This is a genomic window from Bacillus sp. 22483 (assembly GCF_052044605.1).
Lineage (GTDB): Bacteria > Bacillota > Bacilli > Bacillales > Bacillaceae > Bacillus > Bacillus altitudinis.
Genome location: NZ_JBQENU010000008.1, coordinates 1 through 57,671 on the forward strand (window position 1 = coordinate 1; position 57,671 = coordinate 57,671).

Annotated in this window: 57 protein-coding genes, 7 tRNA genes and 1 pseudogene (1 of these 65 running past the window's edge); 52 read left to right on the forward strand and 13 right to left on the reverse strand. The window is 41.1% G+C overall.

Annotated features, from left to right (window positions below; genetic code table 11):
• Positions 1-2 precede the first annotated feature (2 nt).
• The 4 genes from ACTJJQ_RS12775 to ACTJJQ_RS12790 all read left to right on the forward strand — a co-directional run bounded on the left by ACTJJQ_RS12775 (position 3) and on the right by ACTJJQ_RS12790 (position 2,980).
• Positions 3-77: transfer RNA gene (locus ACTJJQ_RS12775), tRNA-Asn, on the forward strand.
• Position 78: 1 nt separating this feature from the next.
• Positions 79-151: transfer RNA gene (locus ACTJJQ_RS12780), tRNA-Thr, on the forward strand.
• 362 nt (positions 152-513) lie between these two features.
• The gene (locus ACTJJQ_RS12785; RefSeq protein ID WP_440600252.1) at positions 514-1,953 is read left to right on the forward strand and encodes a SulP family inorganic anion transporter; all 1,440 of its coding nucleotides are present in this window, start codon (positions 514-516) and stop codon (positions 1,951-1,953) included.
• 61 nt (positions 1,954-2,014) lie between these two features.
• Positions 2,015-2,980, forward strand: a complete 966-nt coding sequence (locus ACTJJQ_RS12790; RefSeq protein WP_440600253.1) for a bile acid:sodium symporter family protein — start codon at positions 2,015-2,017, stop codon at positions 2,978-2,980.
• Positions 2,981-3,018: 38 nt separating this feature from the next.
• Here the strand turns inward: ACTJJQ_RS12790 and ACTJJQ_RS12795 are convergent, their stop codons facing one another.
• The 6 genes from ACTJJQ_RS12795 to murQ are packed head-to-tail and all read right to left on the reverse strand — an operon-like array spanning position 3,019 to position 10,748.
• A complete protein-coding gene (locus tag ACTJJQ_RS12795) occupies positions 3,019-4,227 on the reverse strand; it encodes an exo-beta-N-acetylmuramidase NamZ family protein (protein ID WP_409333915.1) in 1,209 nt (402 codons plus the stop codon).
• Between the two features lie 50 nt (positions 4,228-4,277).
• On the reverse strand, positions 4,278-6,197 hold the full coding sequence (locus ACTJJQ_RS12800; RefSeq protein WP_440600254.1) for a glycoside hydrolase family 3 protein: 1,920 nt from the start codon (positions 6,195-6,197) through the stop codon (positions 4,278-4,280).
• Positions 6,198-6,210: 13 nt separating this feature from the next.
• Positions 6,211-7,566 (reverse strand): penicillin binding protein PBP4B, encoded by a 1,356-nt coding sequence (gene pbp4b, locus ACTJJQ_RS12805; RefSeq protein WP_242731427.1) that lies wholly within the window; start codon positions 7,564-7,566, stop codon positions 6,211-6,213.
• Positions 7,567-7,578: 12 nt separating this feature from the next.
• Entirely contained in the window at positions 7,579-8,958 is a 1,380-nt protein-coding gene (locus tag ACTJJQ_RS12810) for a PTS transporter subunit EIIC (protein ID WP_008344031.1), read from the reverse strand.
• Positions 8,955-9,824, reverse strand: a complete 870-nt coding sequence (locus ACTJJQ_RS12815) for a MurR/RpiR family transcriptional regulator (RefSeq protein ID WP_242731429.1) — start codon at positions 9,822-9,824, stop codon at positions 8,955-8,957. The genes ACTJJQ_RS12810 and ACTJJQ_RS12815 overlap by 4 nt, the downstream gene beginning before the upstream one ends.
• A 12-nt stretch (positions 9,825-9,836) precedes the next feature.
• Positions 9,837-10,748 carry an N-acetylmuramic acid 6-phosphate etherase gene (gene murQ / locus ACTJJQ_RS12820; RefSeq protein WP_047946090.1) on the reverse strand — a complete coding sequence of 304 codons (912 nt, stop codon included), beginning with the start codon at positions 10,746-10,748 and terminating at the stop codon, positions 9,837-9,839.
• Positions 10,749-10,968: 220 nt separating this feature from the next.
• Between murQ and ACTJJQ_RS12825 the strand changes: the two genes are divergently transcribed.
• From ACTJJQ_RS12825 to ACTJJQ_RS13015, 39 genes are all read left to right on the forward strand, one after another.
• Positions 10,969-11,043, forward strand: a tRNA-Glu gene (locus tag ACTJJQ_RS12825).
• A gap of 6 nt (positions 11,044-11,049) precedes the next feature.
• Positions 11,050-11,125: transfer RNA gene (locus tag ACTJJQ_RS12830), tRNA-Val, on the forward strand.
• 3 nt (positions 11,126-11,128) lie between these two features.
• Positions 11,129-11,201 (forward strand) — tRNA-Thr (locus ACTJJQ_RS12835).
• 28 nt (positions 11,202-11,229) lie between these two features.
• Positions 11,230-11,314: transfer RNA gene (locus ACTJJQ_RS12840), tRNA-Tyr, on the forward strand.
• Positions 11,315-11,318: 4 nt separating this feature from the next.
• Positions 11,319-11,390: transfer RNA gene (locus ACTJJQ_RS12845), tRNA-Gln, on the forward strand.
• Positions 11,391-11,526: 136 nt separating this feature from the next.
• Positions 11,527-12,438 (forward strand): arginase, encoded by a 912-nt coding sequence (gene rocF, locus ACTJJQ_RS12850; protein WP_072367588.1) that lies wholly within the window; start codon positions 11,527-11,529, stop codon positions 12,436-12,438.
• A 185-nt stretch (positions 12,439-12,623) separates the two neighbouring features.
• Positions 12,624-13,187, forward strand: coding sequence for an RNA polymerase sigma factor SigW (sigW, locus tag ACTJJQ_RS12855; protein ID WP_007498553.1), 564 nt, complete (start codon positions 12,624-12,626; stop codon positions 13,185-13,187).
• Positions 13,188-13,201: 14 nt separating this feature from the next.
• On the forward strand, positions 13,202-13,828 hold the full coding sequence (gene rsiW, locus ACTJJQ_RS12860) for an anti-sigma-W factor RsiW (RefSeq protein WP_008344028.1): 627 nt from the start codon (positions 13,202-13,204) through the stop codon (positions 13,826-13,828).
• A 203-nt stretch (positions 13,829-14,031) separates the two neighbouring features.
• Positions 14,032-14,853, forward strand: a complete 822-nt coding sequence (gene cdaA, locus ACTJJQ_RS12865; RefSeq protein ID WP_008344027.1) for a diadenylate cyclase CdaA — start codon at positions 14,032-14,034, stop codon at positions 14,851-14,853.
• Positions 14,846-16,252 (forward strand): CdaR family protein, encoded by a 1,407-nt coding sequence (locus ACTJJQ_RS12870; protein WP_440600255.1) that lies wholly within the window; start codon positions 14,846-14,848, stop codon positions 16,250-16,252. Before cdaA ends, ACTJJQ_RS12870 begins: the two co-directional genes overlap by 8 nt.
• Positions 16,253-16,277: 25 nt before the next feature.
• Positions 16,278-17,624, forward strand: a complete 1,347-nt coding sequence (gene glmM, locus ACTJJQ_RS12875; protein WP_008360584.1) for a phosphoglucosamine mutase — start codon at positions 16,278-16,280, stop codon at positions 17,622-17,624.
• Positions 17,625-18,202: 578 nt separating this feature from the next.
• Entirely contained in the window at positions 18,203-20,005 is a 1,803-nt protein-coding gene (gene glmS / locus ACTJJQ_RS12880; RefSeq protein WP_007498541.1) for a glutamine--fructose-6-phosphate transaminase (isomerizing), read from the forward strand.
• A gap of 440 nt (positions 20,006-20,445) precedes the next feature.
• Complete coding sequence (locus ACTJJQ_RS12885; protein ID WP_440147948.1) at positions 20,446-20,604, forward strand: hypothetical protein; 159 nt, start codon at positions 20,446-20,448, stop codon at positions 20,602-20,604.
• 349 nt (positions 20,605-20,953) lie between these two features.
• Positions 20,954-22,129: an aldolase gene (locus tag ACTJJQ_RS12890; protein WP_440600256.1), complete on the forward strand. Its 1,176-nt coding sequence runs from the start codon at positions 20,954-20,956 to the stop codon at positions 22,127-22,129.
• A gap of 866 nt (positions 22,130-22,995) precedes the next feature.
• Positions 22,996-23,352, forward strand: a complete 357-nt coding sequence (locus ACTJJQ_RS12895; protein WP_335350637.1) for a DUF2200 domain-containing protein — start codon at positions 22,996-22,998, stop codon at positions 23,350-23,352.
• 160 nt (positions 23,353-23,512) lie between these two features.
• The gene (locus ACTJJQ_RS12900) at positions 23,513-23,704 is read left to right on the forward strand and encodes a PLD nuclease N-terminal domain-containing protein (RefSeq protein WP_003217265.1); all 192 of its coding nucleotides are present in this window, start codon (positions 23,513-23,515) and stop codon (positions 23,702-23,704) included.
• A gap of 14 nt (positions 23,705-23,718) precedes the next feature.
• A complete protein-coding gene (locus ACTJJQ_RS12905) occupies positions 23,719-24,636 on the forward strand; it encodes an ATP-binding cassette domain-containing protein (RefSeq protein WP_440600257.1) in 918 nt (305 codons plus the stop codon).
• Positions 24,633-25,397, forward strand: coding sequence for an ABC transporter permease (locus ACTJJQ_RS12910; RefSeq protein ID WP_440600258.1), 765 nt, complete (start codon positions 24,633-24,635; stop codon positions 25,395-25,397). Before ACTJJQ_RS12905 ends, ACTJJQ_RS12910 begins: the two co-directional genes overlap by 4 nt.
• Before the next feature lie 155 nt (positions 25,398-25,552).
• Positions 25,553-26,272 (forward strand): ABC transporter ATP-binding protein, encoded by a 720-nt coding sequence (locus ACTJJQ_RS12915; protein WP_017366481.1) that lies wholly within the window; start codon positions 25,553-25,555, stop codon positions 26,270-26,272.
• Positions 26,241-28,706 (forward strand): ABC transporter permease, encoded by a 2,466-nt coding sequence (locus tag ACTJJQ_RS12920; RefSeq protein ID WP_440600259.1) that lies wholly within the window; start codon positions 26,241-26,243, stop codon positions 28,704-28,706. Before ACTJJQ_RS12915 ends, ACTJJQ_RS12920 begins: the two co-directional genes overlap by 32 nt.
• Before the next feature lie 5 nt (positions 28,707-28,711).
• The gene (locus ACTJJQ_RS12925; RefSeq protein ID WP_440600260.1) at positions 28,712-29,224 is read left to right on the forward strand and encodes a PadR family transcriptional regulator; all 513 of its coding nucleotides are present in this window, start codon (positions 28,712-28,714) and stop codon (positions 29,222-29,224) included.
• Positions 29,225-29,350: 126 nt separating this feature from the next.
• Positions 29,351-29,749: a RidA family protein gene (locus ACTJJQ_RS12930; protein ID WP_348936437.1), complete on the forward strand. Its 399-nt coding sequence runs from the start codon at positions 29,351-29,353 to the stop codon at positions 29,747-29,749.
• 217 nt (positions 29,750-29,966) lie between these two features.
• The gene (locus tag ACTJJQ_RS12935; RefSeq protein WP_019744076.1) at positions 29,967-30,689 is read left to right on the forward strand and encodes an ABC transporter ATP-binding protein; all 723 of its coding nucleotides are present in this window, start codon (positions 29,967-29,969) and stop codon (positions 30,687-30,689) included.
• Complete coding sequence (gene skfF, locus ACTJJQ_RS12940; protein WP_282834036.1) at positions 30,682-32,103, forward strand: sporulation killing factor system integral membrane protein; 1,422 nt, start codon at positions 30,682-30,684, stop codon at positions 32,101-32,103. Before ACTJJQ_RS12935 ends, skfF begins: the two co-directional genes overlap by 8 nt.
• Positions 32,104-32,121: 18 nt before the next feature.
• Positions 32,122-32,637, forward strand: a complete 516-nt coding sequence (locus ACTJJQ_RS12945; RefSeq protein ID WP_008343915.1) for a HEAT repeat domain-containing protein — start codon at positions 32,122-32,124, stop codon at positions 32,635-32,637.
• Positions 32,637-33,056 (forward strand): TlpA family protein disulfide reductase, encoded by a 420-nt coding sequence (locus tag ACTJJQ_RS12950; RefSeq protein ID WP_008343914.1) that lies wholly within the window; start codon positions 32,637-32,639, stop codon positions 33,054-33,056. The genes ACTJJQ_RS12945 and ACTJJQ_RS12950 overlap by 1 nt, the downstream gene beginning before the upstream one ends.
• A gap of 23 nt (positions 33,057-33,079) precedes the next feature.
• Entirely contained in the window at positions 33,080-33,271 is a 192-nt protein-coding gene (locus ACTJJQ_RS12955; protein WP_017366488.1) for a hypothetical protein, read from the forward strand.
• A 152-nt stretch (positions 33,272-33,423) separates the two neighbouring features.
• Positions 33,424-34,551, forward strand: coding sequence for a DUF418 domain-containing protein (locus tag ACTJJQ_RS12960; protein ID WP_440600261.1), 1,128 nt, complete (start codon positions 33,424-33,426; stop codon positions 34,549-34,551).
• A gap of 174 nt (positions 34,552-34,725) precedes the next feature.
• On the forward strand, positions 34,726-35,097 hold the full coding sequence (locus ACTJJQ_RS12965; RefSeq protein ID WP_017366490.1) for a GntR family transcriptional regulator: 372 nt from the start codon (positions 34,726-34,728) through the stop codon (positions 35,095-35,097).
• A 5-nt stretch (positions 35,098-35,102) separates the two neighbouring features.
• Positions 35,103-35,978, forward strand: coding sequence for an ABC transporter ATP-binding protein (locus ACTJJQ_RS12970; RefSeq protein ID WP_369456748.1), 876 nt, complete (start codon positions 35,103-35,105; stop codon positions 35,976-35,978).
• Positions 35,962-36,567 (forward strand): ABC-2 transporter permease, encoded by a 606-nt coding sequence (locus ACTJJQ_RS12975; RefSeq protein WP_008343909.1) that lies wholly within the window; start codon positions 35,962-35,964, stop codon positions 36,565-36,567. Before ACTJJQ_RS12970 ends, ACTJJQ_RS12975 begins: the two co-directional genes overlap by 17 nt.
• 184 nt (positions 36,568-36,751) lie before the next feature.
• A complete protein-coding gene (locus ACTJJQ_RS12980) occupies positions 36,752-36,970 on the forward strand; it encodes a helix-turn-helix transcriptional regulator (protein ID WP_017358703.1) in 219 nt (72 codons plus the stop codon).
• Positions 36,967-37,266, forward strand: coding sequence for a hypothetical protein (locus ACTJJQ_RS12985; RefSeq protein WP_017366494.1), 300 nt, complete (start codon positions 36,967-36,969; stop codon positions 37,264-37,266). The genes ACTJJQ_RS12980 and ACTJJQ_RS12985 overlap by 4 nt, the downstream gene beginning before the upstream one ends.
• Before the next feature lie 55 nt (positions 37,267-37,321).
• Positions 37,322-38,266: an alpha/beta fold hydrolase gene (locus tag ACTJJQ_RS12990; protein ID WP_440600262.1), complete on the forward strand. Its 945-nt coding sequence runs from the start codon at positions 37,322-37,324 to the stop codon at positions 38,264-38,266.
• Positions 38,267-38,359: 93 nt separating this feature from the next.
• Positions 38,360-39,250, forward strand: coding sequence for a helix-turn-helix domain-containing protein (locus tag ACTJJQ_RS12995; RefSeq protein WP_081114861.1), 891 nt, complete (start codon positions 38,360-38,362; stop codon positions 39,248-39,250).
• Between the two features lie 129 nt (positions 39,251-39,379).
• The gene (locus ACTJJQ_RS13000) at positions 39,380-40,012 is read left to right on the forward strand and encodes a TetR/AcrR family transcriptional regulator (RefSeq protein ID WP_008343904.1); all 633 of its coding nucleotides are present in this window, start codon (positions 39,380-39,382) and stop codon (positions 40,010-40,012) included.
• A gap of 28 nt (positions 40,013-40,040) precedes the next feature.
• A complete protein-coding gene (locus tag ACTJJQ_RS13005) occupies positions 40,041-40,712 on the forward strand; it encodes a hypothetical protein (RefSeq protein ID WP_048001360.1) in 672 nt (223 codons plus the stop codon).
• Positions 40,713-40,739: 27 nt separating this feature from the next.
• Entirely contained in the window at positions 40,740-41,498 is a 759-nt protein-coding gene (locus ACTJJQ_RS13010; protein WP_098681028.1) for a DUF4097 family beta strand repeat-containing protein, read from the forward strand.
• 219 nt (positions 41,499-41,717) lie between these two features.
• Positions 41,718-43,106 carry an amino acid permease gene (locus tag ACTJJQ_RS13015; protein ID WP_035702983.1) on the forward strand — a complete coding sequence of 463 codons (1,389 nt, stop codon included), beginning with the start codon at positions 41,718-41,720 and terminating at the stop codon, positions 43,104-43,106.
• A gap of 40 nt (positions 43,107-43,146) precedes the next feature.
• Here ACTJJQ_RS13015 and ACTJJQ_RS13020 read toward each other — a convergent pair whose 3' ends face one another.
• The 4 genes from ACTJJQ_RS13020 to ACTJJQ_RS13035 all read right to left on the reverse strand — a co-directional run bounded on the left by ACTJJQ_RS13020 (position 43,147) and on the right by ACTJJQ_RS13035 (position 48,660).
• On the reverse strand, positions 43,147-44,028 hold the full coding sequence (locus ACTJJQ_RS13020; RefSeq protein ID WP_035702984.1) for a glycerophosphodiester phosphodiesterase: 882 nt from the start codon (positions 44,026-44,028) through the stop codon (positions 43,147-43,149).
• Positions 44,029-44,120: 92 nt separating this feature from the next.
• A complete protein-coding gene (glpT, locus tag ACTJJQ_RS13025) occupies positions 44,121-45,455 on the reverse strand; it encodes a glycerol-3-phosphate transporter (RefSeq protein WP_008343899.1) in 1,335 nt (444 codons plus the stop codon).
• Between the two features lie 218 nt (positions 45,456-45,673).
• Positions 45,674-46,444 (reverse strand): SurA N-terminal domain-containing protein, encoded by a 771-nt coding sequence (locus tag ACTJJQ_RS13030; RefSeq protein ID WP_017358711.1) that lies wholly within the window; start codon positions 46,442-46,444, stop codon positions 45,674-45,676.
• Between the two features lie 152 nt (positions 46,445-46,596).
• Positions 46,597-48,660, reverse strand: coding sequence for a thioredoxin domain-containing protein (locus tag ACTJJQ_RS13035; protein ID WP_440600263.1), 2,064 nt, complete (start codon positions 48,658-48,660; stop codon positions 46,597-46,599).
• 568 nt (positions 48,661-49,228) lie between these two features.
• Here ACTJJQ_RS13035 and ACTJJQ_RS13040 point away from each other — a divergent pair.
• Positions 49,229-49,684 (forward strand): stage III sporulation protein AH, encoded by a 456-nt coding sequence (locus ACTJJQ_RS13040; protein WP_146271288.1) that lies wholly within the window; start codon positions 49,229-49,231, stop codon positions 49,682-49,684.
• A 354-nt stretch (positions 49,685-50,038) separates the two neighbouring features.
• Here ACTJJQ_RS13040 and fabF read toward each other — a convergent pair whose 3' ends face one another.
• Positions 50,039-51,271 (reverse strand): beta-ketoacyl-ACP synthase II, encoded by a 1,233-nt coding sequence (fabF, locus tag ACTJJQ_RS13045; protein ID WP_326111531.1) that lies wholly within the window; start codon positions 51,269-51,271, stop codon positions 50,039-50,041.
• A 103-nt stretch (positions 51,272-51,374) separates the two neighbouring features.
• Here fabF and ACTJJQ_RS13050 point away from each other — a divergent pair, with 103 nt between their 5' ends.
• Positions 51,375-52,211, forward strand: a complete 837-nt coding sequence (locus tag ACTJJQ_RS13050; RefSeq protein ID WP_008359338.1) for a helix-turn-helix transcriptional regulator — start codon at positions 51,375-51,377, stop codon at positions 52,209-52,211.
• Positions 52,212-52,279: 68 nt separating this feature from the next.
• On the opposite strand, the pseudogene ACTJJQ_RS13055 reads toward ACTJJQ_RS13050, so the two are convergent.
• Together ACTJJQ_RS13055 and ACTJJQ_RS13060 are read right to left on the reverse strand one after the other, a co-directional pair.
• Positions 52,280-52,404, reverse strand: a pseudogene (locus tag ACTJJQ_RS13055) (DUF255 domain-containing protein); the annotation flags it as partial.
• 241 nt (positions 52,405-52,645) lie between these two features.
• Positions 52,646-53,428 carry a hypothetical protein gene (locus ACTJJQ_RS13060; RefSeq protein ID WP_224562944.1) on the reverse strand — a complete coding sequence of 261 codons (783 nt, stop codon included), beginning with the start codon at positions 53,426-53,428 and terminating at the stop codon, positions 52,646-52,648.
• Positions 53,429-53,832: 404 nt separating this feature from the next.
• Between ACTJJQ_RS13060 and ACTJJQ_RS13065 the strand changes: the two genes are divergently transcribed.
• The 7 genes from ACTJJQ_RS13065 to ACTJJQ_RS13095 form a co-directional block, all read left to right on the forward strand.
• On the forward strand, positions 53,833-54,093 hold the full coding sequence (locus ACTJJQ_RS13065; protein WP_003217059.1) for a metal-sensitive transcriptional regulator: 261 nt from the start codon (positions 53,833-53,835) through the stop codon (positions 54,091-54,093).
• Between the two features lie 125 nt (positions 54,094-54,218).
• Positions 54,219-54,701, forward strand: a complete 483-nt coding sequence (locus tag ACTJJQ_RS13070; RefSeq protein WP_317328505.1) for a DsrE/DsrF/DrsH-like family protein — start codon at positions 54,219-54,221, stop codon at positions 54,699-54,701.
• Positions 54,702-54,714: 13 nt separating this feature from the next.
• Positions 54,715-55,071 (forward strand): rhodanese-like domain-containing protein, encoded by a 357-nt coding sequence (locus ACTJJQ_RS13075; RefSeq protein WP_317328506.1) that lies wholly within the window; start codon positions 54,715-54,717, stop codon positions 55,069-55,071.
• Positions 55,072-55,123: 52 nt separating this feature from the next.
• Positions 55,124-55,681, forward strand: coding sequence for a sulfurtransferase TusA family protein (locus ACTJJQ_RS13080; protein WP_008343883.1), 558 nt, complete (start codon positions 55,124-55,126; stop codon positions 55,679-55,681).
• A gap of 15 nt (positions 55,682-55,696) precedes the next feature.
• Entirely contained in the window at positions 55,697-56,824 is a 1,128-nt protein-coding gene (locus ACTJJQ_RS13085; RefSeq protein WP_440600264.1) for an MBL fold metallo-hydrolase, read from the forward strand.
• A 34-nt stretch (positions 56,825-56,858) separates the two neighbouring features.
• On the forward strand, positions 56,859-57,089 hold the full coding sequence (locus tag ACTJJQ_RS13090) for a sulfurtransferase TusA family protein (RefSeq protein WP_008343881.1): 231 nt from the start codon (positions 56,859-56,861) through the stop codon (positions 57,087-57,089).
• Between the two features lie 58 nt (positions 57,090-57,147).
• Positions 57,148-57,671 carry the 5' portion of a sulfite exporter TauE/SafE family protein gene (locus ACTJJQ_RS13095; protein WP_058214104.1) on the forward strand. It continues 253 nt past the right edge of the window, so only the first 524 of its 777 coding nucleotides appear in the window; its start codon is at positions 57,148-57,150; its stop codon lies beyond the right edge, outside the window.

Below are 57,671 nucleotides of genomic sequence, written 5' to 3' on the forward strand. Positions count from 1 at the left end.
ATTCCGCAGTAGCTCAGTGGTAGAGCTATCGGCTGTTAACCGATCGGTCGTAGGTTCGAGTCCTACCTGCGGAGCCATGCTTCCATAGCTCAGTAGGTAGAGCACTTCCATGGTAAGGAAGAGGTCAGCGGTTCGAGCCCGCTTGGAAGCTTTCCTCTATATGATAATGGTAAATGTTAAGGTTTCTCGTTGATGAGAAGGCTTTTTTTGTTTGTTTTAAAATAAGTTGACGTTTATTGATCTTAGTTAGGCTCATGAAAATAGAAAATGACTCGAGCGATTTTGATGGAAGCTTTGCCTTAGCTTTCTACATACCCCTTCTATTTGTTCTTGATTCTTCGGCGTATTTCTTTTATCCTTACTAAAGTGATGACTTCCTCTCTTACAAAAGACTCTGTACGTTCCTCTTTTTCCCCGAAATTGAATGGTTATTGTTTTTTCCTTTCTGTATCTCTGGTTTTTATTCGCCTACTTTTTCCTTGTACGGTATGTATATAAAAAGGAGTAGATGGTTTGAAAGATTTATTTGTAAAGCAAGAATGGTTTGGACATGTGTGTCAGGATGTGCTGGCGGGTATTTTAGTGGCCTTGGCTTTGATTCCTGAGGCGATTGCATTTTCGATTATTGCGGGCGTTGATCCTAAGGTCGGTTTGTATGCTTCGTTTTGTATTGCGATTGTGATTTCGTTTGTTGGTGGACGGCCAGGTATGATCTCTGCCGCTACTGGGGCTATGGCGCTGGTCATGGTCAATTTGATTGCAGATCATGGATTGCAGTATTTGTTCGCAGCTACGATTTTAACAGGCTTGATTCAAATTGTGTTTGGATTGTGCCGTGTTTCTCGTTTGATGAAATTTATTCCGAGGTCTGTGATGGTTGGTTTTGTCAATGCGTTGGCAATTATGATCTTCATGGCACAGCTGCCGCATTTCGTTGGGGAATCCATGGCTATGTATGTCATGACAGGTGGAGCATTGTTGATCATTTATGTATTGCCGATGGTCACAAAAGTTATTCCCTCTCCACTTATTGCAATTATTGTGATGACGATGATTGCTGTATTTGGGCATATTGATGTCAGAACGGTTGGGGACATGGGAGAGCTTCCTGGCTCTTTGCCAACTTTTCTTATTCCCAATGTACCGTTTAGCTGGGAAACACTTGCTATCATTTTTCCTTATTCCTTAGCACTTGCGATGGTTGGTTTACTTGAATCTTTATTAACAGCGCAGATTGTAGATGATATGACGGAAACGTCTAGTCGTAAAAATAAGGAAGCGAGAGGCCAAGGAATTGCCAATGTGGTGGCAGGATTTTTTGGCGGTATGGCTGGCTGTGCGATGATTGGTCAATCTGTGATTAATACAAAGGCAGGGGGACGAGGCAGGCTTTCCACCTTTGTGGCTGGTGCATTTTTAATGGTATTGATTTTTGTGCTCGGTGATGTAGTAGTTCAAATTCCAATGGCTGCTCTTGTGGCCGTCATGATCATGGTTTCTATTGGTACTTTTGATTGGAGTTCATTCCAGCAGCTAAAAAAGAACCCAAAAACAGATTCTCTTGTGATGCTTGTCACGGTCGTGACGGTGGTGTTCACTCATGATTTATCCAAGGGTGTTTTTGCAGGGGTGCTGCTTAGTGCCGTATTCTTTGTGGCTAAAATATCAAAACTGCATATTACCTCTACAGAAAGCCAAGCTGGTACATGGGTTTACCGAATTAAGGGTCAAATTTTCTTTGCTTCCGTCACTGAATTGATTCAAGCCTTCCATCATGGAAACGACCTGAACACGGTTGTGATTGATTTGTCTGAAGCGCGTATATGGGACGAATCAGGTGTGGCCGCAATTGAACGTGTGAAGGGAAAATATCGTACAGCTGGTGTAGAAGTGGACGTAGTTGGAATGGATACGTCTAGTCAAAAACTTATGAAACAAGTGATCGGATCTTAAAGAGACTGTTCTGTTTGTTACAATAGAACAAGGAAGAAAGTGAAGGATGGAGGTGGCCGGCATGCTTGTCCGTTTGAATCAGGTGCTCGGCCGGATGATGCCGCTCATTACGCCTGTCAGCGTGCTACTTGGTGTATTATTGGCGGCGTATTTAAAAGATTTCACCTTTTTGGTGCCTTGGGTGTTTGCTGTGATGACATTTTCAGGGAGCTTGTCATCTACTTTTTCAGCTTTAAAATATACGGTGATGCATCCATTGCCTTTGATTTTATCGTTTATGATTTTGCATGTGCTGATGCCCCTTTATGCATGGTCGGCGGGGCATTTGATATTTGCGGGTGATTCTATGACGATCACCGGTTTGACGCTTGCGATGGTGATTCCGACAGGTGTGTCTAGTTTAATATGGGCGGCAATGTATAAAGGGAATGTGGGGTTAACGTTATCTATCATATTAATTGATACATTGCTTTCGCCATTGATTGTGCCAGTAAGCTTGTCAATCTTCGTTGGTACACAGGTCCATATGGACATGGTGGCGATCATGAAAGGACTATTCGGTATGGTGGTGTTGCCCTCTATTTTAGGGATGCTCGTTCGTCAGTATGCAAAGCCATCGGTGACAAAAGCAATGAGTCAGACCTTGGCTCCTTTTTCAAAATTAGGCTTGTTTGTTGTCGTATCGATTAACAGTTCTGTTGTCGCCCCATATTTGCGTGAACTGGATGCGGCGTTTTTTAGCAAAGCAGCGACTGTCTTTTTCATTGCGATGAGTGGGTATGCTTTTGCGTGGTTGATTGGAAAGGCGATGAAATGTACCCAAGGAGAAATTGTGGCGATTGTGTATACGGGCGGTATGCGGAACATTAGCGCGGGTGCTGTGCTTGCCATTAGCTTTTTCCCGCCTGCTGTTGCTGTTCCTGTTGTGATTGGTATGCTGTTTCAGCAAGTGCTTGCAGCCTTGTTTGGCTTTTTACTGCATCGTTTCGAACTGAAAGTACCTGCTGTGACTAAGTCTTTATCATGAAAAAACCTCCATCCTTTAAGGTGGAGGCTTTTTTGCGATTAATAGATGAGGTATTTCTTCCGTTTCTTTTCGAATGTCTTTAGATCATGGTGGTATTGTTTCATGATGTGTTTGATGGAAGTGCCTTTATTGATTTCTTCTTTGATCCAGCTATTCCCGATGAGTTTATCAAAGCTGCCTGTTTGTAGGAATTGAAAGTCATTAGGATACAAGTCATGTATTGCTTTGATGATGGATAGACCTGTTTTGACTGCTTCGAATGATTTTCGGTCTGTGACATAAAGCTGTACCCCGTGAGACAAAGTCCCGGCATGTTTTGAAAAGGTAGGGGTAAATGAAACAGGTCTAAATTGAACGCCTTTTAGTTTTAACCCATTTAAATGATCTGCTAGCTCATTGCTATTGATATATGGAGCGCCAATGAGTTCGAATGGTTTTGTCGTTCCTCTGCCTTCAGAAACGTTTGTGCCTTCGATTAATCCTGTTGCTGGGTAAACAAAGGTACTATCAACGGTCGGCATGTTAGGTGAAGGGAGGACGAACGGCAGCTTCGTGTCATCGAACGTCATGGATCGTTTCCAATGTTTCATTTTGATCACTTTTACATCAGCGTTGATATGAAACTCTTTGTTAAACATGTATGCAAGTTCTCCAGTTGTCATCCCATGTCTTAATGGGATGGGATAGAGACCTACAAAAGAGGCGTGTTCTGGCTCTAATACGGGTCCTTCTACTTTTACCCCACCTATTGGGTTTGGACGATCTAAGACAACAAATGGAATGTTGTTTTCCTTAGCTGCTTCCATTGCATAGGCCATCGTGTAAATATAGGTGTAATAACGAGCACCAACGTCTTGAATATCAAATAGCAGGACATCTACATTTTTGAGCATTTCAGGAGTTGGCTTTCTTGTTTTTCCATAAAGAGAGTAAACAGGCAGACCTGTTTTTTCGTCAGTATACGATTCGACTCCTTCTCCTGCTTGTGCATCACCGCGGACGCCATGTTCAGGCCCATACAAGGCAGTCAGTTTAATATCGGGGTGTTCAAATAGCAGATCGACACTGCTTTTCATGTTTGCATCAATGCCTGTAGGATTCGTAATAAGCCCTACTTTTTTCCCTTTAAGCCAAGAGAGGTTACTTGAGAGCAATGTTTCGATACCTGTTTTGACTGTTGCTTTTTTTCCTTTTGTATCTGTTCGTTCTGAATCTGCGGGGGAGGCGGCGGTCAATGTGCTGATCATGAGAATACTAGCGAGTATCAAGCTTGCTGTCTTTTTCAAGAGAATCCCTCCTATTTGATCTGTTTTCCTTTTAAATTGAGTCCATAGCCAAATGGGTAAAGGGTTTGATTAGGATGAGTGACTGATGGGATAGCGACGGGTAATTTCCCTTTAGGTGAGGCCGCTCCAAAAATCACTTCTAATCCCGCAGGAATATTCGGTTGATTGAATTGTCCGTTTGAGTACCCTTTAAAACCGTACACAGCTAGTAAGGCATCGGCTTCTTCAAAATTTGCCGCATCATAAGGGTTTCGGAGACTCATGATGACCAATTTTTTGTTTTGTGCTGCTGCTTCTTTCATGACAGCACGAGGGAAGGCCGTTGCCCATTTTTTCGGATCCTGTACACCGTCATCAATGACGCCATCATTCACAGCCGGGTCATTTTGGACAACGTAAGAGCCGATAATGACATAGTCAGCATTTTGAATGAGTTTGGCTGTTTCTTTGGAGAAGCTCTTATCTGCAAATGCGTATGATTGGATACGCACAGGTTTGATCTTTTTCTGTTTGATCAGAGATTCAATTGTGACGGACATTGCTTTTGTTTGATCTTCGTACGGTGCCATGAACAAGATTTTGTCATTCTTTTTAGGCTTAAAAGGCAAGGTTTTGTCGTTGTTTTTAAGGAGAGTGATTCCTTCGCGTGCCATTTTTTGTTCTGCTTTTCGGTGCGACTTTTGACCAACGAGCTGTGTGGCTTTTTTGATTTTCTTCTCAAGGCTTACTGATTTATTGGCGGAAATGATGCCGCGTTTGATCTTTAATTGAAGGATTTTTTCGACAGATTGATTGATCTGAGATATCGGAATTTCGTTTGTGAGAACTGCTCTTTTTAAAGCATTGAACACATTCTCTAGGTTTTTTTCTGTCTTTAAGGACGTGACAGGTGCTGGCATGAGGGCAATGTCGACGCCTGCTTTAATAGCCATTACCACAGCTTCTTCCTGTCCGAAGTTGTCTGCAATCGCTTTCATATTGAGGGCGTCTGTTACAACCACTCCTTGAAAGCCCATGTCTTCTTTTAATAAGTTTGTGATGACTTTTTTTGATAAGGTTGCTGGAACCATAATGTCCTCGCCATCTTTTTTGCTTTTATACGTTGTGTCATCAATGGCTGGGAATTGAACATGAGCGGTCATGACCATATCTGCCCCTGCGTTGATTGCTTGTTGAAATGGATACAGCTCCACCTTTTTAAGACGATCTAGATCATGTTCGACAAGCGGAAGTCCGTAGTGACTATCAACAGCTGTATCACCATGTCCCGGGAAATGCTTTAATGTGGAAATGGTCTTTTCCTTTTGAAGTCCTTTCATGGTTTGCAGACCAAGTCTCGTGACAAGTTCGGGGTCAGAGCTAAAGGAACGGACACCAATGACGGGGTTATTCGGGTTATTATTTACATCAAGAACAGGAGAGAAGTTTGTATTGATACCTAGAGCGTTTAATTCTTTGCCGATGATTTTACCAGTGTCATAAGCATTTTTCTTACTTCGAGAGGCACCAATCGACATATTTCCTGGGAAATGTGTTCCCTTTTGTAGTCTTGTGACGATTCCGCCTTCTTGATCAATGGAAATGAGTAAAGGAATGTTGGGTGATGCTTGTTGAAATTCATGTGTGAGTTTGACGGTTTGTTTCGTATCAACGACATTTTCTGCAAATAAGATGACACCGCCTAAATGATATTTCTCTACAAGGTGAGAGACTTCTTTATTCATTTTTGTGAAGCCTGTAGGAGCGGATTCACCTTCTGCTTGCCAATTGCGAAAGTCTGGCATGAGCATTTGGCCAATTTTTTCATCCAAGGACATGTCCTGAACCATTTGTTTGGCAGTTGGGAGAGGGGCGGAGCTCACCTTTTCCGTTGGAATGGAAGAGGTGAACAGGGCCAAAACGAGTGCAGCGGGGAACAGAGCTTTTAACATCAAATTCCTCCTTTTACTTAAAAGATTCGTAGATTGCGGTCATGATGCTTCCATAAGTACCAGTTGGGAAAAGGTCACCTTCAAATTGATTTGGGTTGACTTCAGGTGAAACGACGGGTGAATGTTTTTTATTTGTTAGCAAGACGACGCCTAGATTGTGTTTTGGATCAATCAGTGTCATCGTTCCGGTCCAGCCTGTGTGTCCATATGCTTCTTTACTTGCGTATTTCCCAAACATCCATTCCATGTCAGTATTGCCGTTTTTCCGCCAGCCTAGCCCGTAAGTTGGGTTCGTGTCTGATGATTCCGTAAAGAGATCGATAGAAGCTTGGTCAAAGATGGTTGTTTTCCCATAGCCTCCTTTATTGAGCATCAGCTGAAGCAGTACGGCCATATCTGATGTATTAGAGAAAAGTCCAGCATGTCCGGAGACACCTGCCATTGAGTAATAGGCTTTCTCATCGTGGACTTCACCTAGCAAGGTATACCTGCGAATGTTTTCAAAATCAATGACACCATCTCTTGTATTGCCTAGACGCTCGGTTGCTGCAAAATGCTTTGGCTTGAATCCCTTTTTCAGCGGATTGAACATGGTATGTTTTAGACCAAGCGGCCGATAAATCGTCGACTCTACATATTGATCAAGTGGCATACCGGTTTTTTTCTCAATGATCATGCCTAACAGCATGTAATCAATATCACTATAAATATGCTGAGTGCCTGGCTTGTATTGCAGAGGTACCTTTGGCAGCCATTTCATGGTTGTTTGTCTATCTTGAGAGAAAAAAGAGCCCGCTTGCTCTTTGCTATAAAATAAAACACTGGAAGGCAGTCCGGCAGAATGGGTGAGAAGATCCTTGACTCGAAGCTGATCTTTGCCGGTTACCTTTGCATCTGGTTCATCTTGAAAGTCTGGCAGGATGGTTTGTATTTTTTCATTTACATCTAGTTTTTGTTCATATACTAGCTTTTGCAGGGCATAGTTGGTGGCATACATTTTTGTATTGGATGCCAAATCGAACAGTGTGCTCTTTTTCATTTTCTTATAGAATTTGAGTTCTGTTGTCCCTTTATATTTTTGTCTGTAGCCATAGGCTTTTTGATGGACGATCTGACCATCCTTGATAATGATGAGTGCTGCCCCTGGAAACCCTGCTTTGATATCGTTTTGAATCATGTGATCAACCTTCCTAAGCTGCCTAGAAGAAAAACCTACTTGTTCCGGTCGTTTTGCTTTTTTTAAGACGGGATATTCTTTAGGTGCTGTTTTAGACAAAGACGATACAGGATGGGAGCTAGTTGCAAATGTTTGTACTGGTAACCCTAGGAGCATGAACAGACTTGTGATGATGAGAAAATATTTCTTCAAGAGCTAGACCTCCTATTGCTTATTTTCCTCGAATTCAACAGCCATATCATCATGAAATCCAAATAAGTATGTGAAGATAAATCCAGCGACATATGCAATGAAGAGACCTATTAAGTAAAGCAGCATTTGATGTGTGTGAACGATAAAGGTTAATGGGAGACCTGATACCCCGATTGCTTTAGTGGCGATTTGGAAATAGGCTTGAAATGCTCCGCCGATTCCAGCGCCGAGACAAGCAGTGAGGAAGGGTCTTCCGAGCGGGAGTGTGACACCGAAAATGAGCGGTTCTCCAATTCCAAGCATTCCTGAAGGAAGTCCGCCTGCAATGGCTCTTTTCAGCTTTTTCTTTTTTGTTTTCATATAAATGGCAAAAGCAGCACCGACCTGTCCTGCGCCTCCCATAGCGAGGATTGGCAGAAGCGGGTCATCTCCAATTGAATTAATCAGTTCCATATGAATAGGTGTTAGGCCTTGGTGAAGTCCAGTGACAACAAGAGGAAGGAAGGTCGCACCAAGAACAAATCCGGCAAAAATACCGCCAATGTTTAATAGATAAGTAAGTCCAGAGGTAATGGCATCAGATATAAATCCGCCGACTGGCATGAAGATAACGTACGTGAAAATGCCTGTAATGAGTAGTGTGATGGTTGGTGTGACAATGATATCGAGTGATTGCGGGACGAAGCGTCTGATTCGGGTCTCAACAAGTGCCATAAAAATAGCTGCAAGAAGAACACCGATAAGTCCGCCTCTGCCTGGTAGAATATTAGTGCCAAATAACATAATATCAGCGGCAGCTGGGTTAATGATGAGAATACCTGCTAATGCGCCTAATGCAGGAGAGCCACCAAATTCTTTTGCGGCGTTTGTTCCTACTAATATACCGAGATAAGCAAACAAGCCTGAGCCTATAACGGTTAGGATAATCGCAGCTTGAGATTTTTCATCGAGCCAGCCTGCTTGCACGACCGCTTTTGTAATACCGGTTATAAGACCCGATGCAACGAGTGCTGGAATAATGGGAATGAAAATGCTGGCGATCCGCCGTAAGAACAGCTTGAATGGTGTGCGGTTCTTTTGTGAAATGGCTTGTTTGTTTTTCTGTGCTTCGTTGTTTAAGTCATATGAACCTGAGGCATTGAGCAGTTGTTCAAATGCACTTGATACTTGGTTGACAACACCTGTGCCTAAAATGATTTGCAGTGTTTCCGCTTCGACGACGCCAATGACGCCATCGAGTTCTTTGATCGCGGTGGTTTGCACTTTTTCACGATCAATGGGTGTAATTCGAAGACGTGTCATACAATGTGTGTGGGAAGAGATGTTTTCAGAACCACCACAGAGTGAAAGGATTTCTTTCGCCAACTGCTGATATTTCTTTTGATGACTCATGTTGAATCCCCCTTTGTTTTTCGTTTCATGGAGCGGATGGCATGCCTTGTTTTGTCAATATATTGTGCTGTCTGTTCATATTGACGGGAGGCTAAACTGAGGAACAAGACATCGATTAAATAGAGCTGTGCCATTCTAGAGGAAGTGGCAGCACTGCGAAAAGGTGCTTCATTGGAACCGGACGTTGATAGATGGACATCACACAATGCAGAAACGCTTGTATGCCCTGGATGCGTTAAAGCAATGGTTTTCACTTCATTTTCTTTTGCGAGCTGAAGGGCTTGGATGATGTCTAATGTTTCTCCTGAGAAGGATATACCGAACACAATGTCATTCTTTCCAGCATTTGCGATGACCGTAGATGCGATGTGCATGTCAGTGAAGGCGGTGGCTGCATAATTGATTCTGAGAAATTTCTGCTGGGCATCAGCTGCGACGATGCCAGATGCACCCACACCGATAAAATGGATTTGGTTTGCATTCAGCAGCAGTTGAACAGCTTTTTCTAAAGCTTCTACATTTAAAATAGAGGCTGTATCTTTGATCGATTGAATGGTGTTTCCTGCTGTCTTTTGAATAATGGATTGAAGTGGTTCATCTTGTTCGATATCCCGGTAGCCTTGTTTATCAGTGTGCATTAAGTCTCCAGCGATCCGCATTTTCAAATCGTGATAGCCATCCAGCCCGAGAGACTTACAGAGACGGATGACGGCAGAGCTGCTTGCGCCGGCAGCCTGACTGATTTCATTCACTGTGCTTTTAATGACTTTGTCAGGATGGGCAAGGATATAGTCTGCAATGATTTTTTCAGATTGGGGAAGCTTTGATTTCATTGTGTGTAGTAGGGTGAGTCCGCCTGCTGACATGAGTTACCTCCTTTAAGATTGATGACGTAAGATGGCTTTGTCGATGTGACCATCTGCTTTGTTGAGCAGGTCTTTGGCTGTCTTTTTATCTGTTTTGGTTTGGAGCATGACGATGGCTGTTTTAACTTCTAAATCGGCTGCTTCAAGGGCTTTTACGGCTTGTTCGTAGGAAGCATTGGTCACATGCTGAATGATGGTGATGGCGCGTTCTTTCAGTTTATGATTGCTTACTTTTACATCTACCATCAGGTTTTCATATACTTTGCCTTGTCTGATCATGACAGAGGTGGAAAGCATATTTAAAATCATTTTATGAGCGGATGCGGCTTTCATTCGTGTTGACCCAGTGATGGCTTCTGCTCCTACGACGACTTCAATGGCGCAGTCTGCTAGTTCGCTAATCTCTGCTTGTTCATTGCAGCTGAGGGCTACTGTTTTTGCTCCAATGGTTCTAGCATAGTTTAAAGCGCCAATGATATAGGGTGTTCTACCGCTCGCCGCGATACCCACAACCGTATCTTTTGATGTCAGGTGGATGTGTTCTAAATCTTTTTGACCAGCTTCTTCACTGTCTTCCACATCTTCTGCTGCATGTGAAAAGGCAGAGTCGCCACCGGCCATGATGCCTACGATGACATCAGGTGAAATGCTATAGGTAGGTGGACATTCGACCGCATCCATTACCCCAATTCTGCCGCTTGTTCCAGCGCCTAGATAAATGAGTCTGCCCCCATTCGAGATGGATTCAAAGGCAAAGTCACTTGCTGTCTTTACGTCTGGAAGGACACGGTTGACGGCTTCAGCGACCTTCATATCTTCCGCATTGATCATTTGGAGTATTTCTAGCGGGCTTGCTTGTGAAATTCTCATGGTGTTAGGGTTTCTTGATTCTGTTGTCAAAGAACGCAGTTGAGATGGCTGCATGTGACATACCTCCTTATTTCTTCATTTTCAGTATATTGAGTATGACATGAAATTTCAATATTATATTTAAATACTGAAATTATATTTCAGTCGAAATGTTATGCTGATGAGGGTTGAATAGTTAGAAAATAAAAAAAATAAAAATCCCCTTTACAAAAGGGGGACAACCTGTATATAATAACTTTTGTCAGCTTCACGGAAACAGTAAACTTGACAAACTGGCCCGTTGGTCAAGCGGTTAAGACACCGCCCTTTCACGGCGGTAACACGGGTTCGAATCCCGTACGGGTCACCATCATGTGGAGGATTAGCTCAGCTGGGAGAGCATCTGCCTTACAAGCAGAGGGTCGGCGGTTCGAGCCCGTCATCCTCCACCATATGCCGGTGTAGCTCAACTGGTAGAGCAACTGACTTGTAATCAGTAGGTTGGGGGTTCAAGTCCTCTTGCCGGCACTGTTTTTCTTTTATCAATTCCATATGTGGAGGGGTAGCGAAGTGGCTAAACGCGGCGGACTGTAAATCCGCTCCCTCCGGGTTCGGCGGTTCGAATCCGCCCCCCTCCACCATTTTTGGGCTATAGCCAAGCGGTAAGGCAACGGACTTTGACTCCGTCATGCGTTGGTTCGAATCCAGCTAGCCCAGTTAAGACACCTTTTTTAAAAAGGTGTCTTTTTTTATTTTGACGATTGGAATGTATAACTATTCAAAATATTGTTGAGTTGAGTCAGAAGGCACCGAGAAAGTAAAATATAAGCATGAACGGAAAGGGGATGTACATATGGGAGATCAAAAGAAGGTCACGATTGTCGGGGTACCGATGGATCTCGGTCAAATGAGAAGGGGCGTCGATATGGGGCCGAGTGCCATTCGCTGTGCTGGTGTAAAAGAAAAATTGGAATCGCTTTCATTTGATGTTGAAGATCTAGGGGATATTCCTGTTGAGCAAAGAGATGATGAGAAAGGTCTCTATACAAGTGAAAAACTGAAAAACTTAACGGAGAATGCTGGCGCAAACCAGCTTCTTGCTGAAAAGGTTAGCAGTATTGTGCAGTCAGGTTCGTTTCCGCTGATTTTAGGCGGGGATCATAGCATTGCCATTGGTACATTAGCCGGTGTAGCCAAGCATTATAAAAGTTTGGGTGTCATTTGGTATGATGCGCACGGTGATTTAAATACAGAGGAAACTTCTCCTTCTGGAAATATTCATGGGATGCCGCTTGCTGTCAGTCTCGGCTTTGGGCATGCTGATCTAATCAATATTGGCGGTTATACACCTAAAGTAAAACCTGAGAATGTGATCTTGATTGGTGCTCGTTCTTTAGATGAAGGAGAGCGGGCATTGATTAGAGAAAAAGGCATTAAAGTGTATACGATGCATGAAATCGATCGATTAGGGATGACGAGAGTAATGGAGGAAGCCATTGCGTATTTAAAAGAAAGAACAGATGGTGTTCATTTGTCGCTTGATTTAGACGGTCTTGATCCAGCGGAGTGCCCTGGCGTGGGAACGCCGGTTGCTGGCGGCATCAGTTATAGAGAGAGTCATCTTGCAATGGAGCTTTTAGAGGAAGCAGGGATTTTGACTTCTGCTGAGTTTGTTGAGGTGAATCCGGTATTAGATGAGAAAAATAAAACAGCAGAAGCGGCAGTTGCATTAATTGGTTCTTTAATGGGTGAAAAGCTATTATAGAGCGGGACTTGTTCCCGTTCTTTTTTTAATTTTGGGGAAATTTAAGGATATGTTAAGGTTTTTACCGGCTGATAAGCGTAACATGCTGTCAAAAATTTGTTACACTATTTTTTAGAGGAGAATGAAACCTTTTGGAACGAGGTTCGTATACATAAAGACCGGTGAAGGCAGAGGTTGAATATACTATGGAAACAATGATTAAAAAGAGAATTAAGCAAGTGAAAAAAGGCGACCAGAACGCATTTGCAGACATCGTAGACCTGTATAAAGACAAAATTTATCAGCTGTGCTATCGTATGCTTGGGAATGCACATGAAGCAGAAGATATTGCGCAGGAGGCGTTTATTCGTGCCTATGTGAATATTGAGAGCTTTGATGTGAATCGTAAGTTTTCCACGTGGCTGTATCGCATTGCAACCAACCTGACCATCGACCGTATTCGTAAAAAAAAGCCGGATTATTATTTAGATGCAGAGGTGGCAGGGACAGAAGGACTGAATATGTATTCTCAAATTGCGGCTGACGGCATTTTGCCAGAGGACGAGGTGGTGTCGCTTGAATTATCGAGCACCATTCAGCAAAAAATTTTAAGATTACCCGATAAATATCGCTCGGTCATCGTATTAAAGTATATTGATGAACTCTCGTTAAAAGAAATTAGTGAGATTCTGAATATACCAGTTGGTACGGTGAAAACGAGAATACACAGGGGTAGAGAGGCTCTCCGGAAACAGTTGAGAGACCTTTGAGTGAGGTGATTTTGATGAGCTGTCAGGAAAAAATCGTCCTGCTTATGCATCAGTATTTAGACGGGGACATAGAGCCCGAAGATGAAAAAGAATTAAAGAGCCATCTGCAATCGTGTGAGGAATGCCGTACTCATTTTCAACAAATTGAGAAATCCATCGCGCTCGTGCAGAGTACATCTCATATAGAAGCACCATCTGATTTCACTGCAAAGGTGATGGCAGGTCTTCCAAAGGAGAAAAAGCGTGTGTCGATTCAAAGATGGATCAAAGCTCATCCGCTAATGGTCGCCGCTGCCCTCTTTGTCATATTGATGGGAGGCAGTCTGTTTACTAGCTGGAATACGGATCATAATTTCAGTGTGTCAAAGCAGCCGAATCTCGTGGTTGAAAATGATACAGTGACGGTACCTAAAGGGGAAACCGTCAAAGGTGATGTCACTGTGAAAAATGGCAAGCTGATTGTAGAAGGCAAGGTTGATGGAAACGTAACAGTCGTCAATGGAGAACAGCTGACTGCTTCTGCCGGACAAGTCACTGGTCAAATCAATGAAATTAATGAAGTGTTTGATTGGGTTTGGTACAAAATGAAGTCTACAGCACAAGACGTGATGCGGGTCATTGGGCCAGAGGAGCAAAAGTAAATCAAACAGTTTGAGAGCAGTCTCTAAGGGACTGCTCTTTTTCTATTGATGGACCGACTTGAATGCCAGCCAAATATGGCAACTATTTTCCTTGCTGAAACAAAATGTGGTATAATAGCCACGCTATGTACTTACACATAGGCTCTTTTTTTATAAAAAATGAATCGAACGAAGAATAACTGAAAATTCTGGAGGACGAGGAAATGGCTTTAGGGGATATTCCTTTTTTGCAGTACCTCGGTAATGCTGTTGATATTCTCGTTGTTTGGTATGTGATATATAAATTAATGATGGTCATCCGCGGAACAAAAGCGGTTCAGCTTTTAAAGGGAATTGTCGTCATTGTTCTCGTCAGGATGGGGAGTGCGTATCTCGGTCTTAACACACTTCAATGGCTGATGGATCAAGCGATTACGTGGGGGTTCCTTGCGATCATTATTATTTTTCAGCCAGAGCTAAGGAGAGCGCTTGAACAGCTTGGGCGCGGCCGTTTCTTCTCTAGAAGCGGAACACCTGTAGAGGAACAGCAGCAGAAAACGATCGAGGCAATTACAAAAGCAATTAACTATATGGCAAAACGAAGAATAGGCGCGCTGTTAACGATTGAGCGCGATACTGGGATGAATGATTACATAGAGACCGGAATTCCTTTAAATGCAAAGGTGAGTTCTGAGCTGCTGATTAATATCTTCATTCCGAATACACCGCTTCATGACGGCGCTGTGATTATGAAGCGTGATGAGATTGCAGCTGCAGCGTGTTATTTACCGCTGTCTGAAAGTCCTTTTATCTCTAAGGAGCTCGGTACACGTCACCGCGCGGCAGTTGGTATTAGTGAAGTAACGGACAGTTTAACCGTCATCGTCTCCGAGGAGACAGGCGGCATTAGTGTCGCAAGAAATGGTGATCTCCATCGAGAATTGACAGAAGAAGCGCTTGAAGAAATGCTGATTGCTGAGTTTAGTAAGAACAGCAAAGATGCTTCCTCGACCAAATGGTATTGGAGGGGCAAGAAAAATGGATAAGATTTTGAATAATCGCTGGGCCGTTAAGTTTCTTGCATTGGTCTTCGCTTTATTGCTGTATGGTGCAGTCAATTCAGCGCAAGCGCCCACGCCGAAAAAAATCGGTGAATCCTTTTTCCCAACATCGACAACAGACGAAGCAACCTTAACGGACATTCCTGTTAAAGCGTATTATGATGACGAAAAGTATGTAGTCACTGGTGTGCCGCAGACAGTCAATGTCACGATTAAAGGATCAACTAGTGCTGTGAAAACAGCAAGACAAACGAAAAATTTTGAAATTTACGCAGATATGCAAAACCTTTCGACAGGTACACATAAAGTCGAATTGAAGGCAAGAGATGTATCGAAAGGAATCACGTTAACGATTAATCCGTCTGTGACGACTGTGACGATACAAGAAAAAACGACAGCTGAATTCCCTGTTGAAACTGAATTTTATAATCAAAATAAAATCAAAGACGGCTATTCACCAGAGCAGCCTATTGTGAATCCGAAAAATGTCACGGTTACTGGCTCAAAAGACGTGATCGACAAAATTTCTGTCATTAAAGCATTTGTGAACTTAGAGGATGTCGATCAGCAAATTGAGAAAGAAGCGAAACTCACTGTGTATGATAGCAGTGGGAATGAGCTGCCAGTCGAAGTGAGTCCGTCTGTGGTAGATATTACGGTCCCGATTACGAGTCCAAGCAAGAAAGTTCCGTTTAAGATTGAGCGGACGGGCAGCTTGCCAGATGGGATCAGTATCTCAAGCATCGAGACAAGCCCAAGTGAGGTTACAGTCTATGGTTCTCAAAAGGTGCTGGATGCACTTGATTTTATTGACGGCGTTAAGCTCGACCTAAGCAAGATTAAAGATGATACAGAGATTGATGCCGACATTCCACTGCCAGATGGTGTGAAAAAGGTATCACCTGAAACTGTTAAAATCAAAGTGAAGGTTGCAACAGCTGAAGAAAAAAAGATCGATAATGTCCCAATTTCTGTCGTGGGTCTGAGCAAGGATCTTAGCTCTGAATTTGTGAGTCCGTCTTCTGGGCGTCTCACACTAACAGCAAAAGGTTCAAAGAGTGCAATTGATAAACTAAAGGCTTCAGATATTGAAGCCTATATCAATGTCGGGGACTTAAACGAAGGAACACATGAGGTCAAAGTACAAGTGAATGGCCCTCAAAATGTGACGTGGACATTATCTAGATCGAAGGTCAAAGTGAAACTGACTTCTACTGATACAGAAGATCAGCCGGCTTCTACGAATGATCGGAAAGATCAATCATCCGATGATGATCAGGAAGAGAAGAGTCAAAAGGAATCAACACAAGATAAAGCAAAAAAAGAATCGAGTCAAAGACAGCGGGTCAAAGAAGATAATAAAGAGGACGCAGCGTCCTCTTGAATGGTAAAAAAGGAGCGATTGAAACATGGGCAAGTACTTTGGAACTGATGGTGTAAGGGGTGTGGCTAATAGCGAATTAACGCCAGAGCTCGCATTTAAAATTGGGAGATTTGGCGGCTATGTGCTCACGAAGGATAAAGAACGTCCAAAGGTACTCGTTGGACGAGACACGCGTGTATCTGGTCATATGTTAGAAGGAGCACTCGTAGCAGGCTTACTTTCAATTGGGGCTGAAGTCATGCGTTTAGGTGTGATCTCAACACCTGGTGTGTCTTATTTAACGAAGGCAATGGATGCAGAAGCAGGTGTCATGATTTCAGCTTCGCATAACCCAGTTCAAGACAACGGAATTAAATTTTTCGGCGGTGACGGCTTTAAACTGTCAGATGAACAGGAGAATGAAATCGAGCAGCTGATGGATCAGCCGGTCGATCAATTGCCACGCCCAGTTGGAGCGGACCTTGGAACAGTAAATGACTACTTTGAAGGCGGTCAGAAATACTTGCAATTCTTGAAACAGACAGCAGACGAGGATTTCACAGGTATTCACGTAGCGCTTGACTGTGCACATGGTGCAACCTCTTCTCTTGCAACACATTTATTTGCGGATTTAGATGCGGATGTGTCAACAATGGGAACATCACCAAACGGATTGAATATCAACGATGGCGTAGGTTCTACTCATCCAGAGGCACTTTCTGCTTTTGTGAAAGAAAAAGGAGCGGATATTGGTCTTGCGTTTGATGGCGACGGCGACCGCTTAATTGCAGTCGATGAAAAAGGTGATATTGTAGACGGCGATCAAATTATGTACATATGTGCACGTTATCTAAAGGGTGAAGGCCGATTGAAGGACGACACGGTCGTGTCAACGGTCATGAGTAACCTTGGTTTCTATAAAGCGCTTGAGAAGCAAGGCATTAAGAGCATTCAAACCGCTGTTGGTGACCGCTATGTGGTCGAGGCGATGAAAAAGGATGGCTATAATGTCGGAGGCGAGCAGTCAGGCCACTTGATTTTCCTTGATTACAATACGACAGGTGATGGTATGCTTTCTGCGATCATGCTGGTGAATACACTAAAAGCAACAGGGAAAACATTATCAGAGCTTGCAGCTGAAATGGAGAAATTTCCGCAGCTTCTAGTGAATGTGAAGGTATCTGATAAATATAAAGTGGAAGAAAATGAAAAAGTAAAAGCTGTGATCCAAGAGGTTGAAAAAGAGATGAACGGTGACGGACGCATCCTTGTTCGTCCATCAGGAACAGAACCGCTTGTACGTGTCATGGCAGAGGCGAAAACAAAAGAGCTGTGTGATGAATACGTGGCTCGTATTACGGCTGTTGTCAAAGAAGAAATGGGTATTGAGTAATTGATTAAAGCAAATCGCTAAGCAGCGGTTTGCTTTTTTTTTCGAATAAACGTCATAAGAGGCTGGTCTAGTACGAATGATATAAGCGAGGGCAATTTGCTGCTTGCTTTCATACATAAGAGAGCACATCAAAGGTAGAACGTGACAAGCCTCATCGCATATAGTGTAGGGAGGTCTCACTTTCTCACATGAAAGGGATCACCCGCTAAATTGTGATTGACGGAGGTCAGACCTTATAGTACAATCATCCTTGTGTTACTGGATTTTTATTCTAGCAGGAAAGGCAGGGTAGATGTTCAGCCACTCTTATAATTATAGCGCCCGAACTAAGCGATCGAACGACAGATGCTTAGTTGACGAGGATGGAGGTTATCGAATTTTTCGGCGGATGCCTCCCGGCTGATCAAATATAGAGATCACAGCCGTAAGTGTTTCTTTAAAGCAAAGAGGTGACTCTTTGTACAAAGGGAATACACATGATCTCCCAAATTAAACATGTAGAGAGGGACGAAGAAATGTCCCTTCTATTTTAGTAGGCTTTCTTTGTCCCTTTCACATGATCGGGAGGAAGAATATTTATGTGTGGAATCGTAGGTTATATTGGTCAGAATGATGCGAAGGAAATCTTATTAAAAGGTTTAGAGAAGCTTGAGTACCGTGGGTATGACTCAGCAGGTATCGCTGTGGCAAACGAAGATGGCGTGCATGTGTTCAAAGAAAAAGGACGTATCGCTGAGCTTCGTGAAGTCGTTGATGCAAACGTGGCATCTTCAGCAGGAATTGGACATACACGCTGGGCAACACACGGTGTACCAAGCCATCTAAATGCGCATCCGCATCAAAGTGCTTCTGGCCGTTTTACGCTTGTTCATAACGGTGTCATCGAGAACTATGTACAATTGACACGCGAATATTTACAAGACGTCACACTAAAAAGCGACACAGATACAGAGGTTGTTGTTCAAGTCATCGAACAATTTGTGAACAGAGGTCTTGATACAGAGGAAGCTTTCCGTCAAACGCTTCTTCAACTAAAAGGCTCTTACGCAATTGCCCTTTTCGATAACGAAAACAAAGAAACAATCTATGTGGCGAAAAACAAAAGCCCATTATTGGTTGGTTTCGGCGAAGATTTCAACGTTGTGGCTTCTGACGCAATGGCGATGCTTCAAGTAACAAACGAATATGCGGAATTAATGGATAAAGAAATGGTCATTGTTACTAAAGACGAGGTTATTATTAAAAACCTTGACGGTGATATTATGACACGTCCTTCTTATATCGCTGAGCTGGATGCAAGCGACATTGAGAAAGGCACATATCCTCACTACATGTTAAAAGAAACGGATGAACAGCCGCTTGTTATGCGCAAAATCATCCAAGAATATCAAGACGAAAACGGCAAGTTGTCAGTCGCTGGCGATATCGCAAGCGCAGTAGCAGAAGCAGACCGCATCTATATTGTGGCTTGCGGAACGAGCTACCATGCTGGACTTGTTGGTAAACAATACATTGAAGACTGGGCGAAAGTACCTGTAGAAGTCCATGTAGCAAGTGAATTCTCTTACAACATGCCGCTTCTATCGAAAAAACCGTTGTTCATCTTCCTTTCTCAATCTGGGGAGACTGCGGACAGCCGTGCTGTACTTGTTCAAGTCAAAGAACTTGGTCATAAAGCATTAACGATCACAAACGTACCAGGATCTACGCTTTCTCGTGAAGCAGACTTCACATTGCTTCTTCATGCAGGACCAGAAATCGCAGTGGCTTCAACAAAAGCCTACACAGCACAAATCGCTGTTCTTGCGATCCTTGCATCTGTTGCAGCTGAATTAAATGGTCAATCTCTTGACTTTGATCTTGTGAAAGAGCTTGGGATTGTAGCAAACGCAATGGAAGCCCTTGTCGATCAAAAGGATGAAATGGAACAAATCGCTCGTGATTTCTTCACAGTGACACGTAACGCATTCTTTATCGGAAGAGGACTTGACTACTATGTGTGCCTTGAAGGTTCACTAAAATTAAAAGAGATCTCTTACATCCAAGCAGAAGGATTTGCTGGCGGAGAACTCAAACACGGCACGATTGCTTTAATTGAAGAAGGCACACCGGTCATTGCCCTTGCCACGCAAGAGCATGTGAACCTCAGCATTCGCGGTAACGTCAAAGAAGTCGTTGCACGCGGCGCAAACCCATGTGTCATCTCACTAAAAGGCCTAGAAGACGAAGGCGATCGTTTCGTCCTTCCAGCTGTACACCCAGCACTTGCACCACTTGCATCTGTTGTTCCATTACAGCTAATCGCTTACTACGCAGCCCTTCACCGCGGGTGTGATGTGGATAAACCACGTAACCTTGCGAAGAGTGTGACGGTGGAGTAGGAATTAAATCAGACTTTGGTTGCAGCTTTGAGTTAAAGTTAGAACAGTTGTAAAAAAGTTACACCGTTTTATTTTACCCCTTTGGATTTTTTTAATCTAAAGGGGTGTTTTTATGTCAAAAAGAACTAGAACATCTAAAATCGAAAAAGGGATTAAAGACAGCAATTATTTAAAGGAAACTTCGCCAAGCAAGACGTGAATCGAGTGAAGGTGCAATTATTTGGGAGCGTAGGGAGCAAGGTAGTGGAGAGAGGAAGTTCTTTTTAGAAACACTATGGTAGTTACAATGTTTAAAGATACGCTCAGAGCTCACAAAAGACGTCAAGAGGGTATTTTGTTATGAAAAAAAGATAACCATCTGTAGCGGTAAATTTCTTTAACTGGCTCAAGAAAGGGAGATTATTACACCCAAAGTGTTATGAGAAACAGCAAAAAAAGATATGGAAATTATCGAGCGTAATAATGACTTTGCAGCGATGTATGAATACGACGACATTATGATTAATTTAGATGAGTTGATGATGAATCATAAGAGAAATACGCAGTATGAAGGAGGAGTTAAGGATGCGATGAAAAAGCGGCAGAATAAGTTAGAGTAAAGAAACAGGATATGATTGAAAGTTTGTATGTAGAGGTTATAGAACCGTGGATTATTGGTGATATTCCATCAAATAATTAATCTATGATTATCAAAAATGTATTTGAAGAAAATCAAGTAGAGGTATAATACAATAATTTCAAAAGGTTAGTAACCGAGAAGTTGTTGGTATTTAATGGGTAATTGGAGTAGAATAAGAAAAAGTAAATCCTCTCAGCAAGTATTGCCATGATCAGAGTTAGCGAAGAAGGCTACAAAAAATAAACAACATGTTCACATGCTTTTAAAAGAAAAAGTACATTAAGAATTCGATGTTGGAATTTTATTTCTAAGTCTAAGGAGGCATAAGAATGCATTTATATTGCGAAAAAATTTTATTTAATAAAAAAACTAATTCATACGAAATTATACTAGATTTTAGTTTAATTAAGGATTTAGAAGTGGTTTCTGATATGTTTAAATTAACATATGAGGATTCTAATCAAACGTTATTAGTACTTTCAAATTTAAAATTTGAAAGTTATAAAGGATTTAAATCTGGGTATTGGTATGACTTGCCTGAAGAATTCTTTAGGGTATTTGAGTTAGTAAATGAACATACTGAAAACTCTAGAGTAATAGCAGAATTAGAACACAGGGACAGTGCTTTTTTAGATGTGCAGCGATATAGGACTAAAGAAAATTTGTATATTAATACAACAGAAGAACGTATAGTCGAGTTTAAAGATTCTAAATTTTATAGTGATCTAAGAGAAGTAACAGATGAAATAGGTAATTTAGAATTAATTGTACGAAATGTAGGATGTGGAAATTGGAATGAGATAAAGTCGGAGGATTTCTGGTTAATTTATGATTTGGGAGGAGATGTGAAATTTACTGATAAGGAAATGCAATCAATATTATCTAGAATATCTTTTAAACAGAATTTTATTGGAGTAATTAGCCATTGGGATTTAGATCATTATAGAGCAATTCTAGACATGGATAGTTCACAGCTAAGTTTAATGAAAAATATAACTGTCCCTTCTAAAATGCCCAACACTATTCAATTACGAAAAACAATATCAAGATTGAGAAGTTTAAAAATTCCTATAAATATTCTTTTGCCAGCATTTAAAAGAGGGCGTTCGATAGATTTAATTTCTCAAGGTAAGTTGGGCCAATTTGAATTGTTTCGTTCATGTGATGGAAGTAATATTAATCAAAGCGGTATTTTACTTGTAGTAGAAGGTGTTAGAAAAGTAGCTGTTTTAACAGGTGATCATCATTATCCTCAAATTTACAACAGTGTTTTTTCTACATTTAGACCAAAGCCATATGAATTAGTTGTACCTCATCATGGAGGGCACGCTGGGAAATTTAAAATAGCTGATTGGAGTACGATTAACTTTTCTTCAGGAGCTTTATCTACAAAAGGTAATAGTTATAGAAATTTACCCCAAAACGCTATACATAATTTTTTCGTAATGCATACAGCCTTTCATTGTACAGATTGTGCGGCAAGAGATTATGTAACGTGCCTATAAATTTAGATGAAATGAAAAAAGGATTATTTAAATAATTATTCAGTCTAATCTAATAGATGTAAAAAATTAATAAAAATACAGGATGATAAGATGCTATCTTTGAAGGAGAGTTTGAAACAACGATTGAAATAATGAGTAAGAAGCTAAATAAATAATACTTATTACGTCGTTCACTCGCTAGGTTTTTACATCGTTAGAACGTTTAAGTGGAATAAGTATTCTATTAGATGAATTATATCAACCTGCTAAAGTTAATATATTTGAGCCCAATGGTATATGAAATGTATTTTAATTTATTAGACTATAGTTAAAAAATAATCAATCTTTTTATAAAAATTTAACACTATTAAAATTAAACCCACTTACATTTTGCTTAATTATTATTTAAAACGCGTGGGTTTCTTCTATAAATCGTGTTTTTAATTCCATTTATATATAATTGTATAAAAGTGTATTTTGTGTCAAAAGAACCATTATGATACAAAATTGGTAGTGTAGTGATCTTTTATTAACAGGTTATAATAATTCGTATAATATTTGAAGCTTGTTTTCTTTTCAAAATATAGATAGTTTTTAAAGGGGGAGATGTCATTTTTGTTCGATACTTAAAAAAAGAAAAATGGGGAATTGTTTTTTTCTTGATCGTTTATATTGCCTTGTTTATTAGCTCCTATTTGTTGATTGGCGGTCCTGCGACGATTGAAGGGCCAATTTGTGTATTCCTTGGATTTTGTCTTGTTCAATTTCTTATATATAGGACTTTCAAAAAAATGTAGGTAATAAAAAGGGAATAGGTATACTAAGAGAGCGGCGCCTAGAGAAGTCAATACAGCTTGAATATTTAAAAAAGAAATAGAAGCAGATGCATGACAAAACCTAAAATCTACACAATGAGTTTCGCAAAAGTCTATCCTCTCTACATCGCAAAGGCAGAGAGAAAGGGACGAACGAAAGCTGAAGTCGATACGATTATTTGTTGGTTAACGGGGTACAGTCCCGCAGAGTTACAGGAGCAGTTGGATAAGCAGATAGACATTGAAGCCTTTTTTGATGAGGCTCCTGAGCTTCATCCTTCCCGCAGTTTAATCAAAGGAGTCATCTGTGGTGTTAGAGTAGAGGACATTGAGGAAGAAACGATGAAAAACATTCGGTATCTAGATAAGCTGATTGATGAGTTAGCTAAGGGAAAGAAAATGGAAAAGATTTTGCGAGATTCGTCATGAACATCACAAGCAAGCCCAGTGAATAACCTTCACTGGATTTTTTTATATTTATAGACCATTCGATTGATAAAAATAAAATCCATTTGAACGAATTCTCTCTTCATGTCGTCAAAAGAAGTAATACCAAAACAAATTGGTTTTTGAAAAAGGAGTGGCGTGGATGGATATGAAGATGATTTTACCTCTTATTTTGCTGCAAGCGATTTTAATGGTGATTGGTTTGTTTGATTTGCTGAAAAGAGATCCATCGAGGATTAGGGGAGAAGTGAAGTGGGTTTGGGCTTTGGTGATTGTGTTTGTGGCGAGTGCCGGTCCTATTGCGTATTTCATTTTTGGTCGTAAACAATCTTAGTAGGGGGGATTCGCTTGAATATCTTGGAGTGTTACGGGCTGACGAAATCGTATGGACGGCATGAAGTGTTAAAAGATGTCTCGTTTTCTGTTGGGGAGGTTGGATGTGTTGGCTTTTTAGGAGCCAATGGAGCGGGAAAGACAACGACGATCCGGATTTTGACGGGGCTTGCTCGTCCTACGTCTGGCATTGTGAAGGTGGCAGGTTTTGATGTCACAAAGGACATGGATCAAATCAGTCAGGTGATTGGGTACTGTCCTCAGCATCCTGCATTTTATCAAGATATGACGGGGCAGGAGTGGATGCATTGGGTTGGCGGGTTATTTCATTTAGAGAAAAACATCATTCGTTCCAAAACAGAGGAGCTGTTGAAGCTTTGCCGTGTGTATGAGGCGAAGGATCGCGTTATTGGCAGCTATAGTGGAGGCATGAAGCAGAGGCTTGCCATTGCACAGGCGCTGATCAATAGCCCACAGGTTCTGATCCTAGATGAGCCTGTGTCGGCACTTGATCCCATGGGGAGAAAAGACGTCCTGACTTTGATTGAGCGTCTAAAGCATGAGATGCAGATCTTTATGTCGACCCATATTTTAGATGACATTGAACGTGTGGCGGATCATATTATCATGATCAACAACGGCAAAATTGAGATGTCCTCTTCGATGAAACAGCTCAAAGAAGACTATATCCAGCCCGTGATTGAATTTCAATTAGAACAACAGAATCCGAAACTAGTGGCTTTGTTAAAAGAACGGGATTGGGTGGAGGAATGCATGGAGACAGGAGACGCTTATCAGGTGCGAGTCAACAATCAACAAACGGCATTGAAGGAACTGCCGGCTCTCATCACTGAAACTGGCGGTGTTCTTCTCCATTATCGACTATCTAAGCTGACGCTTGAAGATATTTTCATGAAGGTTGTGACAGCATGATGATGTTGAAAAAGGAATTTAGGGAGTTATTCACTAGTTATAAAATCTTATTTGTGCCGATCACTTTCACGATTTTAATGATTACGCAGCCTATTACGCTCAAAATGCTGCCGGATCTTTTATCGAAATCGGCTAATTTACCTGAAGGGTCTACATTTTATATACCAGAGCCTAGTGCTGGAGAAGCTTTAGCCAGTGCATTGAGTAAATTTGACTCGCTCGGTGTGTTTATCCTCATTATGATCGTGATGGGGACGATTGCTGGAGAGCGTGCCTCTGGGGTGACGGCGATGATTATGGTGAAACCGATCAGTCGAATGAGTTATTATGCCTCGAAACTATGCGCCTATGCCTGTTTAACTTTGTTTAGTTTGATAGTGGCGGTGCTAGCTTCCGTTTATTATGTGGACATTCAATTTGGGCATGTGGATTGGGTCAATGTGTTAAAAGGAACGCTTTTGTATTATCCGAACCTATTGCTCATTGTGGTGTCGACCATTTGTGCATCGGCATTCTTTAAGCGCTCAGTGACTGCGGGCGGCGTTTCCCTTTTGATCAACCTCATCTTGTTTACCGTTCCTTCGTTTTATGAGGATACATTAGGGAAGTTTGCACCTAAAGGCGTCACAAGTGCAGCTGAGGAGATGATTCATAGAGGGGCTTATTCGGATCAGGCACTTACAAGCTTTCTAGGTGTATCGGTATTGATTGGTTTCTTTTTTCTCATCGGATGGTTTCTTTTTAGAAAAAAAGAATTATAGCATGGTGTACCCTTTGGATATGAAAATCTAAAGGGTTTTTTATGTATTTAGTAAGTAATAAATAAGATGTGAATACATATTATCATGATTTAAATGTTGAAATAATATATACTTAGTATATAATTACTCCGTAAAGGGATGGGAGGAGTTTGCAGATGATTCAGATCAAGAATGTGAAGAAGGAATTTTTTCAAGGTCAAGAGCGGACTGAGGTGTTGAGGGGCGTTGATTTGACGGTAGAAGAAGGGGAGTTTGTAGCGGTGATGGGACCGAGTGGTTCTGGAAAAAGTACATTACTTCAGCTGTTAGGCGGGCTTGATCTGCCTTCAGATGGAGAGATTTTGATAAATGAACATCAGTTAAGTGAGATGAATGAGAAAGAGAGAACGATTTTCCGCAGAAAACAGATTGGGTTTGTGTTTCAAAATTATCAGCTGCTGCCTACATTAACTGTCGAAGAAAATGTGGCGTTTCCGCTGCATGCAGATGGACGTTTAACAAAGGAGAATCAACAGACGGTTGTAGAGCTGTTAGAGGCTGTTGGCTTGAATGGACTTGGGCGGAAACGGGCTAGTTTGCTGAGCGGCGGGCAGCAGCAGCGTGTAGCGATTGCAAGAGCTCTAGTCAATCAGCCGTCAGTGTTGTTAGCAGATGAGCCGACGGGGAACTTGGACCGGCATAGAGCGGAGGATATTTTGGCGTTAATGTGCAAGTTCAATCGAGAAAGCAAGCAGACGATTATCATGGTGACGCATGATATTTTCGCAGCAGGATTTGCGGATCGAATCATCCTTTTTAAAGACGGTGTTATTGATCAAGTGATCTCTAGAAAGGATGATGATTATGCTCAGTATGTGGCGAATTTCATGGCGTAACATGATTCAGCATAAAAAGCGGTTCGCCATTTCTGTCTTAGGCATCATGGTGGGAATTGCTTTTGTCACGTCGATGCTCATTGCCGATCGAACGACAAATGATGTGTTTCATTACTATGAGCAAATGTATGTAGCTGATGCAGATTATTGGGTGTTGAGTGATGATCATACGTATGATGAGGAACAGATCTCCTCCATTTTAAAGCATCCTGATGTGACAGGATCATTATTAGCGCTGGATAAACAGACGTTTTTTGATGTAGAAGGTGATCACTCTCTTAACCAACGGGCGGTGCGAATTACCGGAGTACAAGATCAAACGAGCTCTTTACTGAAGCTGCCTGTGATTGAAGGGCGTTTGGATAATCAGGGGTTGGTCATACCAGATGTTGTGGCGAAGCTGCTGAATAAAAAAGTGGGAGATACCATTCGTTTTTCTGATTTGGGCGAAGCGAAGGTATCTGCCATTGTGGAATATACACAGCTGCTTTCAAGTCCAAGTGACTGGGAGGGTGCAGAATCATCGAGTTTTCGTGTGATGGCGCCGCTTGATTTATTGAGAGACTGGACGGGACTCGATCATCAGCTTTCTTATATGAGATTTAAGACGAATGATGGCGGAGAGCAGCTCTTTCAATCTTTACAGAAAGAGTTCAAGGATGCCGATGTTTTTGTCCAGCCTGTGGTGGCGGATGACCGGCAAAGTAATGACATTGGCGGGTTGTACACGTTCTTTTACCTCATCGCAGGGCTGTCGATGTTTATGAGTGGTTTTATTGTGTTTAATATGATTTATACGAGTGTGATGGAACGGAAAAAGGAATTTGCGATTATGAAGAGCTTTGGTTATACGCAGGGCTCTGTTTCAAAGCTGATGTTGATTGAGGTTTTGATCTTGGCATGTATTGGAACAGCCATTGGGGTGCCGATTGGCGTTTGGCTTGGAGATGTGTTCATGCAAACACTGCTTGGTGTGTTCGCTTTTGATATGGTGTATTCGTTAGATTGGCAAGTGCCTGTTGTAATTTCAGTGATCATTGGTATTGTGTTCCCTGTGCTGTTTTCGTTATTTCCGATCTATCATGCAGGGAAAACGTCTGTGCTACTGACTTTAAAATCCACTACCCAAACTTCTACACTGAAAAAACAATCGGTCATTAGAGCGGTGATAGGGATAGGCTTGCTTTCATTTGTATGGGTGGATCATCCGGCTGCTTATCTTGGCATTTTAGCCAGCATGGTTCTGTTATTCCCATTTTTTCTGCTCTTTTTGAACCGGTTGTCTGCGCCTCTTTTGAAGTTTGTCTTTGGTTACCCGGGCCATCTATCCTCGCAGCATGTCACGCAGCAACTGAATCGAAATGCCAATACGGCGGCGATTCTAGCTGTTGGGATTTCTGTGATCTTGCTTTTAAGTGCGGTCATTGAATCGGCTCCAGACGGCTACGAAAAAGAGATTCGTCAAACGTACGGCGGTGATCTCAGGGTTACCTCTGAAGCGCCATGGACGAAAGCGGATCAAGAAAAGCTGTCATCCTATAAGTCTGTTGAGCGGGTGGAACCGATGATGGAAGCGGCTCCTTTGACATGGGAAACGGCCCATGGAGAGAAAAGACAATTTTCTATCATCGGTGTGGATGAGAAAGGACCTTCTTTTATAGAAGGTGACAATAAAGGCGATTTGTATCAACGATTATCAGAAACGCCTTCTATCGTGTTAGGAGAGCGTGCGTTTGATGAATGGGGTGGGCGTATTGGAGAGAGTGTGTATCTCAATGCACCTTCTGGCCGGCAGCAGTTACAAGTCATTGATGTGGTCAAGACTTCTCATCATTCGGGTTATGTGGCATTTGTCGATCAGACATTTTTACAAGAGGATTTAGGGTGGATGCAGCCCCATGATATCCTGCTTACGTTAAAAGACAAAGGTGCCGGCGAGTCTTTACGAGATCAGCTATGGGAAGACTTTGGGCAGCGGCTTTCAAAGGTGAAAACAGTAGAGGATGAGATTGAATCAACGACATCGGCTTTAACTGGTATGAACGAGTTAATTTCTATGATGCTCATTTTCATTATGGGGCTCGCGAGCATTGGAACAGCCAATACACTGCTGATGAATACGCTTGAACGTACATCTGAGATTGGCACCATGCGAGCGCTTGGGCTGACAAAGCAGCAGGTGAGAAAAATGATCGTCGGAGAAGGTGTGCTCATTGGGTTATCAGGTGTGATTGGCGGCATTTTATTTGGTGTGATTCTTCTATATGTCTCAAGCCAATCTGATTGGCTCGGTGGATTTGTTTCATTTCAGCTGCCATTTGTGCATGTGTTGCTGGCAGTGATTGCAGGAATTGCGCTCAGTTTAGTGGCTTCGTGGATTTCTAGTGCGACAGCGAGTAAAATAGAGATGATATCATCTCTCAAAGAAGGTTAAATCATATGTCAGTGAAATACGGAATTTTAACATCGCTCTGTCAGCAGCAACATCATGGATATGAATTAAAGCTAGAGCTGGAGGCATTGCTCGGAATAAAAGGAAAAATCAACCCGGGTCAAATCTACACGACGCTTGATCGGTTAATTCGTGATCAATTGGTGACAGCAGTGGGAATAGATGACCAAGATCGAAAGTTGTACGACGTGACGGAAGAAGGCAGACAAGAGCTGGAATCATGGCTGTTGGCACCTGTTCCATATCATGCTGCAAAGGATGATTTTCACTTTAAATGGGGCTGTGCACGGAAAATCAGATTTCATCAAGAAAAAGAAATGCTTCAGCAGCAGAAAGCCGTCATCATGAAAGATGTGATGGAACTCACGAAGCTGAAAACAGAATGTCTTGTGCAAGGTGATGAGAGTCGGTACTTATTGATTTCTGGTACGCTGCTTCATTTAGAGGCGGATTTGAATTGGATTCATCAAATTGAACATCGGAGCGGGTCATCATTTTAGAGAGGTCTTTCTTTTGAAGAAAGGTCTTTTTTTTGGCTTCGTTCGGAGCATATGCAGATAGGATGGGAAGAAAGTTTGGTATGATAGGTGGAAATTGATTGTATTTTCAGAAAAGGGGTTTGATCAATGAAAACATCACGTAATCCTGAGACCATTCATGCGCCAGTTGCACCGTACATCCATCAAATAGAGACAACAGGGCCACAGCGGTGGTTAACCTTATCAGGGCAAGTGGGGATGGAAGTCGATGGGACCATCCCAGCGAGCCCGATGGAACAGCTCGAGCTAGCGTTAGAGAATGTAAAACGCAATGTAGAAGCGGCAGATATGAAAGTGGAAGATATAACGAAGCTTGTGTTCTATTTAGTAGGGGAGTTTGATGCTGAGAGTAGAAAACAAATCATGGGTCAGTTTTTAGGGGATCACCTGCCTTGTATGACGATGATTTATGTGGTGGCTTTGGCTTCACCTGCTTTAAAGGTTGAGGTGGATGCATGGGCTTGTCGGGATATGGATTCGGTTTGAATTGGTTTATTTAATAGATAAAAGGTTGGGATGATTGATGCCCAATCTTTTTTGTTTTGTTATCTTTTAGTATTTTAAATGATTATAATTCTCTTACCCTTTTATACCCAATATGGTAATATTGTGGTAAATGATAAGTGGGTCTAATTACATTTACATTCCACCGTAAAAACACCATAGATCAGCATACATCACTCTAATAAAAGGGAGAGATTTGATGCCATTCATGGAGGTTCAGAATGTAAGCAAACGATATAGCAATGGTGATGGGATAGAGGGCCTTTCATTTTCTATTGAAGCAGGGGAGGTTGTGGCACTGCTTGGGCCTAATGGTGCGGGGAAGACGACAACCATTCGATGTTTAACAGGTCTCTATCAACCTGATCAAGGGGAAATACTCATAGAGGGATTTCCTCCTGGTCATTCCCATGTCCAAAAACAAGTAGCTCTTATTCCAGATCAGCCATATTTGTACCCAGATTTAACGGTTGCTGAACATGTTCAATTTCGTGCAAGAGGCTATCATAAAGGTTTAAAACAGATCAAAGAAAAGGTATTTGAGGCGTTGAAAGAAGTACATATCGAAATGAAGATGAACGAATTGTGCGGAAGGCTTTCAAGAGGTCAAAAACAGCGTGTCGTCTTAGCAGGGGCCATTGTGCAAGATGCCTCCCTTTTTATTTTAGATGAGCCGACTGTTGGGTTAGACATCCCTTCGAAACAATGGTTGTCAGATTGGCTGATACAGAAGAGTCTTCAAGGTGGTTCGGTTCTTGTGTCCACTCATAGTCTAGAGTTTGTTCTTGATACGGCTAGTAGGGTGATATTGATTCGAGACGGTGCCATCATGAAAAGTATCGCTGTTCCTAAGCGGCAGGAAGAACAAATGAAGTGGCGGGCAGAAGTCATTCAACTTCTAGGGGAGTGGTCTAGTGAATAACACGCTTTCCCTTTTATGGATGAAATCCCAAAGGCGCTTGATCAGTAAAAATCAAGAAAAGAAAATGCCCTTTTTGATCTTGCTGCTTATGATTGCTGCCATTGGTTTTCAGCTGAGCGCAGTCTCAAGTATGGGCGATTGGAATGCGAGTACAGCTGGATGGTTCATTGTCGTTTTATTTGTTCTTTATACTGGCTTTGGTTTGTTTTCGAATCGATTGCCTAGTCAGATGAACGATATCATGTGGTTGTATGGAAGTGGTGCTTCCTTATGGACGGTTGTGATGAGTGTATGGGTATATCACATTTTTTGGCGATGTGCTCTTCTCATTGTTTCTGCTGTGATGGCTGATATCCTCCTTCTTTGTTTAACGAAGCAGTACTTTTTTCTACTTGGTAAATCACTCCTGTTAACAGCGCTGTTATGTATGATCGAAACATGGATGATTGCGGTATCTTGTGCAAGAACCATTCAAGTATATAAGCGAGTGCTCTTCATTGGTTTTATACTGATGTTTGGTTGTCTTTCATTGCTTATTATGAATCAATTGATATTGAAACAGTCATCAATGATGGAGATATCTGCTTCTTTTATGTATCAAGTCGGACGCATGATAGTGGAGTTTTCATTCATTTCTGTATTGATATTACTTGGAATGATGATTTTATCTTTCATGATGATGTACAGGTCGAGTCATCGTATAGAGATGATGGAGTCGTTAGTCAAAGAGGCGGCATTTTGGGAGGAATTTGAGGGGAAACAGGTTCATGCAAATCCAATAAGTCCAAAGAAAAGCAAGACGTGGTGGGGGCTTTCAACATTAACGGGCATCTGGGCTTTCCTTTGGCTAGAAATATTGATGATCAAAAAGTATGCTACCTTCCATCTGTTATCTACCATGCTGTTGATCGGTACTTATTATGTCGTCAGTTCTTATTTTTCAGATTGGTTGACTCTATTCTTTCTGGTCATTGGTGCATCTGTCCTGCTCAGTTCATATTACGCTGGGATTGTAAGACACGGGCAAACGGGATTGCTGTATCTTTTTCCGGGTGCTTTATATCAAAAAATTCTTCTATTGGAAGTGTGTCAAACCTTTTGGTTGTATGGTGTCTACTTGATTTCTCTTATCTTGTTAGAGATTCATGATGTATTGTATTGGGCCATTTATGGGGTAGGGGTTTATATTTGGTTTTTGACCATACGGCTCTTTGCCTTTACGCAGCCTTTGAGACGAGAAGCGAGTCTTTCTTTGGGCATCTATTATCGATCATTGCTCATCGGATCTGTCATAAGTGCTGCGGTCATCATTGGGATTCATCTGTTCACTGAGGGCTGGTTTACAACGATGACATGTGTATTTGCTGGATGTGTATGTTATGTGATTTGTTATCGATGCCGTGGGACTCATTAAAAAGAGGAGTTGATTGTCATGAAACCAGAAGATAAGCTATCCCAATCGGTTCAACGTTTAGTCAATACGAATGAAGTAACAATCGTTCAAGCCATGGGGGAATTAAGGAAATCAGGAAAAGAGGCAGTGCCAGTGCTTGTTGAAGCCTTAAAAGAAGAGGGTTCTTTGCGAAATATTGCAGCAGCGGTTCTTGGTGAATTTGGAGCAGATGCAGGGGATGCAGCAGAAGCTCTTGCTAAACTGTTAGAAAGTGAAGAAGAGGAGACAAGAATGGCGGCTGCGATCTCACTCATGAGAATTGGTCAGCCTAGTTTGCCATTTCTTCTGTCTTTGGCAAAGCGTTATGAGGGTCCTACTTGTTTTTGGGCATCGTGGTGCATCTCTTGGATTGACCCATCAAAAATCGAAAAAAATATGTACGAGTGCCTAAAACAGGAACAAGAGAATCCATCAGGAAATGTGGCCCCTTTTGCCGCAGAAGAGGCACTAGGAAAAATCATCGCTTTTCAATTAAAAGAAAAGGGGGATGAGTAGTGGAAACGCAAATACTTAAATGGCCTGAGCACCTTCCTTGGATTCATTCTTCACATCAGCGGTGTTTACCTGAAGAGCATACTCAGCTTCTTTATTTTTGGTCAGTTAACTGTCCGCATTGTGAAGAATTAACCGACCACATTCTACATAGTGTGGATCAGTTGAGTATCCATTTAACCTGTGTCCATGTTCCATATACGGAAGAAGAAAAATCGATAGAGGTTGTTTCGAAATATGCGGAGGAAAAGAATCTCATTGCTCCCATTGTGTTGGATCAAGATTATGAGATTGTCACAAAATATAAAATTCAAGGATTGCCAAGTTTTTGCCTCATAGATAAAGAGGGACAATTAATTGATCGGAAAATGGGAGATACCGGCTGGGAAAAAATATTAAAAAAACTAGAAAAACGATCATAATTAGAGTTATGGAGGAGAGCGTTTTGTTTCAATCAAACCAAGAATTAAAAAAAACGGTGGTCTTTTATGCAGGTGTGGGAGCTGTTTTGCTGATTCTCATGATGTTGACATGGCTGCCGGTTTCTGCAGACTGGGAGTTGCCGTTGATTTTGTTTGGATTGGGGATTTTGTTTTATGTGAAGCGTGTGCTTTGGAAGGATGAAAAGAGTCATTAATCATAAGTAGGTTACCTAGAATATAAATTCTAGGTTTTTTTATTAAATTTACCTTAAAACATGATTTTTCACATGGGGATGAGATCCAATTTTTTAAAAGTGTGGTAGGATAAATATGCTTTATTTTTATATTTTCCGAAGGAGCTGTCGTGTTGAAGGGATCTAGGGTTGAGTTTATTGATAGTTTACGTGGTTTTAGTTTATTAGGTATTTTGATTGTGAATATGCTTAATTTTCAATATGATTATGATTTTGAGAAGATGTTTGATCCGAGCATATGGGGACAGGAGTTTGGGGTATATGTGACGGAGATCTTGTTCCAGGGGTCATTTTATCCGATTTTCTCCTTTTTGTTTGGGTATTCTTTTATCAAACTGATTGAATCTACAAAGGCCAAGGGGCTTAATACGAATGCCATCGTCGTTCGCCGCGGCTTTGGTCTTATTGTGCTTGGGATGCTGCATTTAATCTTTATTTGGAATGGTGACATTCTTCTCTATTATGGAGCTTGTACGTTTTTCCTAATGATGTTTATACACAGCCGAATCAAAACAGTGTTTATATGGTCGGGTATTTTAGGTGCCGTATCTTTAGTGATTTATCCATCTCTAATGAATTTTATTTACGGAAATTCTGAATTATTAACAAATGTATATGGAACTGGTACATATGGCGATATTGTATTGAGCCGGATTACAATCGAAGATGATATGGTAATCGTCTCCATCATTATGGCAATTGTAACACTTACTCTGACACCAATTTTAAGTCTTCTCTATGCTCCTATCATGATCGGTCCATTTGCACTGCTTGGCATGGCGATCGGGAAAAAAGGTCATTTGACAGAAGAAGATCGAGGCATGGCTTATCGTAAAGGCTGGGTTTGGATGATTATCATCGGGCTCGCTTTAAAATGTGCAACGTTCAGTGATGCTCCTTGGAGTGAAATGGTGTTGACGTTAGGAGCCTATGTTCTGACGATCGGTTATATTCAAGCTTTTATTGTCTTCTACTATTCAAATGCTGCACAAGGGTTGAAACGTCTGCTTGCAGGACTGGGCCGATTGTCTTTATCAAACTATTTGGCTCAATCTATTATTTGTACAACGATTTTCTATTCTTACGGACTTGGGTTATTCGGACAAATGGGCTCAATGTTTGGGCTGGTACTTGCTGTTGGACTTTACACAGCTCAGCTGTTCATCAGCTATCTCTATTTGAAAAAGTGGAGAAGAGGGCCTGTGGAATGGCTTATGGGAAAATGGGTGTATTGGAGATAGATTGATTTGTTGAGGAACCGCATGGCTGAAGAGCTGTGCGGTTTTTTAGTTGGATCGCATTCAAAAAAGTTCATAAAAGGAGTTGAATATTTTTTCAGTGTGTATATAATGTATATATAGTGTATATACAATATTTCATTGCGAATACCAGTACAGAAAAAAGAGGTTTTTTATATGCAAATTACGATTTCTAACCATTCTAAGGAGCCTATCTATGAGCAAATTACGACGCAAATCAAATCGTTGATCTTAACGGGGGAGCTTGCAGAAGGTGCAGCCCTGCCGTCTATCCGAAAGCTGGCGAAGGATTTACAAATTAGCGTTATCACAACAAAACGTGCATATGAAGAGTTAGAGAAGGCAGGATTTATTTATTCGATTGTAGGGAAGGGATCGTTTGTTGCGGAGCAAAACCTAGAGGTCATGAGAGAGAAAAAATTGAAGGTGATTGAGGAACAGCTTGGAGCGGTTGTTACAAACGGCAAGGAATTAGGCTTATCTTTTGATGAATTGCAGCAGTTATTAAAGTTCTTGTATGAGGAGTGAGATGAGTGGAGCACGTGATTGAATTCAAAGGAGTATCAAAACGGTTCAAAGACTTTTCTGTGCAGAATCTCGATTTACAGGTCAAAAAGGGCTTTATTACGGGGTTTATTGGAGAAAATGGAGCCGGTAAGTCGACCACGATTAAAATGATCATGAATTTGTTAAAACCAGATTCTGGTGAGGTTGATATTTTTGGATTAGATTATTGCACCCATGAAAAAGAGATTAAGGAACGAATTGGCTTTGTTTACGATGCTAACGTTTTTTTCCCAGGATTGAATTTAAAAGACATCAAACGAATTGTGGCACCTGCCTATAAACGCTGGGATGACCAGCTTTTTTATCAATATATTGAACAGTTTGGCCTACCGCTGAATAAAGCGATTAAAACATTTTCAAAAGGGATGCAGATGAAGGCATCGCTTGCGATTGCGCTGTCGCACCATGCAGAGCTGATTATTATGGATGAACCAACTGCTGGTTTAGATCCGGTCTTTAGAAGAGAGCTGCTCGGCACGTTACAAGAATTGATGATTGATGGAAATCGAACGATTTTTTTCTCAACGCATATGACGACTGATTTAGACCGGATTGCGGATTATATTGCGTTTATACAAAATGGAAGATTGGTCTTTCAACAGTCGATTCATGAGGTGGCGGAGAATTATGCGCTGGTGAAGGGGAGCCTTGATTTGCTGGATCGAGACACAGAAAAGGCGTTTATCCATATTCAGCGTACGGCAGCCGGATTTGAAGCATTAACAGATCGGATTGATGAGGTGAAACTTATTTTTGGGGATGCTGTTGTGATTGAACCGGCGTCGCTTGAGGATATCATGTTTTATTTGAAAGGCGGGATTGCGCATGTTTCATTTAATTAAGCGTGATGTGATTTTGCAAAAGAAGCAGTTACTTATTTTTATTCCGTTTATCTTATTTTTCATTTTCATGGATGTCCATCCAGTATTAACGTTTCTAGTCGCTAGCGTCTTCATTCCATTTAACACATATGCTTATGATGAGAAGGCAGAAACGAATATTCTATTAAATTCCTTGCCCTATACACGTAAAGAAATTATCGCATCACGTTATCTTGGCGCCATTTTTTATATGAGTATTGCGATCGTGCTGACAAGTGCTGCATTATTTGTGTTTGGGAAGCTGTTTTCGCTGTCAGATATTGCGATTGGCAGCGGGTTGTTTTTATTGTTCGCAGCATGTACGTTTCCGTTGTTTTATATCTTAAAGCCTGGTTATATCACAACGGCAGTGATCATTGGCTTTATCGTATTATCTGCTATGGGACCGCCTGTTGTTCTCTATTTAGCAGAGCAATTCAGTGGGATCACTGATTTTATCATGAATTTATCGATCCCTATTGTATATACGGGGTCAACTGTACTGATTATGCTCATCTACTTGCTATCTTGGGGACTTTCTACTGCGATTTACCAGAGGAAAGTGTTTTAAATCAGATGATCACATCATTTATAGAGAATCATTCATTTTGAGGTAGGCCTTTCAAAATGGATGATTCTTTTTTGCATCCGGTGAAATTGACATCCTGCAGAAAACAGGTTATTGTTATTTAACATAATGTTAATTATTTTTAACATTATGTTAAATAAAACATCCTTTAAGAAAGGAATCTGAAATGGAAATTAAAAATAGAATGAAAGTATTACGGGCAGAAAAAGACTGGACACAAAAGGATTTGGCAGAGAAGTTAGGTGTGACTCGTCAAACTGTGGCAGCGATTGAAAATGGTAAATATTCTTTGTCTTTAAAACTAGCATTTCAAATTGCGAGAACATTTGAAGTTGATTTATATGACGTTTTTCAAGAGGTCGACAAGGAGGAACAACAGCGATGATGACAACGATCATACTTTATTCTCTAATTATCCTTTCTATCTTAAGTACGGTCTTTCAATTTAAGAAAAGCCGTGAATATAAACAGGATGAACGGGGTCAATTTATTTTAGCGAAAGCTGGAAGTTTTTCAATTGTAGGTGTGGCATTAGCCTATATATTGGTGGCTGTCATTCAAGCTTTTGTTCATGAATTATCATCTCCAACGGAATGGTTTTATATAGCGATTACGTTTATGTATGTATCAAGTGTTTGCGCAAATACAATTGGCATTATCTATTGTGAAAGAAAATACTAATCTTTCATCTGCGGATGCAAGCTAGGGTACTTCATCATGAAGGGAAGAAAAAATATTGAAAAAATTACTGAAAATAATGCTGATTGCTCTATGTACCATTCTGACTGTCTTGGTTGTATTTGTAGCCAGTGTTTATGTTGTGAATCTAATTAGTAATGAAAGAGAACAGGGGAAAATAGAAGATTATGGGCAAAAGGTTTTGGTGGATGGGAAGCAGATGAATGTGCTCATTCAAGGCGATGGGAAAGAAACGATTGTCCTTCTACCAGGCTATGGAACTGCTTCACCCGTGCTGGATTTTGAACCGTTAGTCAAGGAGTTATCGCCATATTATAGAGTCGTAGTGATTGAACCGTTTGGTTATGGTTTAAGTGACGACACAGATAAAGTAAGGACAAGTCAAAACATTGTGGATGAGATTCATGAATGTTTGCAGAAACTCAACATTAAAAAATATACGCTGATGGGTCATTCGATTTCTGGCATTTATGGATTAGAATATGTGAATCAATACGAAAAAGAAGTCCAAGCCTTTGTCGGCATTGATACGAGTGTTCCTAAACAGGAAACGGATGAATTGCCAGTCTCCAGCTTACAGTTGCTTCATCAATCCGGCTTTTACAGATTGATAGTGAAAATGAATCCAGAACAACTGGTGATGCCTAAAGTAGATGATCAAACGAAAGCTCAGATTAAAATGCTGACTTTCCGAAATTTTTTGGATGAAAGCCAAGCTAGTGAGGCAGAAAACTTTAGAAACAATTTTAAAAACGCTCAACGTCTACATTTCCCTAAGAAGCTTCCTGTTGCTTTCTATCTAGTGGATCAAACGGAGAAAGAAACACCAAACTGGAAACCAATGCATGAAGAGCTGCTGAAAAATGTAGACCACGGAAAAATCGTTACTTTCAAAGGCGGCCATTATTTGCATCATACGAAATCAAAAGAAATCGCAGATGATGTGAGGGAGTTTCTATCGAACAACGAGCGCTCACGTTAGCGTTTTTCCTCCTCAGCTGGACAGATGAAACATCGCAATTTTGATCAAAACGAGTGAACTGATTTGTTTTATGATCAAGAAGAGGTGAGGGAGATGATGTATAGTCGGGTGACGCAAGAGGTGATTTCTTATTTGGAGTCGCATTTGATGGATGAACTGTCGCTGAGACAGGTGCCTGAGAAAGTAGGATATTCACATTTTCATTTGCTGCGTGTGTTTAAACGAGAAACCGGGCTGTCGATGGGGGAATATGTGCGGAAACGAAGATTAGCTACGGCTGCACAGCTTCTTTTGTATACGGATCAGGGGATTTTAGACATCGCTTTTTCGTTACAATTCCAATCGCAGGAAGCCTTTACGCGTGCTTTTAAGCATCTGTATTCCTTACCTCCCGGAATGTACAGGTCCATGATGAGAGACATGCAAATGAAAAAGGAGGAAGATTCGATGACATTACATGAAGCAGTACCTGGCTGGGGTTTGAGTGGTTCACATCCGCATATGTATGAGATGGGTGTTGATACAGCAGAATTTCATACGGGAAAGCAATCAGGTGTTTTATCATCTAAAGAAGGCGTACAAGAAGGACAGTTTGCGACGATGATGCAGGGGTTTCAAGCAAAAGAGTATGCAGGTAAGCGGTTGAAGCTCTCTGCTTTCTTGAAAACAGAGAATGTATCTTCAGCAGGAATTTGGATGCGGGTAGATGACGGAAAGGGTGATACGGTGCAGTTTGATAATATGCAGAATCGACCTGTGACAGATTCTACGGAATGGAATCAATATGCCATCGTATTAGATGTTCCTACGCGCAGTGAATCCATTCATTTTGGAGTGTTACTCAGCGGTCATGGAACAGTCTGGGCTGACGGTTTTCGATTTGAGGAAGTGGATGAGAAAACACCTACGACGAATATGGAGGAGGCCTCGGCTCTGCCAGATGTGCCGATGAATTTGCATTTTGAGCTTGAGAAGACCGTGTGAGCGGTCTTTTTTTGTTGTATACAAATCTGCATGAACCGTTTATAATGAAAAATATAAATAAACATACCGACGGTCGGTATGTAAAAGGAGGCGTTTGAACTGGCGCGAAATAAGTATCCAGAAAAGACGGTGCAGCAAATTTTGGACGTGTCGACAAAGTTGTTTCAGGAAAAGGGATTTGAAAAGACAAGTTTGCAAGATATTATCCATGAATTGAATATGTCTAAAGGGGCTATTTATCATCATTTTAAATCGAAGGATGAAATATTACGCGGCGTGATGGATCGGCAGTTTCGTTATGCAACCGAGAAGCTTGAGGAGTTAATTGAGCATACGGAGGCAGCTCATGCGAAAGAGAAGCTGCAGCTTATCCTGGAGCAGCTTGTGGCAGACCCGCAGTCTCATTCGATTGATGGGATCTTGGTTGATCAGATGAAAAATCCGCAATTTGTGATTGAAGGCATGAAGACAGGTGTCAATCAGGATGCTTTGAGAATCAAACAGTTAATCATTGAAGGGATTGAAGATGGTTCGATGGAAACTGCGTTTCCTGGTGAAGTGGCAGAAGTATTTCTGCTTCTTGTGAATATATGGTTGAATCCCACATTGTTTGTACGCAATCATGAAGAAACGGTCCAGCGTTTGTGTTTTTTAAAGCAGATGATGAAGGGGCTTGGCGTGGATATTGTGAGTGATCTATTTATTCAAAAGGTGACAGCGCACTATGCTGAAATTGGCGGGTATGATCTGCCCGAAAGATAAAGAATGCCAACTGATAGGAGGATGACGTATGATTCATTTTATGAAGGTTGAGCTAAGAAAAGGTCACATGAAGCAGTATATTCAAGCTAGTTTCATCGCGAGTATTGTGCTGCTAGTATTCATCTATTTTATTGCGTTTGCTGCAAAAATTGAACGCGAACCGGGTTTTCAGCAATATACGAATATTTATTTGTTAACGAGTACAGTATGGATGATCTTTTTTTCTATCATCACAGCTATGCTGTATTGGCGTGTAGGCAAGACTGTTTATCAGGAACGCACATCCAATTCAGTGAGATTCCTTTCTCATATGATATGGATGGTGTGCCTTTCAACGTTTGCGATGATGTGCAGTATCATTCCTTCGTTTGTTGTGTTTAGTGTGACTGAAATGTTTTTCCCTATAGTTCACGATACGTTGACGGCAGGTGCTCTATTGCAATTGATGAAAACGTACTTTGTGTTTATTGGGTGTGTCCATGCGATTGGGATGATTGCGATGAGAATAGGGTTGAGGAAGAAATCTGTTTTGATGACCGTCCTGACTGCAATTGTTTTATGTGCTGTTTTAGGAAATGTATCGCTCGCCATTTATGGCAATGATCAAATGAGCCTCATCCTGTCAGGAGTGATGATTGCAGCAGTCCTCATTGTGATCTTGGAATTGTGGAGCCGCATCGGCCGGATGCAAACGAGGTAATTCATGATGGGAAAAGGAGGGAGACATGTGAAGCATACGGTTCGAATTGAAGAAGTCATAGCGCAACTTTCTTTAAACTGGCTGGTGGGAGATGTTCGCCTTCATCACCATGATCATCCTTATGTATTGATAAAGCAGACCACCAATCATGTATTCCCCCATCGGTATTTACTGCATCATCAAGTGCAGGGAGGTAGGCTGGTCATTCAAGATAAGAGAAAAAGAGCGGTCAGCTTGGGTCTTCATCTTCATAAGACGGATTTGGAGATTTACCTCCCACGGACACAGTTGCAGTCCTTGTCTATTCATTGTAAAGGAGCAAATCTATTCTTGGATGGACTGAAGGTGAAGGAGGCGGACTGCCAATTGATTTCTGGAAAGTCCATGTTTACGGGAGAAATCAAGCATCTGCGCTTGCAGACAGTGGGTGGATTTATCTCTAGTCAACAGCTCAACACGCAGACAATGAGCCTGCGTACTACTTCGTCAAAAGTGGAGATGGTAGGTGCTTTTTCAGATATTGATCTGAATTTAATAGGAAGAAGGGTACAGATACATTCAAAGGCCATGTTGCATTCGCTCAAATCGACGTCAACTGGATCATCTGTCAAAGTGGCAATTCCGGAAAATGATGGTTTTACTTGTTATGTGAAGAAAAGATCAGGTACGTTTCACAATGACTTTCCTTGTGTTGATGATCAGGAGAGAATGGTTTATAAAAATGGAGGGAAAAGCTTTGAGGTCGATATAAGGGGAGGTTCTTTTCTATTAAGTGATGGTCATTGAAGCGATGATGATCCTCTGATTCGATATATCAATATAAAATAATTTGAATATCTTTTTATGTCAGAATATTTTGTTAATAGTGTTTTCCTCAAAAAAACAATTGTTTTTTAAGGGTAGATTTATTATGATAATATACATCGAAAGATTGAAGATTTTGAATCAGAATGAAAATTCTGATTTTTTATTTTTTATGTTGTTTGTTGATGAGGGGGAATAGAAGTGGCTCAAAAGGAATTAAAGAGAGGGTTAAGTGCTCGTCATATTCAAATGATTGCGCTTGGCGGCACAATTGGTGTTGGCTTATTTATGGGGTCAGCTAAAGCCATTCAATGGACAGGTCCATCGGTTCTTCTCGCGTACGCAGTGTGTGGTATTTTTATCTTTTTTATTATGCGTGCGATGGGAGAAATGTTGTATCTTGAACCGAGTACGGGATCGTTTGCTACATTTGGGCATCAATATATTCATCCGCTTGCGGGGTATATGACAGCTTGGAGTAACTGGTTCCAGTGGGTCATTGTTGGAATGTCTGAGATTATCGCCGTAGGCGCTTATATGAAATATTGGTTCCCGGAGTTACCGGCGTGGATTCCCGGATTAATCGCCATGATCATTTTAGGTGCGGCCAACTTGATTTCGGTTAAGTCATTCGGTGAGTTTGAATTCTGGTTTGCGATGATCAAGATTGTGACGATTATTTTAATGATCATTGCAGGTTTAGGCATTATTTTCTTTGGGTTTGGCAATGGTGGAACAGCGATTGGTTTGTCTAACCTTTGGGCGCACGGCGGATTCTTTACAGGTGGATTTAGCGGTTTCTTGTTTGCATTGTCCCTAGTGATTGCTGCCTATCAAGGGGTAGAGCTCATTGGGATTACTGCAGGTGAGGCGCAAAATCCACAAAAGACGCTGACAAATGCCATCAAAAGCATCATCTGGCGTATTTTGATTTTCTATATCGGTGCGATCTTTGTCATCGTGACGGTGTATCCGTGGGATCAGCTGAATACGCTCGGCAGTCCATTTGTGGCGACGTTTGCGAAAATTGGAATTACGGCAGCAGCAGGTATTATTAACTTTGTTGTCATTACAGCAGCGATGTCCGGCTGTAATAGTGGAATCTTCAGTGCGGGACGTATGCTTTATACATTAGGTGTGAATGGACAGGCACCTGCTTTCTTTACAAAAATTTCGAAGAATGGTGTACCGTATTTTGGGACATTTGCTGTGCTGATTGGTTTAGCGGTTGGGGTGGTCTTAAACTATGTTTCTCCGCCAAACATTTTCGTTTATGTGTATAGTGCGAGTGTCCTTCCTGGTATGGTGCCTTGGTTTGTGATTTTAATTAGTCACATTGGCTTCAGAAAAGCGAAAGGGGCAGCGCTTGATCAGCATCCATTCAAGATGCCGCTAGCACCAGTTTCTAATTATCTTACGATTGGCTTTTTATTGATGGTTCTTGTGTTTATGCTCATTAATCAGGATACACGTATTTCTCTTATTGTGGGGATTGTTTTCTTGATTGTTGTAGCGCTTAGCTTCTTCATCTTCGGAATTGGTAAACGAAAACCGATTGAAACAGCTTCTTCTGATCAAACGGTGAAATAATCAAAAGCCTTGCGGAGTGGACCCGCAAGGCTTTTGTCGTTTACAGAGAAGCTTTGACACGCTGAAAGACATCTGGAAAGTTGGTGAAAAGACCAGTGACGCCGTATTGCAGAAGACGTGTCATGTCTGCTTCGCTGTTTACCGTATATGGGTGAAGGAGGAGTCCATGGCTTCTGACCTGCAGTACATTTTCAAGTGTCAAAGCTCTAAAATTCGGTCCGATCCCCACTGCATACGTTTTGATGAAGTCGAGCTGATCATCTGTAATAGATGTCATTTGCGCCCTGTCTAAAAGCTGTACTTTTGGAAGTCGAGGGGCGAGTTTCTGCAATTTTAATAGACTTTCTTGGCTGAAAGATTGGATGATGACCTGCCCTTTTCTCGTATGTTTTCCAAGAAGATGATGTTTCTTTAAGACGGCCAATAGTTTTTCTTCCATTTGCGGATAGATGTCTGGTTTTTTGGTTTCAATATAATAATTTTCTCGTTTACCGAAGTAACGTAATACCTCATCTAATGTGAGGACTTGCTGTCCAATAAAGTGGGCATTTTGTTTGTCGGGGTTGGCTTCGTTAAACCATGCACCGGCATCAAGCTGTTTGATTTCGGCAAGTGTGAGGTCTTTGACCCAGCCTGTTCCGTTTGTCGTCCGGTCAACCGTTTCATCGTGCATGACGATGAGGTGTCCATCCTTTGTCATTTGAAGGTCGAGTTCGAGGTAATCTGCATTCATCTTTGTGGCGAGCTTGTAGGAAGCTAGGGTATGCTCTGGGGCATACCCTGATGCTCCGCGGTGTGCAACGGTTAAAATGCGATCTGGAGATAAAAGATGTTCATGTGCCGATATGGTGGTCGGAACCCAACCAAAAGACAGTAAAGCAAAAGAGAGTAACACGAAAGCAAGTAATCTACTTTTCTTCATATTTTATCCTCCTTTTACGGTAACTGCCTCCATCATAAGAAATAGATGTAAAGGGCATGTTGGGCGGAGATGAATCTTTTATGTGATTTTCATTAAGCTTGCTCTACGCGCTTTCCTGTATTCCATGTCATGGCGAGGAACACAATCGCAAGGATACAAGAACCAACTAGTAAAATGAAACCTCCTGTCCAGTCATAGTGATCGACGACGACACCCATCATGGCATTAGCAAAAGCAGAGCCACCAATATATCCAAAGAATCCTGTCAGCCCGGCAGCAGTGCCAGCGGCTTTTTTCGGAGCGAGATCAATGGCTTGCAGTCCAATGAGCATGACGGGTCCGTAAATTAAAAACCCGATGCTGATGAGGGCAATGTTATCAACCATTGGATTGCCAGCAGGGTTTAACCAGTACACAAGAACCGCAATTAATACGCCGATCATAAAGAGGACGCCAGCAGGTGCGCGGCGGCTTCTAAAGAAGCGGTCACTAATCCACCCGCACAATAATGTACCAGGGATGCCTGCATATTCATAAAGGAAATAAGACCAGCGTGAATGCTCTGGTGAGAATCCTTTTGCTTCTGTTAAATAGGTAGGTGCCCAGTCTACGACCCCGTAACGGACAAAGTACACAAAGACGTTGGCAATGGCGATATACCAAAGGAATTTATTGTTGAGTACATATTTAAACAAAATCTCTTTTACGGTTAATTCTTTTTCTTGATCTTCATATTGTTGTGCCGGATAGTCATTTCGGTATTCTTCAATTGGCGGAAGACCAGCGGATTGCGGGGTGTCCCGTACGAGAAGAATGATGACGAAGGAGACGATAATGGCGATGATGGCAGGGAAGAAAAAGATACTTTTCCACGTCGCAAACAAAACAATTCCTAATGTAATAAGCGGTGCAAGAATCCCCCCGCCGATATTGTGAGCGACGTTCCAAATCGACATTTTCGTACCACGTTCACTCACCGAAAACCAATGCGCCATCGTTCGTCCGCATGGCGGCCACCCCATTCCTTGAAACCAGCCGTTTAAGAACATGAATAAAAACATGATCCATACACTGGATGTCACCCATGGAAATGAGACAAAAAGAATATTGATAAGAGCTGATAGAAAGAGTCCAGCGGCTAAAAAGTATCTTGGGTTACACCGGTCTGAGATCATCCCCATAATGAATTTACTAAATCCATAAGCGATTGAAACAGCCGCCAGTACAAAGCCTAATTCACTTTTTGTGAACCCCTCTTCCTGTAAATAAGGGATGGCAAATGCGAAATTTTTGCGCAACAAATAGTAGCCCGCATATCCGATAAAGATTCCCAAAAAGACTTGCAGCCGCAGCCGTTTATAGGTTTCGTCTGTTTTGGCATCATCGAGCCTGTCGATATGCGGAGCCGGTTTAAACCATTTGAACATAAACATCCTCCTCTTGTAGATATGACTGAAACAAAAGTACGAGGTCTGTCTTTGATCTTGTACTTTTTCAGAGACAAAAGAATTGATAACGCTTTCTTTTGTACTCCCATCATATCGGATGGAGAAGATGTTTATGATGAGGCTTTTGTCATTATTTTGGAAAAACAGTTCATGAAGTCATGAAAAAAATCCGCACAATGGCGGATTTTTAATAGTGGTTAAATTGATACATCAATTTTTGCAGATTTCTTTAGTTGATCAATTTCTTTTTGTACTTCTTTTTGTTTTTCTTGAGATTCTAACTGCTTCTTGATTTGTGATTTGACGTCTTTGAAATCAGGTGCTTTTTGTTTTTGCTTTTTCATTTGTTCGGCGTATTGGTCATAGTACGCTTTGACGTCTTTTTCAGACACAGAGGCTGATTTAATTTCTTTGTCGACATATTGGCTGTATTTGATGCTGTCGGCAATATCACTTTTTAGCTGATCCATTGTCAGTCCGCTCTTTTTGAGTGCTTCTTCAAATTGAGCATTGTCTTTAAATTGTTTCTTTTCTTCTTTTAGCTGCTTATCGACTTGCTTGTCAGAGGCTTTATAGCCCTTCTTCTCAGCATCTTGCAGGATGAGCTCTTGACCTACGAGCGCATCAATGGTTTGCTTCTTGACAGCTTTTGCGCCTTCTTTAGATGTTGGGTCTTGTCCTGACTGCTGAAGTTGACCTTGAATGGTTGATAGGGCGCTATTGTATTCACTTCCTGTGATTTTATCTTTGTTGACGGTCGCAACGACCTTTTGATCATCAATTTTTTGTGCGTCTAATTTCTTTTGCATCTCTTCCATTTGCTTTTGCTGCTCTTTTTGGTCAGCCTGTGTTGTTTCCTTGCTATTGGCTGAATCGTTTTGCTTATCCTGTTTCGCATCGTTTGATGAGCAGGCTGCAAGCCCCACTGATAACAGACAAGCAATGAGTGTATATGATACTTTTTTCAATTATTTTCTCTCCCTTCGGTATGAGAACATCTAGTGCGCATTCTAACCGTTTTAGAGGAAAAATAAAACCGTATAGACGAATTGTTAGCGGATTGACATGTTTTTTATCTGTTTGTCCTCATTTTGTCTTCTCATAGTCATCATATGACAGCTCAAGTTTGGAATAATTGATCCATCGCTTCGTCGAGATTGGTGATCGGCTGGCGGCAGCTGTAGTTTTCACAAATATAGACCGTCGTGCTGTCGTTGATCGTTTTGTAATCTTTTGCAAAAGGTGCGAGCCTTGCTAATTCTTGCCCTGTTTCGGCAGTTAAAATGAGATCAAATGGCATGAATCGTTTTTGCAATGCTTGTAGAAGCTGTTCTTTTTGCGGATCGCCCTTTTTCCCGAGAATAATGATTTCTCGTTTTACGGCATATTGGCTTAATAGTCCTTGTAAAAAGGCGGTATGTCCGCTTGGATAGGAAGAGACATCGACGTAAAAGGCGCTGAACATCTTCTCTAGTGTTTCGATCCAGTCTTGACGTCCGATCATTCTGCTTAGTTTCAGAAGCTGTTGGAGTGCAGTGCTGTTACCAGACGGCATGGCCCCGTCGTATACTTCTTTTTCACGAACGATAAGCGCTTCTGCATCTGAGCCTGAGAAGAAAAAGCCCCCGATTTGCTCATCCCAAAATAGTTCAAACATATTTTCACCAACGGCTCTGGCTTTTGTCAGCCAATCTAGGTCAAAGGTCGCTTCGTATAAAGACATATACGCTGTGAGCATGTGCGCATAATCCTCGATAAAGCCTAGATGCTTTACGTCCCCTTCCCTGTAGCGGACCATGAGCCGTTCCTGCTGGACGAGGTGTGTTTCTAGAAAAGACATTGCCTGTTTTGCTATGCGGATAGCCTCTTTTTCATGAAAGACACTCCCTGCTTTGGCAAGTGCGGAGATCATCAGCGCATTCCACGATGTGAGTACCTTGTCATCGATCAGCGGTGCAGGTCGCTGCTGTCTTACAGTGAGTAAGATGTTTCGAGCGGATTGTAGTTTATAATAAAGGGTTTGGTCGTCGATTGAATATGCTGCCTTGATGTCATCAAATGAGGTGGAAATGGTATGAGGGATGTTCTGTCCTTCAAAATTTCCTTCCTCTGTGATGTGGTAGACCGCACAAAATAAAGTGCCGAGGTCATCACCTAAATGAGTCATGATTTCCTCTTTTGTCCAAACGTAATATTGCCCTTCCTTTCCTTCCGAATCGGCATCGATTGCCGAATAAAAAGAGCCATCACGATTCATCATGTCTCGTTTGATAAATTGAATGAGGTCCTGGACAAGCTTTTCGTACTCATGATGTTGAGTGATTTGATAGGCTTCGGTGTAGGCATCTATCAGCAAGGCGTTATCGTACAGCATCTTTTCAAAATGCGGCACAAGCCATTTTTCATCTGTTGAATACCGAGTAAATCCAGAACCAATATGATCATAAATACCGCCGTTTGCCATGCCGTTTAACGTTTTTGTGACAGCATATAACGCATTTTCTTGCCCTGTCCATGCAAAATAACGCATGAGAAACGTGAGCATATGAGGTGCGGGAAATTTAGGTGCAGAACCGAAGCCGCCATACAGCGTATCAAAGCTGCTCATGAGCTGATAATAGGCTTTGTGAATCGACTCCTGAGTGAGCGTATTTTCTGTCTGCCCTGCTGCCTTGATCCGCAGATTATTTGTTGCCTTTTCTGCCAATGATTCAATATGATCACGATCGTTGTGATAAGCATCCAGCAATTGCGTCAGTGCTTCAATGAAGCCGGGACGGCCGTAAGCACTTCTTTTTGGAAAATAAGTCCCCGCATAAAACGGCTTTTGATCAGGCGTGACAAACACGTTGAGCGGCCAGCCGCCTTGCCCAGTCATCATCTGACAAACGGACATATACATCGAGTCAATGTCTGGACGCTCCTCACGATCGACTTTGATTGAAATGAAATGCTCGTTTAGGATGTCAGCGACTTGTTGATCTTCAAAGCTTTCGTGTGCCATGACGTGGCACCAGTGACAAGTGGCATAGCCGATGCTTACCAGCAAAGGCTTGTTTTCTTTTTTTGCTTTATCAAATGCTTCTTTTCCCCATGGATACCAGTTGACTGGGTTATAAGCATGTTGGAGAAGGTATGGAGATTTTTCAGTGATTAATCTGTTGGGTTTATTGTTAGTAGACATGGAATCTCCTCCTTTCATATTTATCAAATCTTTTTGAGTGTAAAGGGTGATGGGCTTAAGGAATTTCATTTGAATTTAGATAGTACTACTTCAAAAAAGTTACGTAGGATAGTAACCGATAGTTCTTTATTTTGAAACTGAGCAAAAATCAAAAAACTATAATTAGGTTAAAGATTGATAGGGACTGCTGTGGAAATTTTAACTTTCGATAGATTTGTTTTCAATTCTTTTATTCGCTTCATTAATTATGAAAACCTATATTAACGCCTTTTAGATGGAATTTATTACTATATTCATCTTGTGTGTATTTAATCATTAATAACAAGCTGTTATAATAGCTTTGTGTTTTTATGAAAATATGTGTTAAAAGTGGTGTTGGAAATAAATATATACTATTCATTCTAGTAATCTCTTCGTTTGGTGAGAAGCACTTTTAGCACATTTAATTTCAATAGGTCTAGCGGTGACTATTACAGGAGTTACTTATGTTGCATAATCTGAGTTCAAGAAGCATAAAAGAACATACATTCAAAAAATCTAAAAAATGGGTATATGAGAAGGTGTAGATATGTTAGTTATTGATCAAAATCCAAAAGGTGAGCAGTACTCCAAATTAATTGATTTGGCTTTCGACATTTGTGATGAGTTTCATTTAGTTTTAAGAAAAGATATGGGATCTTTAAAATCTTTTGATCCCTTCCTAAAAAAACTTGAAAGTTCATTGAAAGAGATGAAAGAACAATCAGAATGGGCTAGCACAATGCTATTAAACAATACAGCAAAAGTTTATTACTATTATACAGATAAAAATGCGAAGAGTATTCTAAAAGAATTCGCAAATTCTTTATATGATTGGGAGCAACCAAATTTACCAGAAGACTTGTCCTTCTTCAAAAATGGAGAAGAATGGCTGGTTACATCTTCTCATGAAGAAGAAAGTTATATAGATACGGAAAATGATACAGAGATACAAAGGATATTAAGTATACCAGAATTAAAAGTACATATGGAAAAATGGGATTAATGCTATTTAGTATTCAATAATAGTGTATTGATATAAAAGTAAGGAGGCTAATAAGATAGTTTCCTTACTTTTAAAATGTTATGGGCGTTCTCATTTATTTCTTAATTAAGATGTATTGTTGTGTTCCAATAGAAGATTTGAACTTTAAATGTTTCCCAAATTGTTGAGTTTTGAAATTAATAACTAAATCCAAACTCTCATCCTTATCTTCATCCTCAAAACCGTCTAAACAGGAATATAATGAATATATCAGATAGCTGAGGTCCGTGATCAATTGTCTGTGAGGTATTCCCATCATGAAAAAACAAGAGCTATAAACCCTTGTCATTTCATTATTTCACCTTTTTCACTACTTCAATCGTAATGTTTTAACAAGATGGCTGAATTATGTCCTCCAAAACCAAAAGAATTGGATAGCCCATATTTCAATGGAAGCTGTCTCGCTTCTAATACAACATCTAAATTGCAATCTGGATCTTGTTTCTCTACATTAATAGTTGGCGGAATCATTCCTCGTCTCAAACTTTCTACTAAAGCAATCGCTTCTACTCCGCCTGCAGCACCAAACATGTGCCCAGTCATTGACTTGTTCGCAGTTGTTGGAATTTCGCCTGAACGATCACCAAATAATTTCTTAATGGCTAGAACTTCTGAACGATCACCTACTTGTGTACTTGTTGCATGAGCACTAATAACATCGATTTCACTTGTTGATATATCTGCACTTCTCAATGCTTTCTTCATGGCTAAGTAGGCACCCCTACCTTCTGGGTGTGAAGCGACCATATGATGTGCATCTGAACTAGCCCCGTATCCCACTACTTCACATAATATCGGCGCATCTCTAAGAATTGCGTTGTCTAATGATTCTAATACTAAGATACCTGCGCCTTCACTCATAACAAAGCCATCTCTATCTGTATCGAATGGACGGCTAGCTCGACTTGGGTCTTGGTTTCTAGTAGACAGTGCATGTGCGTTTCCAAAACTAGCCAAAGATATCTGGTTGACGGCAGCTTCTGCTCCACCGGCAAATATAATATCTGCTTCATCATTTCGGATCGCATTGAAAGCTTCACCAATAGAAGTGTTCCCAATAGAACAAGCTGTGACTGGTGACAATGATGGCCCTTGTGCGCCTAATTTGATGCTGATTTGGGCCGCAGCTGCATTTGAAATCATCATGGGGACAAGGCTAGGGCTTACTCTCGATGGACCTCGTTTATCTAATACATTCACATTATCAACAAGCGATTGTATGCCCCCGATTCCTGATCCAACATATACGCCTAAACGTTCAAGATCTACTTGATCTAACTGTAATTGTGAATGTTCTAATGCTTGTTCGGCTGCTGCTAAGGCAAACTGACTAAAACGATCTAATCGTTTTGCTTCTTTTCTCCCTAATATTTCATCTGCATCGAAATCACGAACGATTCCAGCTATTTTTGTTTTATAATCAGTCGTATCAAAAGAATCAATGAGAGATATTCCCGATTGTCCTTTCATGAGTTGATTCCAAAAGCTATCTATATCATTTCCAAGTGGAGAAATAACTCCCATTCCAGTAATGACAACTCTTTTCATGATCATTCCCTCCTTGTTTTTATTAACTTTAGCCATTGTGTTATCCTATTACAAGTTGTTGTTTATCCTAGTATAATGAATAATATTTTAAAGGGTGATCATATTGAAACCTGAAACAAGACTTCAAGCATTATCAGAATTTCTAAAGAACCAACGTTCCAAAATTACACCTCAAATGGTTGGTTTACCTGTAGGAACCCGCAGAAGAACACCAGGGCTCAGAAGAGAAGAAGTGGCTCAACTAGCCGGTGTGAGTCTTACTTGGTATACATGGTTAGAACAAGGCAGAGATATAAAAGTATCTACTTCGGTATTAGATGCGATTTCTAGTGCATTACAATTAAATAACGATGAAAGGAGATATTTGTACGCTTTAGCGTTAGAGGAAGGTGTGAAACAATCCTATATCATTGAGAATGAGAAGGAAATCAGTCCGGCTTTAGTGAAAATTTTGCAGGAACTTCGTTATTGCCCAACGATTATATCTGATAGAAGAAGTCAGATTGTTGGGTGGAATCAAGCAGCAGCTAATGTATTTTTGGACTTTGAACAAATCATCCCGGCAGAAAGGAATATCATCCGCTTACTATTCGCAAGAAAGGAATTTAAAAGTTTAGCCGTAAATTGGGAGCATTTTGTAAGAGGATATATCGCCATATTTAGAACGTATTATGGACAGTATGTGGCGGATGACTGGTATGAGCAATTTATAGAAGAAATGGAGCAGGCATATCCTGAGTTTCGTAAAATATGGAATGAAAATGAGATCAGTTATGCACCTGAAGTATTAATTGAATTTCGTCATGCCAAGGTAGGGAAAATGTTGTTTAATCTCACTTCATTACAAGTGTACGGGGATACTGATTTAAGATGCAGTGTCTATACTCCAGTTGAGGATACTGAAACGGAGCTTAAGTTAAAACGTTTAATTGAAGGGTAGGTTTCGTTTGGATGAGGTTATTATGGCCATTAAATATAAAAGGGATCCTATGCCGTCAGTGAGAAGTGGGCATAACCGATGCTGATGAGCACGGGTTTATTTTCACGTTTGGCTTTGTCAAAGGGCTGCTCCCACGGTTATCAGTGAACTGTTTGTGAGCGTGTTGAAGGAAGTATGTTGAATTTTCATTGATGAGTGGATTGGGATTAGTTGTTTGGTATGGGTCACCTTCTTTCTGATTATTATTTTATTCCAAGAAAGAGTTGGAAAACGTTCACTCAAAATAAACGTAAAATTTCACTATTAAAAAAAGAGCCATTTATATTTTGAAGCATGTCAAAATTATAGATGCATAATCAGATTTGATAAATTAACAATAGGCTTTAATACTCAAGAACAAAAAACATTTTACATTATAAACTGGTATCTATTTTTCATGAGATATCATCTGGATATCCATATGGATTAGAGATTGCAGAGAACCACCAATCCGATTTTGAACCAAGTTTTTGACCTATTTGTGTAAATAATTCGTTCGATTTATTTTTTGCATTATAATAGTTATCTATTGTGAAATTTTTTTTGAATTGGTGATTAAGCCTAATAATTTTTTTGAAATAAACATATCCTAAACCTCTAACTTCAAAATAATGTTTTATAAGTAACTCTTGTGCATTAAAATGATCTGTATGCCCTAAAAGTTCATATAGTTGAGTAAACATAAGGGGTCCTTGTATGTACTTGTCTACTTTATAAGAATTAATTTTAAGTTTTTTGCAAAGCTGAACATAGTCTAATAACAATGTATTGCAAAGAGCTATCTCTTTATCAATTGTCTTTTTATAGATAGTATCTGGTTCTTTATTAATCAGATTGAAATAATCCATGATTAATTCTGGTTTTGCATACTGTAAATTAGAACCTATTTTTTCTAATATCATTCTGAAAATCTTTTTTGGATTCTTTGATTGCAACCATAATAACTCTAATGGTTTTATCTCAATATTTCTAGCATGTACAAACTCCCCAATTATATAGTTCTCTATTTCAAATATTACAGGAGAGTATAAATTCTGAAGAGATTCTTTATGATATTTTATATCTTCCCTTTTTCGGGAGAAATGATGTGAAAATAATTGGGCTGTAGAAGCAGCGCCAAATCCAGCAAAGATTGTTATAATTGTTTTAAGATCTAATTGTTCAAAAAAATTATCCACAACATCACCTATTTTTTGTTAATTATTTCGGTTCCTTTTTGGATAGAAAAAGTTATTTACATATTAGCAATCATCAGATGCCTTTTACGACTCTTCATTTTGTCGCAACTTTTATTAACCCTATCAAAGTAAAATTATACCATAAAAGCGTATTTTAACTACCCATTTTCTATATTATAGAGCAATAACGTGAACCTAATCTCATTTTTATTTCATATAGTGTGTTTCGCTCTTTATTCTATTTATAAGGTGAATATATACTCTATGAAAGAAGCTAGTGCGTAATGAGTAGAGTTGCTGGGATAATTATCTCATTAGCCTTTTATACTAATTCATCATGTTTGACTAAATACCTATCAGGGTATACTATCTGATCATAGGGAAAAGAGAAAGGAGTGTTAAACGTGGAGTATAATCAGCAGATGAAGAATCGTCTTCGCCGGATTGAGGGACAGATTAAAGGGGTTCTTGCGATGATGGAGCAGGGAAAGGATTGCCGTGAGGTGGTGACGCAGCTGTCTGCATCACGCAATGCCATTGATCGGGCGATGGGTGTGATTGTGAGTACAAATCTTGAGCAATGTGTCCGTGAAAGTCTTGAGCAGGGCAAGGATACAGAGGGGCTTGTCAAAGAAGCGGTTGAGCTCTTGGTGAAAAGCCGGTAAGAAATTCCTCAGCCTTTGGAGGTTGACGAATTTTTTTACTTGTTATAATATACCCTTACCGGTATGTGTATATATTTTTTGCTTTCTATATACCCCCATGGGTAATTAAGATAAGGAGGATCATGATGGAAGAACAAAAAAAACGAACGACAATTGTTTTATTTAGTGGAGATTATGATAAAGCGATGGCCGCTTATATTATTGCAAATGGCGCAGCAGCTTATGATCACGAGGTGACTATTTTTCATACTTTTTGGGGGCTGAATGCGTTGCGTAAGGAAGAGATGGTGCCACTGAAGAAGGGATTTTTAGAAAAAATGTTTGGCAAAATGATGCCGCGCGGCGCTGATCGAATGGGGCTGTCAAAGATGAATTTTGCAGGAATGGGACCGAAGATGATCAAGCATGTGATCAACAAACACAATGCCATGACCCTGCCGCAGCTCATTGATATGGCGAAGGAACAAGAGATCAACCTCGTGGCATGTACGATGACGATGGATCTCTTAGGGCTGCAGGAGAGTGAATTATTAGCTGACATTCAATATGCCGGTGTGGCAGCGTATTTAGCAGAGGCAGAAATCGGGAATGTGAACTTATTTATCTAGGGGGTGTCCATACATGATTCAAATGCTTTTGCTCATTATTGTGATCGCTTTGCTTGTGAGCCGTTTTCTTCCCGTACGGGGTGTGAAACAAATGGACGCAGCTCATCTGAAACCTAAATTGCATAGTCGGCATCAACAGCTGATAGACGTGCGATCACCTTTTGAATTTCAAACAAATCATATAAAAGGCTTTCAAAATATCCCCTTATTCCAGTTAAAGGAACGAGCGCATGAGCTTGAGAAAGACAAAGAAGTGTATGTGATCTGCCAGAGCGGGATGAGAAGTATGCAGGCGGCTAAATTGTTAAAAAAACAGGGATTTACCCACATTACGAATATCAAGGGTGGCATGAATGCTTGGCGATTATAGGTATAAATAGACTTTGAAATATACCCCCACCCCTATAAAAGGAGGAAAAACAATGCAGCAACCAACAGCAATTCTAGATGCAAAAGGATTGGCATGCCCAATGCCCATTGTCAAAACGAAAAAACAAATGAATGAGCTCTTGCCAGGAGATGTGCTTGAAGTGCAAGCAACCGATAAAGGGTCTACAGCGGATTTAGCAGCTTGGTCAAAAAGCGCCGGTCATGAATTTTTAGGAACAAAAGTAGAAGGACAGGTGCTTCATCATTTGATTCGTAAAGGCGGAGCGAAACAGGAAGAGCAGTCAATGATTTCGGAAATGTCGTTGAACATGTTTCAACAGAAGGTAAAAGAAGATCAGTCATTGTTTATTTTAGATGTACGAGAGCCAGATGAATACGAAGCGGGTCATATTCCAGGAGCTGTTCACATCCCTCTTGGCGAGGTGGAACAACGTGCTGAAGAATTGAACCGAGAGACGCTCATTTACCTCATCTGTCATTCAGGCAGAAGAAGTGAATTAGCCGCACAAAAGTTAAAAGAAAAAGGATTCCATCAATTGATCAATGTAGTGCCAGGCATGAACAGCTGGACAGGAGAGATTGAAAAATAGGAGGTGAATGAAACGATGACTGTAAAAGCAATGACAGCAGAACAGTTAACAAAAAAGATCATCAACAAAGAGCCGATCTTTTTGTTGGATGTACGAAACGAATCAGATGTGCAGGACTGGAAAATTGAAGGGAAAGCCGTTGAATATTTAAATGTGCCTTACTTTGAGCTTCTTGATGGCGTAGAGGATATGGTGAAGAACATACCGGATGACCTAGATGTACTGGTCGTTTGTGCGAAAGAGGGCTCCTCTATTATGGTGGCAGAGATGCTGTCAGAGGCAGGCAGAACGGTCCATTATTTGCAAGGCGGCATGAAGGCATGGAGTGAGCATTTAGAGCCAGTGAAGATCGGTGATTTAACTGGCGGTGGAGAGTTGTACCAATTTGTGCGAATGGGCAAGGGGTGCTTGTCCTATATGATCATGTCGAATGGGGAAGCTGCGATTATTGATGCGGCTAGAATGACGGAGATCTATACGCAATTTGCTAAAAAACATCAAGTCACAGTGACGCATGTGTTTGATACGCACCTTCATGCGGACCATATATCTGGCGGGAAAAAGCTGTCTGAACAGACTGGCGCTATCTACTGGCTGCCGCCAAAAGACGCCGAAGAGGTGACATTTGCGTACAATCACCTTGAAGAAGGACAGCGTGTGACGATTGGAGCGGCGGATATTGATATTCATGCCCTTTATTCACCGGGCCATACGATTGGTTCAACCTCTTTTATTGTAGACGGCCGTTACCTCCTTTCAGGTGATATTTTGTTCATTGATTCGATCGGAAGACCTGATCTAGCCGGTATGGCGGAGGACTGGGTAGGTGATTTGAGGGAAACCCTTTATACACGATATACGGCGCTTTCGGCAGAATTGATTGTGCTGCCTGCACATTATATGATCGTGGATGAGCTTAATGAAGACGGCAGCGTTTGGAAGGAGCTAGGCGCTTTGTTTGAAGAAAATCACGGGCTGAACATTGAAGATGAAGACGTATTTAGACAAATGGTCACGCAGGATCTCCCTGCACAGCCAAACGCTTATCAAGACATTCGGTCTACCAATATGGGGAAGCTGCATCCAGACGAGGAAGCACAGCGAGACATGGAAATTGGTCCAAACCGTTGTGCGATTCGATAATGTTCAATAAAATAAAGAAGCGAGGGATGATCAGATGACATCAGATCACATTTTAGACGTAACCGGGCTTGCATGCCCGATGCCAATTATTCGGACGAAGAAAAAAATGAACGACTTGGCAGAAGGTCAAGTATTAGAAATACATGCAACAGATAAAGGAGCTAAAGCTGATTTGGCTGCATGGGCTAAGTCAAGCGGACATGAATTGATCACACAGACGGATGAAGGACATGTGCTGAAGTTCTGGGTGAGAAAAGGGTCCTAAAGGGGAGAGGGGTATCTATGAGGGAGCCCCTTTTCCTTTTGCAAAGGAGGAGACCAGCGTGGATTTTGCATTTTTCATTACTTTATTTATCATCGGATTTATTGGTTCCTTCTTATCAGGAATGGTCGGAATAGGAGGGTCGGTGATCAACTATCCCATGCTGCTTTATATCCCGCCTCTTGTCGGAGTGATGGCATTATCGGCACACGAGGTTTCAGGGATTGGTGCCATTCAAGTACTATTTTCGACACTCGGCGGTGTGCTGGCGTATCGAAAAAGCGGATTTTTACATCGACCATTGATTTTATATATGGGGAGCAGTATATTGGCAGGGAGTTTATTAGGCAGCTATTTATCACATTTCCTTCCAGAGAAAGGCATCAATGTAGTCTATGGTCTGCTTGCCATTGTCGCTGTCATTTTAATGCTTGTTCCGAAAAAAGGTCAGCAGGCAGAAGCGGATGGAGAGGTGACTTTTCATAAAGGACTGGCGGCTGGTATTGCCTTTGTGATCGGAAGTGTATCGGGTGTATTAGGTGCAGGCGGTGCCTTTATTTTAGTGCCGGTGATGCTATCGATTCT

Bases quoted from the DNA above. Each gene is read 5' to 3' on its own strand.
- ACTJJQ_RS12790 (WP_440600253.1), top strand. From the start codon at position 2,015: ATGCTTGTCCGTTTGAATCAGGTGCTCGGCCGGATGATGCCGCTCATT.
- ACTJJQ_RS12795 (WP_409333915.1), bottom strand. From the start codon at position 4,227: ATGATCAGCACATTGACCGCCGCCTCCCCCGCAGATTCAGAACGAACA.
- ACTJJQ_RS12800 (WP_440600254.1), bottom strand. From the start codon at position 6,197: ATGTTAAAAGCTCTGTTCCCCGCTGCACTCGTTTTGGCCCTGTTCACC.
- ACTJJQ_RS12810 (WP_008344031.1), bottom strand. From the start codon at position 8,958: ATGAGTCATCAAAAGAAATATCAGCAGTTGGCGAAAGAAATCCTTTCA.
- ACTJJQ_RS12815 (WP_242731429.1), bottom strand. From the start codon at position 9,824: ATGTCAGCAGGCGGACTCACCCTACTACACACAATGAAATCAAAGCTT.
- murQ (WP_047946090.1), bottom strand. From the start codon at position 10,748: ATGCAGCCATCTCAACTGCGTTCTTTGACAACAGAATCAAGAAACCCT.
- rocF (WP_072367588.1), top strand. From the start codon at position 11,527: ATGGGAGATCAAAAGAAGGTCACGATTGTCGGGGTACCGATGGATCTC.
- sigW (WP_007498553.1), top strand. From the start codon at position 12,624: ATGGAAACAATGATTAAAAAGAGAATTAAGCAAGTGAAAAAAGGCGAC.
- rsiW (WP_008344028.1), top strand. From the start codon at position 13,202: ATGAGCTGTCAGGAAAAAATCGTCCTGCTTATGCATCAGTATTTAGAC.
- cdaA (WP_008344027.1), top strand. From the start codon at position 14,032: ATGGCTTTAGGGGATATTCCTTTTTTGCAGTACCTCGGTAATGCTGTT.
- ACTJJQ_RS12870 (WP_440600255.1), top strand. From the start codon at position 14,846: ATGGATAAGATTTTGAATAATCGCTGGGCCGTTAAGTTTCTTGCATTG.
- glmM (WP_008360584.1), top strand. From the start codon at position 16,278: ATGGGCAAGTACTTTGGAACTGATGGTGTAAGGGGTGTGGCTAATAGC.
- glmS (WP_007498541.1), top strand. From the start codon at position 18,203: ATGTGTGGAATCGTAGGTTATATTGGTCAGAATGATGCGAAGGAAATC.
- ACTJJQ_RS12885 (WP_440147948.1), top strand. From the start codon at position 20,446: ATGGAAATTATCGAGCGTAATAATGACTTTGCAGCGATGTATGAATAC.
- ACTJJQ_RS12890 (WP_440600256.1), top strand. From the start codon at position 20,954: ATGCATTTATATTGCGAAAAAATTTTATTTAATAAAAAAACTAATTCA.
- ACTJJQ_RS12895 (WP_335350637.1), top strand. From the start codon at position 22,996: ATGACAAAACCTAAAATCTACACAATGAGTTTCGCAAAAGTCTATCCT.
- ACTJJQ_RS12900 (WP_003217265.1), top strand. From the start codon at position 23,513: ATGGATATGAAGATGATTTTACCTCTTATTTTGCTGCAAGCGATTTTA.
- ACTJJQ_RS12910 (WP_440600258.1), top strand. From the start codon at position 24,633: ATGATGATGTTGAAAAAGGAATTTAGGGAGTTATTCACTAGTTATAAA.
- ACTJJQ_RS12915 (WP_017366481.1), top strand. From the start codon at position 25,553: ATGATTCAGATCAAGAATGTGAAGAAGGAATTTTTTCAAGGTCAAGAG.
- ACTJJQ_RS12920 (WP_440600259.1), top strand. From the start codon at position 26,241: ATGCTCAGTATGTGGCGAATTTCATGGCGTAACATGATTCAGCATAAA.
- ACTJJQ_RS12925 (WP_440600260.1), top strand. From the start codon at position 28,712: ATGTCAGTGAAATACGGAATTTTAACATCGCTCTGTCAGCAGCAACAT.
- ACTJJQ_RS12930 (WP_348936437.1), top strand. From the start codon at position 29,351: ATGAAAACATCACGTAATCCTGAGACCATTCATGCGCCAGTTGCACCG.
- ACTJJQ_RS12935 (WP_019744076.1), top strand. From the start codon at position 29,967: ATGCCATTCATGGAGGTTCAGAATGTAAGCAAACGATATAGCAATGGT.
- ACTJJQ_RS12945 (WP_008343915.1), top strand. From the start codon at position 32,122: ATGAAACCAGAAGATAAGCTATCCCAATCGGTTCAACGTTTAGTCAAT.
- ACTJJQ_RS12965 (WP_017366490.1), top strand. From the start codon at position 34,726: ATGCAAATTACGATTTCTAACCATTCTAAGGAGCCTATCTATGAGCAA.
- ACTJJQ_RS12975 (WP_008343909.1), top strand. From the start codon at position 35,962: ATGTTTCATTTAATTAAGCGTGATGTGATTTTGCAAAAGAAGCAGTTA.
- ACTJJQ_RS12980 (WP_017358703.1), top strand. From the start codon at position 36,752: ATGGAAATTAAAAATAGAATGAAAGTATTACGGGCAGAAAAAGACTGG.
- ACTJJQ_RS12985 (WP_017366494.1), top strand. From the start codon at position 36,967: ATGATGACAACGATCATACTTTATTCTCTAATTATCCTTTCTATCTTA.
- ACTJJQ_RS12995 (WP_081114861.1), top strand. From the start codon at position 38,360: ATGATGTATAGTCGGGTGACGCAAGAGGTGATTTCTTATTTGGAGTCG.
- ACTJJQ_RS13005 (WP_048001360.1), top strand. From the start codon at position 40,041: ATGATTCATTTTATGAAGGTTGAGCTAAGAAAAGGTCACATGAAGCAG.
- ACTJJQ_RS13020 (WP_035702984.1), bottom strand. From the start codon at position 44,028: ATGAAGAAAAGTAGATTACTTGCTTTCGTGTTACTCTCTTTTGCTTTA.
- glpT (WP_008343899.1), bottom strand. From the start codon at position 45,455: ATGTTCAAATGGTTTAAACCGGCTCCGCATATCGACAGGCTCGATGAT.
- ACTJJQ_RS13035 (WP_440600263.1), bottom strand. From the start codon at position 48,660: ATGTCTACTAACAATAAACCCAACAGATTAATCACTGAAAAATCTCCA.
- ACTJJQ_RS13040 (WP_146271288.1), top strand. From the start codon at position 49,229: ATGTTAGTTATTGATCAAAATCCAAAAGGTGAGCAGTACTCCAAATTA.
- fabF (WP_326111531.1), bottom strand. From the start codon at position 51,271: ATGAAAAGAGTTGTCATTACTGGAATGGGAGTTATTTCTCCACTTGGA.
- ACTJJQ_RS13070 (WP_317328505.1), top strand. From the start codon at position 54,219: ATGGAAGAACAAAAAAAACGAACGACAATTGTTTTATTTAGTGGAGAT.
- ACTJJQ_RS13075 (WP_317328506.1), top strand. From the start codon at position 54,715: ATGATTCAAATGCTTTTGCTCATTATTGTGATCGCTTTGCTTGTGAGC.
- ACTJJQ_RS13080 (WP_008343883.1), top strand. From the start codon at position 55,124: ATGCAGCAACCAACAGCAATTCTAGATGCAAAAGGATTGGCATGCCCA.
- ACTJJQ_RS13085 (WP_440600264.1), top strand. From the start codon at position 55,697: ATGACTGTAAAAGCAATGACAGCAGAACAGTTAACAAAAAAGATCATC.
- ACTJJQ_RS13090 (WP_008343881.1), top strand. From the start codon at position 56,859: ATGACATCAGATCACATTTTAGACGTAACCGGGCTTGCATGCCCGATG.